The organism is Veillonella infantium (assembly GCF_002959895.1).
GTDB classification, from domain to species: domain Bacteria; phylum Bacillota; class Negativicutes; order Veillonellales; family Veillonellaceae; genus Veillonella; species Veillonella infantium.
This window is the reverse complement of the sequence record NZ_PPDD01000007.1, coordinates 1-57,671: the sequence shown is the minus strand read 5'-3', so window position 1 is coordinate 57,671 and position 57,671 is coordinate 1. Positions and strand designations below refer to the sequence as shown.

Sequence of the window (57,671 nt, the reverse complement as noted above, 5' to 3'; positions counted from 1 at the left end):
AGCTAATGGTGCAGGCTTTATCGTATGCCGTACAGGTGATGTAATGGTTATGCCTGGCCTTCCTAAACGTCCTGCTGCACTTAATATGGATATTGAAGCAGACGGCACGATTAAAGGCTTATTCTAATATAAATTCTTTGTAGTAGACATTTTCTTAACTGCCTATTGGTAGTGTCTGCTTTCACTAGTTTATATAGTGTGTTACCTGTATATTTTTATAGAAATGACAAAGCGATAACAAGGATAGCTTGTTATCGCTTTTACATGAGGTCTTGTTATGAATTTAGTAGAACAACGTGTTGTAGATTTTGTAGCAGCTACTGCATCTAAAGAACCAACTCCAGGTGGTGGAGCCATTGCGGCCTTAACGGCTGCAACGGGGGCAGCATTAGCTGAAATGGTGGCGAATTTAACCTTTGGTAAAAAGGGATATGAAGATGTTCAATCTGACATGAAAGATCTTCAAGCTAAAGCGGAATCTATTCGTAATCGCATGCTCGAATTATCTCAAGCTGATGCAGATGTATTTAATATCTTTATGAATGCCTTAGGTTTGCCAAAGAATACAGATGAAGAAAAGTCTAAACGTACTGCCGCTATTCAACAAGCTTATAAAGATGCTGCAATGGTTCCCTTTGAAATCGGCGAGTTAGCCTATCAAATCTTTGATTTAGCAGAGCTAGCATCTAAAAAAGGTAATCAAAATCTTATTACTGATGGTATTATTGCTGCAATCAATGCACGTGCTGCAGTAAAGGCAGCATTCCTAAACGTACGTATTAATTTATCAGGTATTAAAGACGAAGCATTTGTAGTTGATATAACCGCAAAAATGAATGCTATTGAAACAGGTTTAGATGATAAAGAAGCGGCAATTATAGCGTTATATGTATAGCCAGCTCAAAATAGCAGTTTAAAACAGCAGATTAAAATAACAAGATATACGACTGTATATACTAATCAATAATACCCTGAACAATTTCGAACGATTAAGATTTTTAAAAATCTAATGTTCGGAAAAATATCGAAAGAGAACTTATTATTTCTTTTAAAAATAATGAGTTCTCTTTTTTCTATTGTTAAAATCCGAACGATAGTGTAAAATAAATGGGTGTTATTTCGAGGTTTGATGTAGGAGACATTATGACAGATCAAAAACAAATGAATACGGTCGATAGTATGTTGCCAATACCACAGCTCTTTGCCTTTGGTTTACAACACGTACTGGCCATGTATGCAGGTGCCGTTGCTGTACCTATTATTGTGGCACAGGCCATGAACTTACCTATGGAAGATTTGATTCGATTAATTACAGCGGACTTATTTACCTGCGGTATTGCCACATTAATCCAAACATTAGGCTTTGGTAAAATTGGTGGACGTATTCCGATGATCCAAGGTGTTACCTTTGCTTCTGTTGGCCCTATGGCCATGATTGGTGCTCAGCATGGTATGACTGCTATTTATGGTGCTATTATCGTAGCCGGTTTATTTACCTTCTTGATAGCCCCATTCTTTAGTCGTCTTATTCGCTTATTCCCACCGGTAGTTACAGGTACAATTATTACCATTATCGGTATTAACTTGATGCCAGTTGCTATTAATTGGATGGGCGGTGGTGTAGGTAATCCTCAATTTGGTAGTTTTACCAATATTGGACTAGGGTTCCTTACCTTCTTAATCGTCGTATTTGTTTATAAATTTGCCAAAGGATTCTTTAGTAATCTTTCTGTACTAATTGGTTTGATTGCAGGTACAGCGATTGCGTTTGCCATGGGGGTTACAAACTTTGATGAAGTAGGTCGTTCCCACTGGATTGCGTTTATTGAGCCTTTCTATTTCGGGTTACCAACCTTTGATTGGGCGTCTGTACTTTCCATGATTATCGTAATGCTCGTAGTTATGGTAGAAACAACTGGTGATAGTATCGCTATTGGTGAAATCGTAGATAAGCCAATTGGTCGTAAAGAACTTGCTTCTATTATTCGTGCTGATGGGGTATCTACAGTTATCGGTGGTATTCTTAATAGCTTCCCTTATACAGCATTCGCTCAAAACGTTGGTCTTATTGCCGTAACAGGTGTTAAGAGCCGCTTTGTTGTAGCTGCATCGGGTGTAATCTTAATTTTATTGGGATTATTCCCTAAATTAGCGGCTATCGTAGCTAGCATTCCCAATGCCGTGTTGGGCGGTGCTGGTATTGCCATGTTCGGCATGATCGTTGCTAGTGGTATTCGTTCCTTAGGCAAGGTTAGCTTTGAAGGCAACCATAATTTAATGCTTGTAGCTATCAGTGTTGGTGTAGCTATGATTCCAATTGCAGCGCCAAACTTTTATGCTAATTTCCCTGCGTGGGCACAAATTATTTTAAAATCTGGCATCACTTTCGGTAGTATTATGGCAATTTTGCTTAATTTACTACTTAATGGTGTTAATCGTGGTGACGAAATTAAAGAAATGGGTCGCAGATAAAAATTACTAAAAAAGAACTCTGTTCCTTAGGGCAGAGTTCTTTTTTTCGTGATTAAATTCACAGGGAAATTGTAAGAATACTATGTTATAATATATAGATAATTGTGAAAGTATTTTGTGATGCTTTTACCAAAATGAGAATCACAAGTATATTTTGCAATTAAATGTTTATATAAGTTATGTATATATGGTATGTTCCCATAAGAAGGGAAAGGTTACATGGCAGAAGGAAAAATTATTGCTATCTCCATTAGTGAGAAAAAAGGGCAGAAGAAACATAATATTGAGTCCGCTAATCTTATCGTAGATCATGGTATGGAAGGTGATGCTCACGCAGGCAATTGGCACCGCCAAATCAGTTTGCTTGGCATTGCAAGCATTGATCATATGCGTGCCCAAGGAGCGGATGTAAAACCTGGTGATTTTGCAGAAAATATCACCGTTGAAGGTATGGTGCTTTACGAATTGGCTGTAGGCACACAATTACAAATTGGTAACGATGTAATTCTTGAAATTACTCAAATTGGTAAGGAATGTCATCATGGCTGTGAAATCATGAAACAAGTAGGATCTTGTATCATGCCTACACAAGGCATTTTCGGTAAGGTTCTTAAAAATGGTACAATTCACGTAGGTGATGACGTATCTATTATTAAATAATTCTGTATTGGTAAACGAGGTGTGTTATGAAAGACGCATGGGGCCGTACAATTGAATATGTACGTCTGTCGCTGACAGATGCGTGTAATTTTTGTTGTCCCTATTGTCGACCTGCTGAAATTACACCTCAAAGTCAAACACAATTATTATCAGTTGATGAATGGATGACTATTTTAGATGCTTTCCATCGTATCGGAGTGAAAGCGGTACGTTTAACTGGTGGCGAGCCATTGCTATATCCTCATATTGAAGAGCTGTTAGAACGTATCAAAGCAACGGGTTGGTTTGAAGATATTTCCATGACTACTAATGGTAGTCTATTATCATCTCGTGCTCAACGGTTGAAAAAACTAGGCTTAAATCGTGTGAATATTAGCTTGGATTCCCTTGAAAGTGAAGCCTTTGCTACTTGTGTAGGTAAAGAGGGGCAACTTGAGTCCGTTCTTGAGGGGATTCGCAGTGCTATTAATGCTAACTTTAAGTCTGTAAAAATCAATACGGTTTTGTCTCGACATTGGTCTGATGATGAAGTTAAATCTTTATTACAATATGTAGAAAAGTGGCCTGTTGTATGGCGCTTTATTGAATACATGCCATTCCAAGGCGATGCATTCCATGGTCCAACCTTTGATGAATGGAAGGCTCAATTAGAACGTGTTAGTGGAGGTCCGCTTACAGAAGTACATTCCGTTTATGGCTTTGGCCCTGCTACGTACTTAGCGTTACCAAGTGGAAAGGCTATAGGCTTTATCTTTTCTATGTCTCATAGCTACTGCGATACATGTAATCGCGTTCGTCTTACATCAGATGGGCAAATGCGTTTATGCTTGTTGCGTGATGACGAGGCTGATCTAGTGTCGCTTGTCCGTAATGGTGTGACAGAAGAGGGTTTAGCTATGCATATTGAACGTGCGTTGCAACGTAAACAAGAACGTCATGATGGAATAGGGATGGAACAACCTGAACGTCCAATGTGGCGCATTGGAGGATAGTATGGGGTTTTTGGATTTTCTAAAACCAAGATCAAAGGAACATATTGAAGAATGCTGGCCTGGTGGCAAGATGCTTCAAGTCCATATCGAATATGATACTAAATCCTCTGTAATTACCTACAAGGGCCGTTATGGATTGCAATTTAATGTGCCAAAGGCTGATGTGACAAACATTATTATTAAAGAGGTAAGTCGTACGCATAGTGTTCTTCAACTATATAGTGGTGTTGACTGCGTAGGGACTAGTGATATTCTCCCTACGGAGGCTTGTAATACGATGAAGGATTGGCTAGGACAATATTGATGCATATGTTTTATAGGAATGTAATAAATATTCTTTACATTCCTATAAAATAGGCATATAATTAGTCGTGTCATGGACCACTAGCTCAGCTGGCAGAGCACCTGACTCTTAATCAGGGTGTCCAGGGTTCGAACCCCTGGTGGTCCACCAAAATAAACCCGCACAGTAGTGCGGGTTTTTCTTATTATTGCCTTTATATTATCTGTATATAATCTATTAGTAATATTAGGAGTACTGAAATGAAATTAGATGATGTAATGACTACACAAGAGGCTGGCGAAAGATGGAATGTACCAGCTGATTCTATTAAGCAATGCTGCTTAAAGAGATATGCAAATAAACAATTTACCGATGATGAAGCTAGAAAATCGGGCAAGAATTGGCTTGTAACTCGTCAAGGTATGGAACGGTTATATGGTGAAGAAAAGGATTGTTCTATCTAATGTATATATTATATATGACATCATTTTGACATCATTTTATTAAAAAATATGTAGAAATATAGGTAAATAATAAGCCTATAGAACAAATACCAAAAGAATATATGACCAATTGATATTTTAAGCTTTTAGTTTTCTCCTTTTCTGAAAGGTTTGTAATAGCTGAGATGAGTTTATTGGATATGGAATGTTTTATATCTTATAGACAATACGTGTTTAATAGCTTATGATTGCTATATAATAATTTTTCTCATTAGGAGGTAACGAATGGCAGTAGATGTTTCTAGAACACAAGATGTGTATAAAGATGCTGGACAAAGTGTAAACTTTACAACATTATTATTAAATCGTAAAGATCGTGATGCAGAGCTAGAAGTGATTCAAGATATGGCGGACCGCATTCAAGCCATTAAACGTTCTGTTAGCATTCGTGCAAATGGTGAAGGTTTGGGCATTGCTTTTGGTTTCAGCCGTAAAGCATGGGATTATTTATTCCCTAATGCACCTGTACCAAAAGAGTTAGAAGACTTCCAAGGTATTAAAGGTGATAAACAAGACGTACCAGCTGTAGCAGCTGATTTATTCTTACATGTACGTTCCAATGATGAGTCCGTAACATATACTGTAGTGGATCAAATTATGGAGTTCTTACGTCCTATTACATCTGTAGTAGATGAAACTCATGGCTTCCATTATGAACAAGGTCGCGCCATCATTGATTTCGTAGATGGTACTGAAAACCCTGTTGGTCAAGAAGCTGTAGAGTGGGGCGTTATTGGTGATGAAGATCCTGAATTCACTAATGGTTCTTATGCATTTGCTCAAAAATATGAACACGATCTTGATGCGTGGCGTGCTCTTCCTACAGAAATGCAAGAAAAGTTCATTGGCCGTCGTAAATTCAGCGATATTGAGTTAGAAGATGATGAAAAAGATCCAGCAGCTCATAATGTAGTGGCTCAAGATAATCGCGATGATAAAGAACATAAAATCGTGCGTATGAATGTACCGTTTGCTCAACCTGGCCAAGGTGTACGCGGTACATACTTTATCGGTTATGCTCGATACTGGGATGTAACTAAAACAATGCTTACTAATATGTTTACGCAAAACGATAAATTGCTTGATTATTCCAAACCTATTACAGGTATGCTCTTCTTCATTCCATCCCTTGATACATTGGATGCTATTGCAGAAGGCGAATTATAATCCGCATAGCTAGTTTATGCATGATTTATATGGTTTGTGATGCTCAGTTTTGTTAGCAGCATATAATTTGAGTGAAAATACCATATAAATTCTATAGAAGCGCTCCTTTTAGGGGCGCTTTTATGCTATAATAAATCTATTAAACTCGTAAAATCCATTGTAGTTATGAATGAGGTATTCCATGAATTATACTAGCACCCGCGGTACCGTTGCGGTAAATGAAACATATGCATTGTTGCACGGATTAGCAGAGGATGGTGGTCTATATGTACCATCTCTATTCCCTACAAACTGCTTAACTTACAATGATGTGAAAGATAAAAACTATCAAGAGGTAGCAGCTGTTGTATTAGCTAAGTTGTTCCCATGCTTCTCCGAAGCTCACTTAAATGAAATGATCAACTTTGCATACTCTGATGCTAATTTCAGTACTCGTGATATTGCACCATTGCATTCCTTATTAGAAAAGGTTTCTGTATTGGAATTATTTCACGGCCGTACACAAGCTTTCAAAGATATGGCATTGTCCTTATTCCCATATCTATTGGTGGCGGCAAAAGAAGCAGAAGGTGAGAAAAAAGAGGTTCTTATCTTAACGGCTACATCTGGTGATACTGGTAAAGCAGCTCTTGAAGGCTTTAAAGATGTGCCTGGTACACATATCCAAGTATTCTACCCAACAGATGGCGTAAGCCCTATGCAAGCAGAACAAATGCAAAAACAAGAAGGGGAGAACGTTAACGTAACGGCTATTCATGGTAACTTTGACGATGCTCAACAATTCTTGAAACGCTTATTCGTTGATAAGGCTACAGCAGAAGAGGTTGCTGAAAAAGGTGTAATGTTCTCTAGTGCGAACTCCATTAATATCGGTCGCTTAGCACCTCAAGTGGTGTACTATGTAAATGCCTATGCTGAGCTCGTAGCACAAGGTGCTATTCATGAAGACGAAGCTTTCAACGTAGTAGTACCAACAGGTAACTTTGGTAATATCTTGGCTGCTTACTATGCTAAAAAAATGGGTATTCCTATTGGTAAATTGATTTGTGCATCCAACCAAAACAATGTGCTCACTGAGTTCTTTGAAACTGGCACATACGATATGAATCGTCCATTCTATACAACGATTTCTCCATCTATGGATATTCTTGAATCCTCCAACTTTGAACGTTTCTTGTACTATATCTCTGGTGAGGATAGTGAACGTACAGCTGGTTGGATGAAAGATCTTAAAGCAACAGGTAAATTGACTGTAAATGAAGAAGAGTTCAGTCGCGTTAAAGCTAATTTCGCAGGTGCTTACGTTGATGATGAAGAAACAAAAGCCATCATTGAACAAGTATACAATTCCTATGGTTATGTAATGGACCCTCATACGGCGGTAGCTATGGGTGCATACATGAAGGAATTAGAAAAACATCCTGAAGATGGTGCACGCCATACAATTATTGCATCTACTGCACATCCATTTAAATTCCCTACAGCCATTTGTGAGGCTTTAGATATCAAAGTGGGTGACACACCGTATGAAAGCTTAGATAATATTTCTGCTGTAACGGGTGTTGCATTCCCTAAACAATTGGAAGCTTTGAAATCTAAACCATTGCGTTTCACAAAAGCAATCGATAAAGAGAATATGAAACAAGAAATTCTTGATTTTGTAAATACGTTCTCTAAATAATACGATGCCGCCTTTCGTTAGAAGGGCGGCATATATTTTATTTTGGTTTTGTGAACTCTGTATCTCCTGTATATCGGATTGCTCATATAGATACTACAGGACAGTAACTATGTAGTTACATTATGGTAGAAGTGTATAGGGAGGTAGTATGGCTAAAAAAGGCCTTATGTACGCATTGTTATCGGCTCTTTTGTTGAGTACGATGAATTTATTTGTAAAGATGCTAGGCTCTAATATTCCTTCTGGGGAAATTGCCTTTTTCCGTGGCTTATTTGGTACTGTAGCGGTTCTTATCGTTATGTATACCCAAGGTATCCGATTCTCTAAAGAGGATAGAGGACATCTCCTAATGCGCGGTTTATACGGCGGCTTTGGCATGGTTTGTAACTTTATTGCATTGGTGCATTTAAAGTTATCTGATGCAACGATTTTATTTCAAACATCAGGTATATTTGTATTGATATTTAGCGCCTTATTTCTTAAGGAACGGGTACCTAAAGGGGCTGGGAAGTGGCTTCTTTTGATCTTCGTAGCTGTAATGGTTATGGTAAATCCATTTAGCTTTACCGGCTTCACTTGGTTTGCCTTAGTAGCTATTTTAGGGGCTGCTTTATCTGCGGCTGCGTATACAACGATTCGCCTTATATCTAAGCGAGGTAAGCATAGCAATTTCGAAATTATGGCGTATTTTATGATTACAGGTATGATTGCAGGGCTTGTTACAACTGATAAACTCGTTATGCCTCAAGGCACAGATTGGCTTATCATCTTGGCGATTGGTGGTATTAGTGTGGTGGCTCAGTTCTTCTTGACTGGTGCCTTTGTTACCACAAATGCTGTAGTGGCACAATTCTTACAATATGTTGGTGTATTCATCAATTCCTTCTACGGCTTCTTGTTCTTTGGTGAAAGCTTATCTGTTGAAACTATAGGCGCTGGTGTAGCGATGTTCCTATCTTCTGTTATGTTGGCGCGCCTTAAAGAACAAAGTGGACCATTACAAGAAGGAAAGGTTATAGAGGATAAAATTAAATAATTGTCGAATCGTAGGTCGCCGTATTATTCAATTCTTAGAACCGGATATGATACGGCCCGAATTTATTGCTGTTGTAGAACGGGTTAAAGCGTTTTCCTTAGGTGTAAACATATAATAGTATATATAGGACTATAAATTATTTTTTCTAATTAATAGAGTTTAACCGATGTAGGATTAGACTCTATTTTTTACGTATTCTAAGTAGGATTTCGAAGAACTATATAATGATATGGTGCGAAAAGTACGCATGAATACTAATTTATTACAATTTTAGATAGATCTATGAAAAACTATATTAAATAAATTCGAAAAACTACATCGAAAAATATTGACATCTCTTCATCTTTCCTTTATGATTAGTACAGTTATTAACGCATTCTCAATTAAGTGTATCTAGGAGTAGTGAGAAATGAAACAATTTTTGAACGATTTTAAAGCTTTTGCATTCAAAGGTAACATGATGGACCTAGCTATTGGTATGATTATTGGGGCTGCTTTCACAGCGTTGGTTAACTCCGTTGTAAGCAACTTGTTCATGCCTATTATCAGCTTGTTCACAGGCGGTATTGATTTCAGTAACTTGTACTTGCCATTAAATGCTGCATCTAAAGATGCATTCATGGCTGGTGCTGATATTAATACAGCTCGTGCAGTTGGTTCTGTATTGCCATACGGTACATTCATTACTGATTTGATTCAATTCTTAATCTTGGCGTTCGTTGTGTTCTTGATGGTTCGCGCATTAGCTAAAATGATGAAAAACGCGAAAGAAGAAGAAGCTGCTGAAGCACCTACAACTAAAGAATGTCCATTCTGTAAAACAGAAATTCACATTGATGCAGTTAAATGTCCTAACTGTACAGCAGATTTGAAATAATTCAAATTTAAAGCTACATAAAAGGAGTAAGGCTTAGGCCTTACTCCTTTTTGTTGTATTACGCCAGCTTTCTAGTATAAAATATAAGTATATAATAGAATATATAATATTAACTTTAACGCGAAATTCTTGTGCGTGTATTATAAGACGTTTTTGGAGGACTTATACAATGGAAAAAAAACCTCTAGTTGTTGTAAACGGTTTAGTCCGTAAAGATGCAATTGCTTATTTAAAAGAGCACGTAGATGTGCGCCAATGGACTGAAAAGACTGTAATGCCTCGTGAGACATTAAAGGAATGGCTCGTTGATGCGGATGGTTTGTGGTGTGTTCGCCCTTTAGATGTAGATGGTGATCTTGTAAAAAATGCACCTAATTTAAAGGTTATTGCTCAGGCCGCTGTTGGTTATGATAATGTAAAAATTGATGAATTAACGGCAGCAGGCATTCCTTATGGCAATACGCCAGGTGTTCTTAATGAAACCGTAGCAGAGCTTGCTTTTACATTGATTGCCACTGCTAGTCGTCGTATTCTGGAAAATGCTAATTTCGTAAAAGAAGGACGTTGGGCTCAAAGACCATCTAATATTAAAGGCTTTGATTTGAGTCGCCGTACCCTTGGTATTATTGGGATGGGGGCTATTGGTGTATCTATTTCTCGTCGTGCTCGTGCATTCGGTATGACTGTGGTATACCATAATCGTAATCAGCGTATTGATGACAAGATTCATAAAACTACGTATATGGAATTAGATGACTTATTAGCTACTAGTGATGTAGTTTGTGTGATGGCTCCACTAACAGATGAAACATATCACATGTGTGATGAAGCATTCTTCAAAAAAATGAAGAATACTGCTTTGTTTGTTAATGTTGGCCGTGGTCCTATCGTTGATACAGATGCTCTGATTAATGCCTTAAAAACAGGTGAAATCGATTACGCAGCACTTGACGTAACTGATCCAGAGCCATTGCCAGCAGATCATCCATTATTGGATGTTGAGAACTGTCTTATCGTACCACATATTGGTTCTTATACTGATCGTACGCGTTATGATATGTCTATTTTGACAGCTGACAATATTATTGCTGGCGTTCATAAGAAACCATTAAAGACCTGTGTTAATGAAGAAGTTAACTATAAGAAACCAGAAATGGATGTAGAGTCTGCCTTAGAAGAGCTTAAAAAAGCTGGTATAGACTTAGCTGATTTCGACTAATATCACAAGACCTCAAAAGATATGCGGTATTATGCAAAATATGGTAAAATAAAAGAATATTTATCCTATGGAGGTTAGAACGTTGGAACATAAAGATATTGAAAAAACTGTAGCTCCTGAAGAAGTTGTATCTGTTAACTTTATCGAAGCTATCATCAACAAAGATAACGAAACTGGCAAATACGGTGGTCGTGTGTTAACTCGCTTCCCACCAGAACCAAATGGTTACTTACATATTGGTCATGCTAAATCTATTTGTCTTAACTTTGGTATTGGCAAACAGTACAATGGCTTAACAAATCTTCGTTTTGATGATACGAATCCTGCAAAAGAAGATGTTGAATACGTAAACTCCATCATGGAAGATGTAAAATGGCTCGGCTTTGATTGGGCTGATGAACCACGTTATGCATCTGACTATTTTGGTCAAATGTACGAATATGCTAAGAAATTAATCACTCTTGGCAAAGCGTATGTAGATGATCAAACGGCTGATGAAATTAAACAAACTCGTGGCGATTTCTCTACACCTGGTGTTAATAGCCCATACCGCGATCGTAGCGTAGAAGAAAACTTGAAACTCTTCGAAGAAATGAAAGATGGTAAATACGCTGATGGTGAAAAGGTATTGCGTGCAAAAATCGACATGGCCCATCCTAATATCGTTATGCGTGACCCTGTTATTTATCGTATTGTAAATGCAGAACATCATAATACAGGCAATGAGTGGAAGATTTACCCTATGTATGACTTTGCTCATCCTATTGAAGATGCTATCGAACGTGTTACACACTCTATCTGTACTTTAGAGTTTGAAGTTCATCGTCCATTGTATGATTGGGTACTTGAGGATTGGGATGATACTGAAATTCCGCAACAAATTGAGTTTGCTCGTTTAAATGTAACTAAAATGGTTATGTCCAAACGTAAATTGCGTGCACTTGTGGAAGCTGGTCTCGTAGCTGGCTGGGATGATCCTCGTATGCCTACTATTTCTGGTTTACGTCGTCGTGGTTACACGCCAGAAGCAATTCGTGATTTCTGTGATCGCATTGGCGTCGCTAAAGCTGATAGCGTTGTTGATATTGCTTTGCTTGAGTTCTGTATCCGTGAAGATTTAAAACTCAAAGCTACACGTCCTATGGTAGTTATTGATCCTGTGAAAGTTGTTATTACGAACTATCCAGAAGGTCAAACTGAACTTTGCACAGTTGAAAATAATCCAGAAAATGAAGAGTTGGGTAACCGTGAAGTTGTATTCGGTCGTGAAATCTACATTGAACGCAATGACTTTATGGAAGAGCCAGTTAAGAAATTCTTCCGCTTGGCACCAGGTAAAGAAGTACGCTTAAAAGGTGCATACTTCATTACATGTACTGATGTTATTAAAGATGAAAATGGCAATATTACAGAAATACACTGTACATATGATCCAGAAACTAAGAGCGGTAGCGGTTGCACTCGTAAGGTAAAAGGGACATTGCACTGGGTTGAAGCATCTACTGCAGTAGATATTGAATCTCGCTTATATGATTATTTACTTAAAGAAGATTCCGATGGTAAAGACTTCTTGGGCGATTTCAACCATGACTCCTTACAAGTATTCCATAGTAAAGGGGAAGCATGTCTTGCTAATACCGTGCCAGGAGACCATTTCCAATTCTTGCGCCAAGGTTACTTTGTAACTGATAAAGATAGCACACCAAATCATATCGTAATGAACCGTATTGTTGGTTTACGCGATAGCTGGGCTAAGGCACAAAAGAAATAATTTAGTCAGTCATATACGTTGCTAAGATAATGATAAAGAACCGCTCCACTAAGGGCGGTTCTTTACTACTGTGTTGTTACTATAAATGTTGAGTGTTTGTGACATTAACATTTCACTAGAGGAGACATATGAAAAAATTAGTATTACTTGCTACTGCAGCTGCTGTATTAGTATCTGTTCCAGCAATAGGTTCTGCAGCAAACATTAAGTCCGTTTTGAATAAAAGTCAAACTGTAACATATCAAGGTGTTAAATTATCTGAAGGTGTTACAATGTATCAAAATAATCCTAAAGCACTTTTTGCAGGCGATGCAAAAAAAGATATTAAATCTGTGCTTATAGAAGCGGGTGCTACCTCTACTAATGTATATACATTGAATATTAAAAACGAAAATGAAATGAACTATGCTGTATATGGTGATGTAGTATTAGGAAAGCAATTATCTGGTCGCATGAGTGAAACTAAGCATGTCAATGCAGATCCATCTTCACTAGGTGCACTTGCCTCTGCTATTAATAAGGGGGATAGTCCAATCCTTGGTACTTTCACAGTTGTAACGCCATTAGCTAAACAAGGTAATGTATACGAAGGAATATTAAAATATAAAAGTGTAGCTAATAATAATTCTTATAATGAAGTTTTGCATATTAGCCTTTTTGATGATAAATATACTGGTCCGAATGCACGTTTTATAGCTATAAATGAAGCTAATGATGCTGCGATATTCCCTAAAGTTAAGACTTTGCTAACGGTTAAAAAATAAATAATTATTGAAAATATATATCAATTATTCTTGACAATTTTTCTCATCAAGAGTACTATTGGCATATAGGAATTATTCTCATTAGAGAAAGTTCTAACGATGTGCAACAGGCAGGTACTATTATGATGAATTCAATTGACCATATCATTGGATATCATTGTGCACCGGCAATTCGAGGTATTAAGCTTTCGAACTTGGTTTCTATTCCACGGGACATGAATGAACAAATCCAATTTGTATTGACAGAATATAATAAAGAGTTCAATGAAAAAGGATTGTTCTTCTTTGAATTATGTCGCTGTAAAGCGCGTAGACTATTATTGGTATTCCGTGAGAAACAATTACGAGACTATGTGCGGCAACCTGCAGTTATGACATTTTTGAAAGCCTACGGTTATCATGATCGCATGAGCATTATGGAGATGCTTGAGCACCTAAGATATCGTATGGAAGCAAGTATTGATTTTCCACATGAAATCGGCGTATTTCTAGGTTATCCGTTAAATGATGTGAAATATTTTATTTCTCGTCGTGGTAGTGGATATCGTATGTGTGGAGAGTGGAAAGTATACCATGATGTGGTAGATGCAAAGCGCTCTTTCTTATGTTACAAAGCATGTCGTGAATTTTGTCAAACTCAATTGATGTTGGGAAAAACATTTAGTTCATTGGTCGCAAGAACGGCCTAGGAGGTACAAGATGATTGGTGTAATTTATTGGTCCGGTACAGGCAATACAGAACAAATGGCTCAAGCAGTAGCTGAAGGTATCAAAGTTGCAGGTCAAGAAGTTGAAGTAAAATCTGTTTCTGAAGTATCCGTAGATGACGCAGCAGCTTACGAAAAATTAGCTCTTGGCTGTGCTGACATGGGTGCAGAACAATTAGAAGAAGGCGAATTTGAACCATTCTACACAGAATTAGAAGCTAAATTGGGTGGCAAAAAAGTAGCAATCTTTGGCTCCTATGGTTGGGGTGGTACTTGGTTGGAAGACTGGGGCACTCGCATTAAAGACGCTGGTGGCGAATTAGTAGCTGATGGCGTGGCAATCTTGGGTGAACCTGATGATGATGGTAAAGCACAATGTGAAGAATTGGGTAAAACATTAGCAAACGCATAATTTACTCTTAGCCATTAACATAAATCCTAACAGATAACAGTATATAAAGGCTGTAATAACGATATGTCGTTATTACAGCCTTTTTTGTATGCAATAAGGAGATTATTTACACTTACTATGTATATAGACGTAACTCTTTGATAGTTATAAATAGTAGGAATATTTATAAAATATATATATGCATAATGACATAGCAGATAGAATTAATACATATAAAAATATAGATATACATTGATTTTTATAGAATTTGAATAGATTTAATTATATAGATGTGATAGTACAAAGGTCATTAAAAATTTTTATAACAGCCGGTTTGTGTGATGGAAATAACAGGGAGTGTATATGTTTGTAACAATGGATGTATGTATCTGTATGTTTATAAATAACTTTAATGCATAATAGCGTTGCATTTTTGTATACATAGACCTATAATTTAAGTAAGGAACCTAACAAAAAATTAGGTTGATACAAAAATAGTTAGAATTATTCTCATAATGCTAACTATGTAAGCGGACTGAAGTTATTTAGACCATAAAGTTAACCGATACCGATGAGAGGGAGGTTATCTCAATGAGTACATTGGAACGGCTAAAAGTAATAGCCCATGGATTGGCCATACAATTCGGACCATCTTGTGAAGTACTAATACATGACTTACAAGGAGATCTCGATACATCACTTGTATATATAGAAAATGGTACGATAACAAATCGTCATGTTGGTGATGGTCCATCACATGTGGTTTTAGATGTACTCAACTATGATGATGGTAGTGAAGGTAGATTTGGGTATCTAACAAAAACTAAGGATGGACGAATATTAAAATCTTCTACAATGTATATCCGTGATGATAATGGCAATATTGATTACCTATTAGGAATTAATCAGGATATCACAGAGTTTGTTATGATGCATCGATCACTTGAAAGTCTTATAGGGATAGGCCAAGCAGAGAATGGCACTGTTGAAAAAATTACTACAAGTGTATCGGAACTATTAGATGATTTACTACTAGAAGCAGAACGATTAGTTGGCAAACCTGGACCACTCATGAATAAAGTAGAGCGACTAAAAGCTATTAGCTACTTAAATGAAAAAGGGGCTTTTCTTATCTCTAAATCTTCAGAAAAGATTGCGGAGTATTTCAATATTTCTAAGTTTACTCTTTATAGTGATTTAAATACTGTAAAGGAAGAATCCTAGGAGGCAAATATGGACCGAATTCAGTGGAAACGTAATACGATGGCACCATCTAGTGACAAGTTTTTGTCCGTTATGGATGTTAGAGAAATTAAGAAAGCAAAAGCGTTTCATGAAAGTTTTCCACAGTATAGTGTAACTCCACTAGTATCGCTAGAAAAATTAGCAGATTATATCGGTGTTAATTCTCTCTTTGTAAAAGATGAATCTTACCGCTTTGGCTTAAATGCGTTTAAGGTATTAGGCGGCTCTTATGCAATGGCAAAATATGTAGCTCAACAAACTGGTAAAAATGTTGAAGATGTACCATATGATGTATTAACTTCTCCACAATTAAAAGAAGAATTCGGACAAGCTACATTCTTTACAGCTACTGATGGTAACCACGGACGTGGCGTAGCCTGGGCTGCTAATAAATTAGGTCAAAAAGCAGTAGTGTTCATGCCTAAAGGCTCTACAGAATATCGTAGAAAACAAATTGAAAATGAAGGTGCTACCGTAACAATCGAAGAATTCAACTACGATGAATGTGTACGGTTAGCAACTAAAAAATCTAAAGAAGTTCCAAATGGTGTTGTAGTTCAAGATACAGCATGGGAAGGTTATGAAGAAATTCCAAACTGGATCATGCAAGGCTATGGCACAATGGCTATGGAAACGGCAAATCAGTTAGAATCTGAAAACTGTAAGGTACCAACTCATGTATTTGTACAAGCTGGTGTAGGTTCCCTAGCAGGTGCTGTAGTAGGTTATTTCACTAATTTATACAGCAATGCAGCTAAGAAACCTAAATTAGTGGTTGTAGAAGCTGAAGCAGCAGCTTGCTTATATAAAGGGGCTGTAGCTGATGATGGTAATCCTCGTATCGTTGAGGGTGATTTAGAAACAATCATGGCTGGACTTGCATGTGGTGAACCAAATACAGTTTCATGGGATATTTTGAGAAACCATGCGGATGTATTCGTATCTGCTCCTGATTGGGTAGCAAGACTTGGGATGCGCGTTGGTGGTGCACCGATTAAAGGTGATACACCAATCACTACAGGTGAATCTGGTGCAGTTCCACTAGGTCTTGTAACGGCAATTATGACAATGCCAGAATATGAAGACTTACGCAAGGAATTAGAATTAGATGCGTCTTCAAAGGTGCTCTGCTTCTCCACTGAAGGTGATACAGACCCTGAAAGATATAAAAACATTATGTGGTATGGTGAAGATCGTTAGGAGGCATTAATTATGGATTTACAAGCAATTAAACAAGCAGCAGCAACTTATGGACCAGCGATGACCAAGTTCTTACGTGAAATCGTAGCATTCCCTGGTGAAAGTGCAGAAGAAAAAGAGCACGTTCAACGCATTGAAAAAGAAATGAAAGATCTTGGCTTCGACGAAGTTGAAGTAGACCCAATGGGTAACATTCTTGGTTACATGGGTACTGGTAAAACACTTATTGCCTTCGACGCTCATATCGATACAGTAGGTATTGGTAATCGCGATAACTGGAATTTCGATCCTTATGAAGGTTTCGAAGATGAAACTAAAATCGGTGGTCGTGGTGTATCCGACCAATTAGGTGGTATCGTATCCGCTGTATACGGCGCTAAAATCATGAAAGACTTAGGTCTTTTAAGTGATAAATATCGCGTACTTGTTGTAGGTACAGTTCAAGAAGAAGACTGCGATGGTCTTTGCTGGGAATACATGATTAAAGAACGCAATATTCGTCCTGAATTCGTAGTATCCACTGAACCAACTGACGGCGGTATCTACCGTGGCCAACGTGGTCGTATGGAAATCCGCGTTGACGTACAAGGCGTATCTTGCCATGGCTCCGCTCCTGAACGCGGTGACAACGCAATTTACAAAATGGCAGATATTCTTCAAGATATTCGTGACTTGAATGCTAACTCTGCTGATGAAAGCACAGCAATTAAAGGCCTTGTAAAAATGCTTGATCCTAAATTCAACCCAGACCACTACGAAGAAGCTCGCTTCTTAGGTCGCGGTACAGTAACTACTTCCCAAATCTTCTACACTTCTCCAAGCCGTTGTGCAGTAGCTGACTCTTGCGCCGTTTCTTTGGACCGTCGTATGACAGCTGGCGAAACATGGCAATCCTGCTTGGCAGAAATTGAAGCTTTACCACATGTTAAAGAATATGGTGCAAAAGTATCCATGTACGAATATGCTCGTCCATCCTGGACTGGTTTGACATATCCAATCGAATGTTACTTCCCAACTTGGGTAATTCCTAAAGATCACAAAGTAACAGAAGCTTTGGAAGAAGCATACACTAGCTTATATGGTAACGAACGTATCGGCGCCGAAGATACAGTTGAAATGCGTAAAGCTCGCCCATTGACTGATAAATGGACATTCTCCACAAATGGTGTTTCCATCATGGGTCGTAACGGCATCCCTTGCATCGGCTTCGGTCCTGGCGCAGAAGCACAAGCACATGCTCCTAACGAAATTACATGGAAACAAGATCTTGTAACATGTGCGGCTGTATATGCATTATTGCCATCCGTATACTGTAAAGACTAATATCATATACATTGAATTAGATCTCTTTAAAACGGAAATCACTAGAACATAGTTCATAACTACAAATTTAATATGGTACCTCACCATTGGGTGAGGTACCGTATAAAGTTAGATCCTAAGTAGCCCTTTAGGGAATTGAAAGAGAGGACTTACAGATGACAGACTTCAATAAAAGTATTGAAACTTTAAAAGACTTAGACGTTAGCAAAATGTACGGCGAAGATTTCTTCCTTACATGGGAAAAATCTGAAGATGAATTAAAAGGTGTTTGGGCAGTAGCAGATGCATTACGAGCTCTTAGAGAACGCAATATTTCCACTAAAGTATTTGACAGTGGCCTTGGTATTTCTTTATTCCGCGATAATTCTACAAGAACTCGTTTCTCCTTCGCCTCCGCTTGTAACTTGTTAGGTCTTGAAGTTCAAGATTTGGATGAAGGTAAATCCCAAATTGCTCACGGTGAAACAGTTCGTGAAACAGCGAATATGATCTCCTTCATGGCTGACGTTATCGGTATCCGTGATGATATGTACATCGGTAAAGGTAATGCTTACATGCATCAAGTATCTGATGCAGTTAAAGAAGGTCATGAAGATGGCGTATTAGAACAACGTCCTACACTTGTAAACTTACAATGTGATATCGACCATCCAACACAAATCATGGCTGATGCGGCTCATATCATCAAAGAATTCGGTGGTGTAGAAAATCTTAAAGGCAAAAAACTTGCTATGACTTGGGCTTACTCTCCATCTTATGGTAAACCTTTATCCGTACCTCAAGGTGCTATTGGTTTATTCACTCGTTTAGGTATGGAAGTTGTATTAGCACATCCTGAAGGCTATGAAGTAATGCCAGAAGTTGAAGAAATCGCTAAGAAACAAGCTGAAGAAAGCGGCGGTTCCTTCCGTAGAACTAACGACATGAAGGATGCTTTCAAAGATGCAGATATCGTATATCCTAAGAGCTGGGCTCCATTTGGTGCGATGGAAAAACGTACGAAATTGTATGGCGAAAACGACCATGAAGGCATTAAAGCATTAGAAAAAGTTCTTCTTGAAGAAAATGGTAAACATAAAGATTGGGCATGTACTGAAGAGATGATGAGTCTCACTAAAGACGGTAAAGCTCTTTACTTACATTGCTTACCAGCAGATATTACAGGTGTAAGTTGTGAAGAAGGCGAAGTAGACGCAACAGTATTCGATCGCTATCGCGTACCTCTTTATAAAGAAGCAAGCTACAAACCATATGTTATTGCAGCTATGATCTTCTTAAGCAAATTTAAGAATCCTGTAGAAACCTTAAAAGAATTAGAACGGAAGGGAACTGATCGAGTTCAACCGTAAAGTAAACTTTAGGGGCCATCCGTGTTGATGGCCCCTTTTTATTCTTAATAGTTTGTTATGAGGCATAACATGAAAAAAAGAGTTGTAGTAGCGTTGGGTGGGAATGCATTAGGTAATTCCCTTCCGGAACAAAAAATTGCAGTAAAAAGTACAGCTAAAACGATTATTGATTTAGTAGAAGCTGATTGTGATGTGGTAGTAACTCATGGCAATGGTCCTCAAATTGGTATGATCAACAATGCGATGGCTGCATTGACACGTGAAGTAGAAGGCCAACCAAATACACCATTGTCCGTATGTGTGGCTATGAGCCAAGCATATATCGGGTATGACTTACAAAATGCCCTTCACGAAGAGTTGTTAAATCGTGGTATTGAACATTTGCCAACCATGACAATGGTTACGCAAGTATTAGTTGACCAAAATGACCCTGGATTCCAAAATCCAACAAAACCAATCGGTCACTTTATGACTAAAGAAGAAGCTGAATACGCAGAAAAAAATTACGATTACGTTGTAAAAGAAGATTCTGGTCGCGGATATCGCCGTGTAGTAGCATCTCCAGCACCTCAGGAAATTATCGAAATTGAAGCGATTAAAGGCTTGGTAGGGAAACAATTAATCGTTGCTTGTGGTGGTGGCGGTATCCCTGTAACTAGAGAGGGCAATGAACTTCATGGTGCAGCAGCCGTTATCGATAAAGACTGGACAAGTAGTTTATTGGCCCAAGAAATTGATGCAGATGTTCTCGTTATCTTAACAGCTGTTGAAAAAGTAGCCATTAATTTTGGTAAAGAAAATGAAAAATGGCTAGATGAAATAACCGTGGCAGATGCGAAAAAATATGCAGCAGCAGGCGAATTTGCAGAAGGCTCTATGAAACCTAAGGTAGAAGCAGCTATTGCTTTTGCAGAATCTAAAAAAGGCCGTGTTTCCATTATTACATTATTAGAAAAATCTAAGGATGGTATAGCAGGAAAAACAGGTACGCGTATCGTATTATAATAATATATGGATTTATAAGTATGCATCCAACGTTTCGTTGGGGAGGTGCCCTATGATTATATTAGGAAAAGGTACTGTAATTACTCGCGATACTGATAGACCTATCATTTATGATGGTGCTGTTGTTATTGACGGAACTCAGATTATAGATATTGGTACATATGATGAATTATGCAAACAATATAAAGATGCAGAAATTATTGATGCTCATGGCGGTTTGATTATGCCAGGCTTTATAAATGCACATCATCATATTTACTCTGCTCTTGCACGCGGCTTATCCTTGCCTGGTCCAGCACCAACTAACTTTGGTGAAATTTTAGAAGGACTCTGGTTCTATTTAGATAATAAATTGACAGCTCCAGATGTGAAAGCTAGTGCATTACTTACATATTTAGGCTGTATTGAAAATGGTGTAACTACTATTTTTGACCACCATGCAAGTTATGGTGAAACTGCTAATAGTTTATCTGTAATTGCTGATGTAGCTAAACAGTTCGGTGTTCGTTCTTGTTTATGCTATGAAGTCTCTGATCGTAACGGTGTTGACCAAATGAAAGCTGCTGTTGCAGAAAATGTGCGTTTTGGTAAAGAAGCGAAAAAAGATCCATCTAGACTCGCTGCTATGATGGGCTTACATGCATCCTTCACGTTAAGTTCTGAAACATTAGATTATGTGAAAGCACAAAATGAAGACAAGTTAGGTTATCACGTTCATGTTGCTGAAGGCCCTGAAGATGTGGCAGATAGTAAAGAAAAATATGGCATGACACCGGTGAGACGACTTGTAGAGGCAGGAATTTTAGGTCCTAAGAGTATTGCAGGTCACTGCGTACATGTAACTGATCAAGATGTGGAATTATTGAAAGAATCTCAAGCTAAGGTTGTACATAATCCAGAAAGTAACATGGGTAATGCAGTAGGCACAACAGATATCTTAAAACTATTAGGTGCAGGTATCACAGTTGGTCTTGGTACAGATGGTTATACAAATGACATGCTCGAATCTTACAAAGTGGCAAATTGCCTTGTAAAACATGAGCAACATAAACCATATGTAGGTTGGGGCGAAGTTCCTCATATGCTATTCGAAAACAACCGTAAAATGGCGAATGAATTCTTCGATACTACAGTTGGCATCCTTAAAAAAGGTGCCGCAGCTGACGTAATCGTTCTTGATTACGCAGCACCAACGCCACTTGATGAAAATAACATCAATGGTCACTTATTATTCGGTGCTAATGGTATGTATGTGGTAACAACTATTAGTGATGGTGTACCACGTATGATCGATCGTAAGTTACAAGGCATCGACAAAGCTGAAGTAATGAATGAAGTTTTAGCAACATCTAAAGGTTTATGGAAACGACTAAACCCATAACACAAGCGCTTTAAAGGAGTGTGACATTATGAGTGACATTATGTATCCGGTAAGTTTCGGAAATTTGATGAACCACATTATGACTGAGTACAAGATGTACAATCGTATTTACAATGTAAATAAAATTCATCGTACGAATCATGATCAACGCTTATCTATTTTTGGTAAATCCATTGAAAACCCTGTAGGTCCTGCAGCTGGCCCTAATACACAGTTGGCACAAAATATTGTGGCTTCTTATGTAGCTGGTGCTCGTTGCATCGAATTGAAAACTGTACAAATTATGTACGGTGAAGAATTAGGTATTCCTAGACCTTGTATCTACTCTGTAGACGAAACATACAACGTAGAGTGGTCTTCTGAATATAGCTGTGATGAAGCTGCTGATGAATACATCAAAGCATGGTTTGCATTGAAATTGATCTCTAAAGAATTAGGCTTAGGCGATCCAGATGGTTTCTTGTTTATCATGAGTGTTGGTTACAATTTAGCTGGTATTAAGAGCCCAATGGTTGATAAATTCATCAACACAATGCGTAGCGCATCTCAATCTCCTATGTGGGATGAATGCAAACAATGGTGTCTTGACCATGTAGATGAGTTTGAACATATCGATGCTGATTATATCAACTCTATTAGCGATGAACTTTGCCAAGCAATCACATTGTCCACAATGCACGGTTGCCCGGCTGAAGAAATCGAATCCATTTGTTCTTACCTAATCAGTGAAAAAGGTCTTCATCTATACTTGAAATGCAACCCTACATTATTAGGTCCAAAACGTATTCGAGAGTTATTAGATAATGCTGGTTTTGAATATATTGACTTTGAAGATCATCAATTCGAAGTTGATCTTCAATTCGATAAAGCTGTTCCAATGTTAGAACGTCTTATCGCTCTTGGTGAAAAACACAACAAGATCTTTGGCGTTAAATTGACAAATACATTCCCTGTACAAATTCATAACAATGAATTGCCAGGTGAGCAAATGTATATGTCTGGTAAATCCTTGTTACCTATAACAATTGGCGTAGCTGAACTTTTAAGTGCTCAATTCGGCGAACGTTTACCAATGTCTTACAGTGGTGGTGCTGTAAAACAAAACATCAAAGCTATCTTTGATTGTGGTATCTGGCCTGTAACAGTATGTACAATTCTTCTCCAAGGCGAAGGTTACAATACTTTCAAAGGCTTAGCAGATGAAGTTGAATCTACCGATTACAACGCTGCTTTGAAAGTGCATAAAGATCTAATCGCTAAACTTGCTAAAGATATTAGTGAAAATAAAATCTTCAAGAAGAGCGATGCAATGAAGAAAAAACGTGAAGCAATGCCATCCTTCCCTGGTACACGTAGCTCTGACTACCACTGTCGCGTAGTGTGTGGTGCTTGCGTTCGCGTATGTCCTAACAGATGTAATGAAGTCGTTACTGTAAATGATGCTAAATTGATCGTCCATGTAGATCAAAGCTGTAATGAGTGTGGTAACTGTGCATGTCATTGCGTAGAACCTTGTCAACCATACAAGGATCGCATTACATTCTTCCACAATGCTGAAGCTTTAGCAGATAGTACAAATGATGGTTTCTACATCACAGGCACTAGCTGTGGTTACCGCTTCAAAGGTGAAGAAGCCGTATGTGACATTGATGCATTACCTGAAGAATTGAAAGGAGTTGTACATGCCTTCTGTAAAGAGCATGTGTACTATGTATCATGATTATCATACAACAAGGGGACTTGGTTTTAACTGATCGAATCCTTACCGGAGATTTATTAATTGATGGCGACAAAATTGTCGCCATCGATGAACACGTTCCTGTTCCAGAAGGAGCTAAAGTAATTGATGCAAAAGATTGCTATGTGTTCCCTGGATTCATAGATCCACACACACACTTTCAGATGACAAATGCCTTAGCGTCTACTGCGGATGATTTTGATAGTGGCACAAAGGCTGCTATCCTTGGCGGGACTACTTCAATTATCAATTTTGCTTCTCCTGAGGAAGGCTCCCTTTGTAAAGGCTTAGAGGTTCATAAGGAGCGTGCCGCAGGGCATTGCTCCTGTGACTATAAATTCCATATGGAACTTGTAGAAATGAATGAAAATGTAGCTCGTGAGATACCGAAGGTCGTAGAGGCTGGTGTATCATCTTTTAAAGTGTATTTAGCGTATGGCTTCCGTTTAACAGATCGAGAAATTTATGATGCTATAGAGGCAATCAAACCTACAGGAGCTCTCGTTGGAGCACACTGTGAAAATGGTGATCTTATTGATGCGCTCGTAGCTGATAAACGTAAACGTGGTGAACTAGATGTAAGCAATCATCCACTCACAAGACCTGCCATGATTGAATCGGAAGCGATTAAGCGCTTTAGTACAATCGGTGCTGCATTAGACTATCCTGTACATATTGTTCATATAAGTTCTAAAGAGGGCCTAGAAGAGGTTGTTCGGGAACGAAACTTAGGGCATAAAGTGACTTGTGAAACATGTCCACAATATTTAGTACTCGATGAATCACGATATAACTTACCTGATTTTGAAGGTGTTAAATATGTGATGAGCCCACCTCTGAGAACAATTCAGGATCAAATGGAATTAAAGGATGCCTTAGTAAACGGTATATTCCAAACGATTGGGTCTGATCATTGTAGCTTTACTTTTGATGATCAAAAACTAAAAAGTCGATATGATTTTACTCGTATACCTGGTGGTATTCCAGGTGCTGAGGAACGAGGAATCGTAGCTTATGATGTATTGGTAAATCAATGCAATATGAGCGCTGTAGATTTTATGAAATTAGTTAGTGAAAATCCTGCAAAGCTTTACGGTATGTATCCTAAGAAGGGCACGTTAGCCGTTGGTAGCGATGGGGATATTACAATTGTTGATAAGCGCATTGAGCATGTGCTTTCGAAAGAATCCGCCCATACAAAGGCAGACTATATACCTTATGAGGGCATATCTGTAACAGGTAAAGTTCGAGATGTAATCCTTAGAGGTCACCATGTGGTACAAGATGGATCCTTAACAGAATCATATCTTGGTGAATGTATTCCTTAATGAAAGGAGGGCTATATATGTACCGCTTTCAAGTGAATGGCACCCAACATGAGGTTCAAGAGGATCAACGTTTAATTGATTTCTTGAGAGCTGATTTGAAATTGACGGGCACTAAAGAAGGCTGTAGTGCTGGTGCTTGTGGTACGTGTACAGTAATTATAGACGGAAAAAAAGCAAAGGCTTGTGTAACTAAATTATCCCAATTAGATGGTAAATCGGTTGTAACAATTGAGGGACTGTCTGAACGGGAAAAAGCGGTATACACCTATGCTTTTGGTGAATGCGGAGCGGTGCAGTGTGGTTTCTGTATCCCAGGTATGATTATTAGTGCAAAAGTTTTGATTGATGAAAATAATGACCCTACACCTGATGATGTAAAAAAAGCTATTTTAGGCAACATTTGTCGTTGTACAGGCTATGTAAAAATTGAAGAAGGCATTATGCTGGCAGCAAAAATGTTCCGTGAGAACTTACCAGTTCCTGAAAAGGATACAACTGGTAATGTAGGTGCTCGTTTACACCGTGTAGATGCAGAGGAAAAAGCACTAGGTACTGGACAATACGCTGATGATATACATATGGATGGCATGATTTATGCTAAAGCATTGCGCTCTAAATATCCTCGCGCTAGAGTTGATCGCGTTGATGTTTCTAAAGCACTTGCACATCCTAAATGTGTAACGGCTTTAACTGCTAAAGATGTTCCATTCAATAAGACTGGTCACTTGGTACCAGACTGGGATGTGCTCATTGCAGAAGGCGATATCACTCGTTATGTCGGTGATGCTATTGCACTAGTAGCGACAACTGAGAAAAAATACTTAGATGAAGTTCTTGCTCTCGTTGAAGTTGATTATACTGAGTTAGAGCCTGTAGTAGACCCATTAGAAGCATTGAAACCAGATGCACCTCAGCTACATCCAAACGGAAATGTATTGTCTCGTCAAACATTATCTCGCGGCGATGTAGATAAGGCTATTGCAGAGGCTGCATTTGTAGTAACAAATCACTATTCCACACCTCAAACAGACCATGCGTTCATGGAGCCTGAATGTGCTGTGGCATATCGTGAAGGCGATGTAATTCATTTACATTCCGGTAGCCAAAATGTTTATGATGATCGCCATGAAGTATCTCGTATGCTTGGCATTCCTGAGGAATCTGTAAAAGTTCATAGTATGCTCGTAGGTGGCGGCTTTGGTGGTAAAGAGGACATGAGTGTACAACATCATGCATCTCTTGTAGCTTGGCTTACAGGTAAACCAACTAAGGTTCTCTTCTCCCGTCAAGAAAGCCTTAATATTCACCCTAAGCGCCATGCGATGGAAATGGATATTACTACTGCTTGTGATGCAGAAGGCAACTTGGTGGCAAGTAAGGTAAACATCGTATCTAACTGTGGTGCCTATGCATCCTTAGGTGGTCCAGTACTTCAACGTGCTGGTACACACTCTTGTGGTCCTTACAAATTTGATAACTTTGCCTTTGATGGCGTTTGTGTTTACACAAATACTGTTCCTGGTGGTGCATTCCGTGGGTTCGGTGTAACACAAACTATCTTTGGTCAAGAACAAAATATTGATGAATTAGCTGCATTGGTAGGTATGGATCCATGGGAATTCCGTTATAAAAACGTTGTTCGTCCTGGTGATTCTTTACCAAATGGTCAAATTTGCTCTGAAGAAACTGCATTAGCAGAATGTTTAGAAGCCGTAAAAGATGCATACTATGCATCTGACCGCACAGGCCTTGCAGTATGTTTGAAAAACAGTGGTATCGGTGTAGGCTTACCTGATACTGGTCGCGTTATCTTAGAAGTACGGGATGGTAAAGTTCGTATCCGTACTGGCGCAGCTTGTATCGGTCAAGGTATGGCTACTATGGCTACTCAAGTACTATGTGAAACAACTGGTTTAACAGCTGATAAAGTATTTGTAGAGCGCCCTGATACAGTACGCACTCCAGACTCTGGTACAACTACTGCATCTCGTCAAACAGTGTTCACTGGTGAAGCAACGCGTAAAGCAAGTCTTCGCTTGAAAGAAATGTTAGAAACTAAGACCTTAGAAGAATTGAATGGTGTAGAGATTTATGAAGAATTCCTTGGTGAAACAGATCCATTCAACGCTGATAAACCACATCCAAAAAATCATGTTGCTTATGGTTATGGTGCATGTGTAGCTAGAATTGGGGAAGATAATAAAATTGCTGAACTACATGTAGCATACGATGTAGGTCGTGTAGTTAATCCTCAATCTTGCTCTGGTCAAGCTGAAGGTGGTGCCATCATGGGTATGGGCTATGCGGTTACAGAAGACTTCCCTTATAAAGATGGTTATGTAACAGCTAAATATGGTACTCTAGGTCTTCTTAGAGCTACACAATGTCCACCAATTCAAGTAAGTCTTATTGAAAAAGGGACACCTGAACAATATGCATACGGCGCTAAAGGTATTGGTGAAATCTCCAGTATCCCAATTGCACCAGCCATTGCAAATGCGTATCGTCGTATCGACGGAGAACCACGTAGGTCCTTGCCGATTCAACATACAGGTTATAAAAAATAGAATATTTGCTTAGTGGTTAGGGGCATTAGCCCCTGGCCATCAAGGTTCCCACGTGAAGTCTATGAGATTTTTAAACTCTATCAAGTACGATAGTATGACTATATTATTTACTAGTAACTAAAACGTAAGATATGAGGTGATTCTTATGAGTAAAGGTGTATCTGGTGTCAACCATGTAGATGGTATGCTGCCAATCCCGCAATTATTTGCTTATGGTTTACAGCACGTGTTGGCCATGTATGCTGGTGCCGTAGCGGTACCAATCATTATTGCGCAAGCCATGCATTTGCCAATTGAGGATTTAATTCGTTTGATCACAGCCGATTTGTTCACATGTGGTGTAGCCACATTGATACAAACATTAGGTTTTGGTCCTGTTGGTGGTCGTATTCCTCTTATTCAAGGTGTAACATTTGCTTCTGTAGGGCCGATGATTCTGATTGGCCAACAGCATGATATTAATACGATTTATGGTGCTATTATCGTGGCTGGTATATTTACATTCTTGGTAGCACCATTCTTTAGTCGCTTAATCCGTTTATTCCCACCTGTAGTAACAGGTACCATCATTACTATTATCGGTATCAACTTGATGCCAGTAGCAGTTAACTGGATGGGTGGGGGCGTAGGTAACAAAAACTTCGGCGATCCACTATACATAGCTCTTGGTGTAGCTACATTTATTCTCGTTATTTTAACATATCGATTTGGTAAAGGGTTCCTAGGTAATCTGGCTATCTTGGTAGGTCTTATCCTCGGTACTGCTCTTGCTATGATTTGTGGTATTACAGACTTCTCTGAAGTAGGTCGTTCTCAATGGGTTTCCGTTGTAACACCGTTCTACTTTGGCCTTCCAACCTTTGATTTTGCTTCTATCATCTCTATGATCATTGTAATGCTTGTAGTTATGGTAGAAACAACTGGTGATAGTATTGCTGTTGGTGAAATCGTAGATAAACCTATCGGTCAAAAAGAGTTAGCTGCAGTGCTTCGTGCCGATGGCTTATCCACTCTTATCGGTGGTGTGCTTAATAGTTTCCCTTACACAGCATTCGCTCAAAACGTAGGCCTTATCGCTGTAACACGCGTAAAAAGCCGCTTCGTTGTAGCAGCATCCGGTGTAATTTTGATTTTATTAGGTCTTTTCCCTAAATTAGCAGCTGTTGTAGCTAGTATCCCTAATGCAGTATTAGGTGGTGCAGGGATTGCTATGTTTGGTATGATTATTGCCAGTGGTATTCGTTCCCTTGGTAAAGTTAGCTTCGATGGCAACTATAACTTAATGCTTGTAGCAATTAGTATTGGGGTATCCATGATTCCGTTGGCAGCACCTCAAATCTATGCACACTTCCCAGCTTGGGCACAAATTCTTTTGAAATCTGGTATCACAGCTGGTAGTATTGTAGCCGTTTTATTGAATGTAGTATTCAATGGCTTTGGTTACAAAACTGTTAACGAACCTAACCGTGCAGCACGTAAGTATCGTCACTTCACACGATTCAAAGGTTATCCTAAACATTTCTATCAATAAGATATAGTTAAGTCAATTAATTCTCATATGATTACATGTATTGTCTCTCACGGTAGAAACCTTGTTCGTATAGGTAAAAAATCTATATACATGTTATCACTCTTTCAAAAAGGCCTCGCTCTAGTTTTAGAGTGAGGCCTTTTTTGTATGGAATGAAGCACTACTTTGGTATATAATTAAATAATATTATTGCAAAGGAGACGCATTATGAAAGACGAGCGATTTATAGTTACGTATCGAATAGAAGCAAGTTCATATGAAGAGGCAAAAGCTATTGCGTGGGCTGTTCAAGTAGAACAAACCATAGAGTTTCCTTATGAGTTTGTTACAGATCCATATATTAAAGGAACTATTACTGGTCGATTAGAATCTCTTGAACCGATGGAACAAGATTCTGCATATGTTAATGTTGGTGTCATGCCAAATGCTGTAATTGATATATCTCGCTATTATGTGGCTCGTATTTCATATCTTGTAGATACTACTGCCTTAGAAGCAACGCAATTTTTAAATGTTGTCTTTGGAAACTCGTCCTTACAACCTCATATTTGGGTGGTGGATGTTGAATTATGCCCAACTCTTTACGATGTGTTTAAAGGACCACGTTTTGGTTTGCATGGGATTCGCCAACTAGTGGAAACACCAACGCGTCCTATGATTCAAGCCGTTGTAAAACCTATGGGGACACCTAATGAAGAGCTAGCTCGTATGTGTGGTGCTTATACACGTGGTGGGGCAGATGTCATTAAGGATGACCATGGTATTTCTAATCAGTCATTCTCTCAATTTAAAGATCGGGTAAAGCGATGTGCTGCTATAGTGCGCGAAATGAATGATAAACACGGCACACATACCTTATATGCAGCTAATGTGTCTGGCGATGGTACAGACGTAATAGAACGTGCTTATTTTGCTAAGGAAGCTGGCGCAACGGCCCTTATGGTGGCCTCAGGACTAGTTGGGTTTGGTTGGCTACATAAACTGGCTAGTGATGAAAAATTAGGATTGCCCATTATTCATCATCCCGCTTATTCAGGTGGATTTGTAAGTCCTGGCACATCTGGTATAGCTGATTATCTACAATTAGGCTTGTTGCCTCGTATCTTTGGTGCAGATATGCCGATTTTTGTATCCTATGGCGGTCGTTTTACTTTCACTGAGGAACAGTGTAAGCGGATATCCAACTATATTAAACAACCGATGGCCTTGATGAAGGCTGCGTGTCCAGCACCAGGTGGTGGTGTAACAGATGCTCGTCTTAATGAACTAGTTAAGTTATACGGTAATGATACAATGTTCCTCGTTGGGGGCGATATGTTCCGTAGAGGTCCGGACATAGAGTCAAATATGGCTTACTTTGTAGAGCGTTTGGCTGACTTATCTGAAAGTAAGTCATGATAGTTTAGGGTTATATAACTTAATACGATAGTTATATCGAATAACTAAGTCACTGACTTTCACAAAAATATGTAAAGAATTATGATTAAGTATATGGAGTGTTTTGATGAGTGAATCCTCACCGTTGGAGGTCCATGTCCTTGCTAGTGGTAGCAAGGGCAATTGTACAGTAATAAAAAAAGGGAACTCCGTCATATTGCACGATGTAGGCATTAGCTGTCGGCGCATCGTAAATGGATTAAAAGAATTGCATATCGATATGGCACAGGTAGAGGGCATATTTATCAGTCATGAGCATAGTGATCATATTGCAGGACTGCAACAACTGTTGAAACGATTTGATATTCCTGTGTACACGAAACAGGGGACGTGGCGTGAAATACAAGACAAGCTCGTCGTACCAAAGAATCAATTAATTGAACTGACCAAAGGGAGTTTGACCTTGGGGAATCTCATTGTAGAACCTTTTGCAGTGAGTCATGATGCAGCAGATCCAATCGGAATAAATGTATTTTCTGGAAAAGACAAGGCTACAGTCGTGACCGATACGGGTATCATTTCTGATGATATATTACATAGAATCGATGATAGTACGTTGTTAGTGCTAGAGGCTAATTACGATCCTCATATGTTGCGTTTTGGACCGTATCAACCATTTTTAAAACAACGGGTGGCCAGTGATGAAGGCCATTTAAGTAATGAAATGGCCGCTCAAACCTTGCTTATGATGAAGCGGCCTGACTTTATGCAAGTTATTTTAGCTCATCGCTCTGAAAATAATAATAATGCCGTCCTTGTTACTCAAACAATTGGGAAAATGCTCGTAGATGGTGGCGTACGTATTGGGCCGGAAATGAAATTACAACATGGTCAGCCTAATGAAATTGTGTCTATGCAATCAATAAAGAGGTAGAGTATGAGATTTTATGTAATTTGTATTGGCAAACTAAAGGATGCTTATTTACGTGATGGGGTAGCAGAATTTGTAAAGCGTATGCGACCATATGGCGGCATTACCATTACTGAACTAAATGAAAGTAAAATTGGAGATAAGCCGAGTGATGCAGATCGAAAACAAGTCGTTATAGAAGAGGGGGAACGATTATTAAAAAATGTTCCTAAGAATGCTTATACAGTGTTACTCGATGTGTACGGTAAAACGATGTCCTCGGAAGACTTGGCAAAGACCGTAGCAAAATTAGAGGTGGATGGCATTAGTGATATGGCGTTTATCGTTGGCGGTGCTTTTGGCGTAAGTGATGAACTACGTAGGTCAGTGAATTATAAATTATCCTTTAGTCCAATGACCTTTACCCATCAAATGGTACGCTTATTACTAGTAGAACAAATTTATAGAGCCTCTAAGATTAATCGTAACGAACCATATCATTGGTAATAGACTTATAAATTATTTATATAATATTCTTATAAAAAAGGAGTTTTATTATGCTATGTCGAATAGTATAATAAAGCAAGATGTATTTGTAAGGAGGAATTCACTATGAAAATTCAAGAAGTAATGAATAAATACCCTGTTACTGTTGGCAAGGATGCGCCGATTTCTGATGTGGCTGACTTATTGGTAAAATATAATTTAACAGCTGTTTCCGTAGTGGATGACAACAATAAATTATTAGGTATTATTTCTGAAGGTGATTTGCTTTATAAAAAAGTTCGCCCTCATGTACCTCACTATGTAAATGTGTTGGGCGCTAGTATTTATTACAATGGCATTGGCGAATATAATGCGCAATTCAAAAAATTGTTAGCATCTCACGTTCATGAGTTGATGACTGACGAAGTCATTACAACTACACCGGATAAAGATGTAGAGGAAATTGTATCTGTTATGCTTGATCAACATTTGAAAAATGTTCCTGTTGTAGATAAGGACTACCATTTGATTGGTATCTTGTCTCGTCGTGACATTATCAAATTGATTGCTAAAGATAACTAATTCGCATAATTATGTAGAACATAGAAAGACCACCCATTTCGGGGTGGTCTTTTAGTGTAAATTGAGAAGAATTGCATTGACTTTGCATTTATGTTATTATTAGGAGTGCATAATATACTACAGAAATTTGGGCGTATTGCCCTTTGAGGAGGACATATTTTAAATGAAAGCAACTGTAAATCCTGTTGATCAACACGTAGTAACGTTAACTATTGAAGTACCTGCAGCAGAAGTAGATAAAGGCATTAAGCAAGCTGTAAAACGCATTGCAAGTCAAGTAAACATTCCTGGCTTCCGTAAAGGTCATGCGCCTCGCCGTATTTTGGAAATGAACTTCGGCAAAGACGCTATCATGGAAGAAGCATTCGAAGTATTGGCTAGCCAAAACTACAGTGCTGCACTTCGTGAAAACGATATCGTTCCTGTATCTGAACCAGAAATCGAACGCGAACAATTCGAAGAAGGTAAAGACTTGATTTTCAAAGCTACTGTAACTAAACGCCCTGAAGTTAAACTTGGCGACTACAAAGGCTTAGAAGCTGAAAAACAAGATGCTACAGTAACTGATGAACAAATCGAAGAACAATTGAACAACATCCGTGAACAACAAGCAAAAATGGTTGTTGCTGAAGAAGGCGCTACAATTCAAAAAGACGACTTCGCAGTAATCGACTTCGCTGGTTCCGTTGATGGCAAACCATTCGATGGTGGTGAAGGTAAATCCTACCCATTGCAAATCGGTTCTGGTAGCTTCATTCCTGGCTTCGAAGATCAATTGATCGGCGCTAAAGCTGGCGATGATGTAACTGTAAAAGTAACATTCCCTGAAGACTACTTCGTAGCAGAACTTGCTGGTAAAGAAGCAGAATTCAAAACTCATATTCATGATATCAAACGTAAAGAGTTGCCTGAATTGAACGACGAGTTCGCAAAAGAAGCAAGCTCTTACGAAACTATTGAAGAATTGAAAAAAGATCTTCGCGCTAAAATGGAAGAAGAAGCTTCCCGTCGCGCAATCGATACTTACAATGCTGACTTGATTCAAACAGCTGTTAAAAATGCAACTGTAGACATCCCAGAAGTAATGATTGAAGATCGTGTAGAACAAATGATTCAAGAATTGGCTATGAACATGGAAGGCCGTGGCTTGAAACTTGATGACTACTTGAAATTCTCCAACAAAACTATCGAAGATTTACGTTCTGAATACAAAGATTCCGCAGCTGAAAACGTACGCGCTGATTTAGTATTAGACGCTATCGCAACTGCTGAAGGTATCGAAGTAACTCCAGATGATATGAACCGTGAAATCTTCATTATGGCTCAAAACTTTGGGGCAGATCCTAAAGAAGTTTGGGATATTATTGCAAAAGAAGGTCGTGTAGCTATGTTGGCAGGCTCTGTAGCTCGCAAAAAAGCAGCTCGATTCATTATTGATAATGCAAAAGGCGCTGAAGCGGCTAAATAATAGTTTGCTCAACTAGGTACATGAAAAGGTGAATATATGTATGTACCAATCGTAGTTGAACAAAGTGAACGCGGTGAGCGTTCCTATGATATTTACTCTCGCTTGTTAAAGGACCGCATTATCTTCCTAGGTGGACCTATTGATGATAATGTAGCAAATGCGGTTATTGCGCAAATGTTATTCCTAGAAGCAGAGGATCCTGATAAGGATATCCATTTGTACATTAATAGCCCCGGTGGTGTTGTAACTGCCGGCATGGCTATTTATGATACTATGCAATATATTAAACCAGATGTGTCTACCATTTGTGTAGGCTCTGCAGCAAGCATGGGGGCAGTGCTTTTAACAGCAGGTGCCAAGGGCAAACGTTATGCGTTGCCTCATGCACGCGTTATGATTCACCAACCATTAGGTGGTGTTCAAGGGCAAGCATCTGAAATTGAAATCCATGCCCGTGAGATTCTTCGTATGCGTGAAGAATTAAATGGTATCTTAGCTTCTCGCAGTGGACAAGATATTGAAGTAGTAGCTCGCGATACAGATCGCGATAACTTCATGAGTGCTCAGGATGCCGTTGAATACGGCTTAATTGATGAGGTGCTCACAAGAGAACCTGTAGAAAGCAAGTAATGGAGGCGCCCATTGGCAAAAGATAAAGACACTATGCGCTGCAGTTTTTGTGGACGCACAAGCGAAGAAGTCCGCAAATTAGTAGCGGGTCCTAACGTATATATTTGTGATGAATGCGTTGAAGTATGTGAACGTATTATTGCTGATGAGTTAGGTGACGTAGAGACGGACGACTTCAACTTAAAAGAATTGCCAACGCCGAGAGAAATTAAAGCTCATCTTGACGAATATGTTATTGGTCAAGATGATGCTAAAATCTCTTTAGCTGTGGCTGTATATAATCACTACAAACGTTTACAAACAGATAATGTAGTTGATGATGTAGAATTACAAAAGGCTAATGTTTTATTCATTGGTCCTACTGGTAGTGGTAAAACACTATTGGCTCAAACCTTAGCGAAAATGCTAGAAGTACCATTTGCTATTGCAGATGCTACAAGCTTAACTGAAGCTGGTTATGTAGGGGAAGATGTGGAAAATATCTTGCTCAAAATTATCCAAGCTGCAGATTATGATATAGCTCGGGCTGAACGTGGCATTATTTATATCGATGAAATTGATAAGATTGCACGTAAGTCTGAGAACCCTTCCATTACACGTGATGTGTCTGGTGAAGGCGTACAACAAGCATTACTTAAAATCTTAGAAGGTACCGTAGCTTCTGTTCCGCCTCAAGGTGGTAGAAAGCATCCAAATCAAGAAATGCTTCAAATTGACACTACAAATATTCTCTTTATTTGTGGTGGTGCATTTGATGGTATGGACAAGGTTATTACTAAGCGTACCGCTAAGAAAACCCTTGGTTTTGGTGCAGATGTACAACGTAAAGAAGAACGTAATATATCGGCTATCTTGAAGGATGTTGTACCTGAAGATTTATTGAAGTTTGGCTTAATCCCTGAGTTCATTGGTCGTTTGCCAGTAATGGTAACATTAGATCAATTGGATAGAGATGCATTGATCCAAATTTTGACAAAGCCTAAAAATGCATTAACAAAACAATATGAAAAAATTCTATCCCTTGATGGTGTAGAATTAACTTTCACTGAAGATGCATTAGAAGAAATCGCTGATGAAGCATTACAGCGAAAAACAGGTGCTCGTGGTTTGCGTGCTATCATTGAAAAGGTGATGAAACGCGTTATGTTTGAAGTTCCTTCCATGCCGGAAGTAACTAAGTGCATAGTTAATCGTGAATCCGTGTTGAGCACAGGTGAACCTATACTCAAAAATGAGGCAGACCAAGACATCCAGTTGAAATCGTAATTCGAAGAAACTCATTTCTGTGTAGGAATGAGTTTCTTTTCATAATATAAATACCTGGAGGAAGTATGAATTTACTCGAAATTGGGATTCCAACCGTACCCCTTAGAGGCATGGTTGTATACCCGAATATCGTGATTCACCTCGATATCGGTCGAGACAAATCCATTAAAGCGGTAGAAGCCGCAATGAACGAGGATCGCATTTTAGCAGTTGTCAGCCAAAAGGATGATGCTGTTGATTCGCCAACTGTTCATGACTTAGCCCAAATGGGTACATTAGTAAAAATTAAGCAAATGTTACGCTTGCCAGGTGGTATTGTACGTGTTCTTGTAGAGGGCATTACACGTATTCGCGTAATGAATATAACAAGTATGGATCCGTACTATGTAGGGGACTACGAGCGTGTAGCCTCCGAATTTGAAGACGATGTTGAGTTAGAAGCCTATCGTCGTTTAGTGCAATCTAAGTTTGGCGAATGGGCTGAAGAGGCCAAATCTGTTACCGATGAAGGCGTAACACGGGTTATGGAATTACGTGACCCTTGTGAATTAGCTGACCAAGTTGCGTTCTTGTTGCCTATTAATAATACTAAACGCCAAGAGTTACTTGAAGAGTTATCCGTAGCTCGTCGTTTAAATATGATCGTAGGCATCTTGAATATGGAATTACAAATTTCTGATTTGGAAAATTCTATTAATAATCAAGTTCGTCAATCTATGGAAAAAGCGCAAAAAGAATATTTCTTGCGTGAAAAAATCCGAGTTATCCACGATGAGTTGGGTGACAAAGGAGATCCAGAGGAAGAAGCAGAAGAGTTACGTGTTAAATTGAAAGCACTCAACCTTAGCGAAGATGTACATGAACGTATCGATAAAGAAATCTCTCGTTATAGTCGCATGCCTCAATTGATGCCAGAAGCAACTATTTTGCGCAATTACCTAGATTGGGTGTTAGCGTTACCTTGGAACGAATTGACTGAGGATCGCTTAGATATTAAAGAGGCTCATGATATGCTTGAGGCTGATCATTATGGCCTTGAAAAGGTTAAGAAACGCATCCTTGAATTCTTAGCTGTTCGTAAGTTAACTGGTAAGAATAGTGGCTCCATTCTTTGCTTAGTTGGACCACCAGGTGTTGGTAAAACATCCTTGGCTACGTCTATAGCTAAAGCAATGAACCGTAAGTTCATCCGTGCATCTTTAGGTGGTGTACGTGATGAAGCTGAAATTCGTGGCCATCGCCGTACGTATATTGGTGCATTGCCTGGTCGTATGATTCAAGGCCTCAAGAATGTAGGCACTAAGAACCCTGTATTCTTATTGGATGAAATTGATAAACTTGCATCTGATTATAAAGGCGATCCATCCTCTGCATTGTTAGAGGTATTGGACCCTGAACAAAATAGCACATTTAGTGATCACTTCATTGAAGTACCATTTGATTTCTCCGAAGTATTCTGGATTACAACGGCTAATGTTGCATCCAATATTCCAGGTCCATTGTTAGATCGTATGGAAATTATCGAATTATCTAGCTATATGGAACAAGAAAAATTAGAAATTGCTAAGCGCTATTTAGTACCTAAACAAATCAAGAAAAATGGCCTTGAAGATTACAAGGTTAAATTATCTGATGCAGTGTTGAAAAAGGTAGTTTCCGAATATACTCGTGAAGCGGGTGTTCGTACCTTAGAAAAAACGATTGCTAAGATTTGTCGTAAGATTGCTTATAAAGTCGTTGAAGAAGGTGGGGATGCACCGAAAGTAACGACAAAAAATCTTCCCGAATTCTTGGGTGCACCAATTTTTGTTGACCAAGAGCGCGAAAAGAAACCGCAAATTGGCTATGTAAATGGTCTAGCTTGGACTTCTGTAGGTGGCGTTGTATTGCCATGCGAAGCAACAACTATGAACGGTACAGGTAAACTTGCATTAACGGGTAGCTTAGGTAAGGTTATGCAAGAGTCTGGTCAAGCTGCAATGAGCTATATTCGCCACAATGCAAAAGCCTTAAAAATTGAAGATGATTTCTATAAGAAACTCGATATACACGTTCACTTGCCAGAAGGTGCAACACCTAAGGATGGCCCTTCCGCAGGTATTACGATGACATTGGCTATGGTATCTATTTTAACAAATCGCAAGGTTCGTTCTGATATTGCCATGACTGGTGAAATTACATTGCGTGGCCGTGTACTACCAATCGGCGGTTTAAAAGAAAAGTTATTAGCAGCCTTGTCTAATGGTATTAAAGAAGTATTGATTCCTAAAGGTAATGAAAAGGATATTGCAGAATTACCTGATATTGTAAAAGACGGTCTCATTATTACGCCAGTTAAGACAATGGATGAAGTATTAGCAAAGGCACTTGTGTAATGCAAAAAAAGAAAAAATCCACTAAACAAATGGGCCCAAAACCACAATATACACGAAAAGAACCGAAGGGGCCTCGTATTATAGCAGCAAAATATAATACTTCCTGTGTTAAGGCTGATCAATATCCTGAAGGGGATACTGTGGAAATAGCCTTCATCGGGCGCTCTAATGTGGGCAAATCTTCGTTGATTAACTCGTTGTGTAATTATCGTGGGTTGGCTCTCGTTAGTGGCCAACCAGGTAAGACTAAGACAATTAACTACTTTGATATTGAATCAAAAGAGGATATTTCTGAAACAGAGGAACGCAGATATAACTGGTTTCTCGTAGACCTTCCTGGTTATGGTTTTGCAAAGACAAATAAGGGAAACCGCAACTTGTGGTCTTCCTTTATTGCCGATTATATTTTACATTCTGAACGATTGATGTTGTTGTGCTTACTTATCGATGGCCGTCATCCAGAGATGCCTATCGATAAGGTGGCCTATGATTGGCTCGTTGAAGCTGGTGTACCATTACAAATTGTAGTTACTAAAGCTGACAAACTAACGGCTAAAGAGAAGTCTGCGAACTTGGCTAAAATTAAGGAAATGTATCCAACGAATACACCGCCTATTTTATATAGCTCCTTAAAACACACGGGACGTGAACTTTTACAACAACGCATCAATAAAGTTCTAGTAGGAGATGAAGCATGAGTCAAACCAATGAATTAGAGATTATGGAACGCATTGCTCTAGATTTAGAGGGTGTGGAAGAGTCTCTTGCATCATCTTTTAATACAGGTGCAGAAGACTTTAATGCACTGATTCGACCATTATCTGCTGCAGGTGGCAAGCGCTTGCGCGCGCAATTATGTTTATTGATTGCTAATGCAGGTACATCTGTAGAACGTCAGCGTATTAGAATTGCTGAAGCCGTAGAGATGCTTCATTTAGCGACTTTGATTCACGATGATGTGTTAGATCAAGCAGAGATTCGTCGAGGCGAAGAAACGATACATATGCATAAAGGAAATAAGGTAGCTATTCTTAGTGGTGATTACTTGTTTGCTAAAGCATTCCAAATTGTATCTGAAATGCCTAATATGAAATATTTGCAGATTTTTTCTCATATCATTACTTGCCTTGTGGAAGGCGAGTTTATGCAGATGGAAGATGTGTATCGCATCGATCAAGGGATTGAGCGCTATATGACTAAGACCCAAAAGAAAACAGCTGACTTTATGGAAGGCTGTATGGAACTTGGTGGCCTATTAGGGGGCTGGAGCGAATCTGAAATCGTTGAGTTGAAAAAATATGGTCATGCTCTGGGCATGGCATTCCAAATTACTGATGATATTATGGATTATCGTGAAACAACAGCGACGACTGGTAAACCCGTGGGGAATGATCTTCGCGAAGGTTTATTGACATATCCGTTGTTAAGTATCGTTAATGATGATAATAAAGATAAATTGCTTGAGGATATTAAAGCCTTGAATAATGGCGGCGATGAGCAGGCTATTATCGACTATGTTATCGCTCAAGGCGGTATTGATAATACATTAGCTGTAGCTGATCAATATTGCAAGGATGCTTTGGCAGCGCTCGATGCTGTACGTGATTTCCCAGGCAAGGAATTCCTTGTGATGGCAGTAGAAAATTTAGCTGATAGAAAGGTATAATATGGAACCATTCGAACCAAAACCGGACTTCGAATATCCCATACAAAAACCTTCTTTTGATAGTGTAGTTCGTCAAAAACGTCGCGAAGCAGAGTTAAAGGCTGAGCAAGAACGGTATAAGGTGGCAAATCAACGCGTTCCTGAGGAACCGGAAGAAGAACCGATTTATACTGAAATGGAACAGAAAATGATGGACGAAGCTAGGGAACTATCCCTTGTGGGACATCTATCTGAATTGCGAAAGCGTCTAATTATAATGGCTGTTGCAGTTGTTATAGGAACTTGTATTTCTTATTATTATGTAGACTTTTTATTGGAAATACTCCTAAAACCAGCTGGTAAGCTCTATTATATGAAACCAACTGAAGCCTTCTTTACATATATGAAGGTGTCTATTGTAGGTGGTCTTATTATAGGGGCGCCTATTATATTGCATCAGATTTGGCTATTTGTTAAGCCCGCCCTTACGGTGCGAGAAAAGCAGCTATCTAACTGGATTTTACCAGTTGCAATAGGTCTATTTGGCATAGGTATTGTATTTTCTTATTTCCTTGTACTACCGGCAGCCGTTAAGTTTTTTATGGGCTTTGCTACAGACGAATTACAACCGTTATTTTCCATTGGTCAGTACATGGACTTTGTATTGTCCTTTGTTCTACCCTTTGGATTTATCTTTGAGTTGCCGTTGATTTTAATCATCTTGGGATATTTCAACTTAATTACATCACGTTTTTTAAAAACGAAACGTAAGATATTTATTCTTATATCCTTTATCATAGGTGCTGTCATTTCACCAACACCGGATATGTTCTCTCAAACGATGATTGCATTGCCTATGATATTGCTATATGAAACGAGCCTATTTGTATTGGCTAAGATTATGAAGCGCTAAGGAGTTTATTTAGGAGGAACGATGAAAACCTACGAAAATTTAACCACTTATAACCCCGGTGAAATAGAAGGGAAATGGTATTCATATTGGGAAAACCAAGGATACTTTCACGAAGAAGTAGACACTAATAAAGAACCATTTAGTATCGTGTTGCCGCCTCCTAATGTAACTGGTATGTTGCACATGGGCCATGCTTTAGATAATACATTGCAAGATATCCTTATTCGTTTCAAACGCATGCAAGGCTACAATGTATTGTGGATGCCAGGTACTGACCATGCTGGTATTGCTACACAAATTAAAGTAGAAGAAATGCTCGCTAAAGAAGAAGGCAAATCTCGCTATGATTTAGGTCGTGAGAAATTCGTAGAACGCGTATGGGAATGGAAAAAAGAATACGGCGATACTATTGTAAAACAAATTCGTAGCTTAGGCGCATCTTGTGACTGGTCTCGCGAACGCTTTACATTAGATGAAGGGTACTATCATGCAGTGCGTGAAGTGTTCGTAAAGCTTTATGAAAAAGGCTTAATCTATCGCGGTGAACGCATCATCAACTGGTGCCCTCGTTGTGCTACTGCTTTATCTGATGTTGAAGTTGAACATGAAGACGAACATGGCCACTTATGGCATATTAAATATCCTGTAAAAGGTGAGGATAATCGTTTCGTAGTTGTTGCTACCACACGTCCAGAAACAATGTTCGGTGACGTAGCAGTAGCAGTAAATCCTGATGATGATCGTTATAAAGACCTCATCGGCAAAACATTAATTTTACCATTTGTTAATCGCGAAATTCCTGTAATTGCCGATGATTATGTAGATGCTAGCTTCGGTACAGGCTGTGTAAAAATTACGCCTGCTCATGACCCTAATGACTTTGAAATGGGCCAACGTCATAATTTGGAATCCATCGTTGTTATGAACAATGATGCCACAATGAATGAAGGTGCTGGCAAGTTCAATGGCATGACTCGTGAAGAAGCTCGTAAACAAGTTGTAGCTGAACTCAAAGAACTAGGCTTACTTGAAAAAATCGATGATCATGACCATGCAGTAGGTCATTGTTCTCGTTGTAACACAATTATTGAGCCAATGGTATCTAAACAATGGTTCGTAGATATGAAACCATTAGCAGAGCCAGCTCTTAAGGTTGTTAAAGATCACGAAGTAGAGTTTGTTCCTGAACGTTTTACAAAAACTTATGTAAACTGGCTTGAAAACATCCGCGACTGGACTATTTCCCGTCAATTGTGGTGGGGCCATCGTATTCCTGCATGGTACTGCGATGAATGCGGCGAAACAATCGTTAGTCGTGACGATATTACGGAATGTCCTCATTGCCACGGTCATGTTACACAAGATCCAGACGTTCTTGATACATGGTTCAGTTCTGGCTTGTGGCCATTTGCTACAATGGGGTGGCCTGAGCAAACTCCTGAGCTTAAACAATGGTATCCAACAAGTGTTCTTGTAACTGGCTACGATATCATCTTCTTCTGGGTTGCTCGTATGATCTTTATGGCTCTTGAGTTCGAACATGAAATTCCATTTAAACATGTATTTATTCATGGTCTTGTTCGTGATAGCCAAGGTCGTAAAATGAGTAAATCCTTGGGCAATGGTATTAATCCTCTTGAAGTTATCGACCAATATGGTGCCGATGCATTGCGCTTTACTCTTGTTACTGGTAACACACCAGGTAATGATATGCGCTTCTATATGGAACGTGTTGAGGCTAATCGTAACTTTGCCAATAAGATTTGGAATGCATCCAAATTTGTATTGATGAATCTTACAAATTATGATGAAAGCTTCGTTCCAACTGCAGATGATTTGACATTAGCAGACCAATGGATTGTTCAAAAATATAACGAAACAGTACAAAGTGTAACGTCTAATCTCGATAAATTCGAGTTGGGTGAAGCTGCAAGTTCTGTATATGATTTCATTTGGAACACATACTGTGACTGGTATATTGAGTTAGCTAAACCTCGTTTATACAACGATGGTAATGAACGTGATCGTCGTACAGTTCAATATTTACTTGTAACAATCTTGCGTCACATGCTTGAATTGTTACATCCATTTATGCCGTTCGTAACAGAACATATTTGGCAACATTTACCTCATGAAGGGGATAGCATCGTTGTTGCAAAATGGCCTGAAGCATTAAAGTTTGATAATCTTGAAAGTGCAGCTCGTCAAATGGAAGTTATGATGGATGCCATCAAAGGTATTCGTAACATGCGTGCTGAAATGAATGTGCCTTTAGGTAAAAAAGCTGAGGTTATCGTAGCACCAACAGATGAAGCATTAGCTCAAACTGTAGCAGATCATAGCGATTACTTCGTTACATTAGCTTGGGCTGAGAAGGTAACAATTCTTGGTGCCGATGATCCAAAACCAGAAAATGCGACTGTAACAGTTGTAAATGGTATGGAAGTATATCTCTTACTTAAAGACTTGATCGACGGTGAAAAAGAAAGAGAGCGTATTGCAAAGGAAAAAATCCAAATGGAAAAAGAAATTTCCCGTTTGGAAGGCAAATTGTCTAACCAAGGCTTCCTCGCAAAAGCTCCAGAAGCTGTAGTAGCAAAAGAAAAAGAAAAGTTAGAAGAATATAAACAAAAACAACAAGCGTTATTGGAACGTGAAGCGTTCCTTGAAACCTTATAATAGGAGGTTTATATGACATATCAAGAGGCCTTAGCCTATTTAGAACAGGCATCTTCATTCGGTATTAAGCCTGGCCTTGAACGAATTACAGCGCTTATGGAAGCCCTTGGGAATCCACAAGAAGACTATAAGATTGTTCATGTTACAGGCACGAATGGTAAGGGCTCGGTTACCTCATATATTTCCTACGCACTGTTTACAAGTGGACTACGGGTGGGGCGATTTACATCGCCTCACCTTCAATCCTATACGGAGCGAATTCAAATCAATGATGGAAATATAACAGAGGAAGCCTTCGGTAATCTAATTAGTCGTGTAAAAGTGGCAGTTGATACTATCATTACTAACGGCATAGAAGCGCCAACGCAATTTGAAATTTTGACGGCTGCTGCCTTTTTGTTCTTCAAAGAACAAGATGTGGACTATGCGGTGGTGGAAGTTGGTTTAGGTGGATTACTAGATTCTACTAATATCGTGACACCAAAGGTATCGGTTATTACCAATGTAACAATAGACCATCAAGCGTATTGTGGTGATACTGTTGAGGAAATTGCGCGTCATAAGGCAGGGATTATTAAATCTAAAGTTCCTGTTGTAACGGCTGCACAGGATGCACCGCTTCGTATTATTGAAGAGGTAGCTAAAGAGAAGCATGCTAAAGTATATGCTTTCAATAAAGACTTTGGTATAGATAGCCGTAGTGCTGTAACTGGTGGCCAAATGATTACGGTTAGTACTAATGATGCCGCTCCTGCAATGTTGTTTACGACAATGGCAGGCATTCACCAATCTGTCAATCTTGCGTGTGCATTAATGGCTGTACGGTTACTGATGAAAGAAGATACTAACATCAGTGAAGAAACGATGCGTGAAGGATTTGCTCGCACTACGTGGGCAGGTCGATTTGAAGTTAAACGAGACTTGGATCGCACCTTTATCTTTGATGGTGCTCATAATGCGGCAGGTGCTGAATCTTTCAGTATGACCTATGCTGAATTATTTAAGGACACTCCAAAAACGATTGTGATGGCAATTCTTAAAGATAAAAATCAAGATGCTATTATCCGCGAAGTTGTTAAGGCAGGCGATACGGTTCTAGTTGTACCAGCTCCAACAGATAGAACTGAAGTGCCAGAGGTTTTGGTTGAGAAAATACGTCACATCGTTCCAAAAGCTATAGCACAAACAGCTGATTCTATTGAAGAGGCGTTAGCCTTAGCCTACAAACATACAAAGTCTAGTGATATTATCGCCGTTTGTGGTTCCTTATATATTTTAGGAGATGCTCGTCAGTGGTTTTACCATGAGATGAGTCATTAAGGTGAGCCTATGGAACTCTCACTTATTCCTAATCAGAAGAGAATTACGTTCTATATTGAACGATTAATTTATGGTGTTGTAGTTGCTATGCCATTACAACCTATGGTGGGGGATGTACTTCTGTGGCTAGCGATAGGGCTTGCTTTATATGATTTGATATCTAGTAAGTCATTGAGCTTACCAACGGGTTATTTATCCTGGTCCGTTATGATCTTTGTGGTATGGACAGGAATATCTTCACTGGTGTCAGAGAATTGGGATTGGTCTATCCAAAGTTGGTTTTATCAAATCGTGGCTAGCGGTGGAATGTATTATCTCGTTCGCACATACATTCAAACCCCTAAGCAGTGGAATTATTTTCTTCGTGCCTTGCTAGGTACTGCAGTTCTAGTGTGTATCATAGGTGCTTATCAATATGTATTTGTTCCTAATATCCATATAAAAGAGTGGGTAGATGCAGCACAGTTCCCAAAATTGATGCGACGCATGTCTTCCACCTTACAAAATCCTAATTTGTTGGGAGCCTATCTATTGATGGTGCTCAGCGTATGTATCAGCTATATCTTGGTATATATGAAAGAAAATCGTACCCGCGAAGTCGTTACGATGCTCGTTATAGGTATTATATTATTCTTAACGATGCTACTAACCTATTCTAGGGGAATTTGGATTAGCTTTGGAGCGATGATTTTGTATTGGGCAATCTTTGTGGAACGAAGATTATTCTTATCTTTATTAGCAGTGCCAATAATTTTATATTTTTATGATGGTGAAATAGCTTCAAGGTTGTGGTCTATATTCCAAGGCCATGATACATCAGCTGATCTTCGATGGGCTTTATGGGATAGTACCATGTATATCGTACGTGAAAATCCTATCTTTGGTATTGGGTGGAATACATTTTACTTAGTATATCCAGATTATAACTATTATATTCAAGGACCTCACGTCTTGATGTATCATGCCCATAATTTGTATCTCAATATATTAGCTGAATCAGGCATCCCAGGATTGATATCATTCCTAGCAGTTATTATTGGTCATGTTATTACATCTATAAGACTTGAAGGGGATATATTCCGCCAAGCTGCACAAGTTGGTGTAGGTGCGTTAGCTATAGGTGTTTTATTTAGTGGCTTATCCGATTTTGAGCTATATAGTCATCAAGTAACCATCGTATTTTGGCAATTGTTTGGTTGGGTAGGGGCCTTTGTAAAAGTTCAACTGTCTGCTGATAAATCTGCATAATTGTCATATCTTGTATAATTAGCATGTTTTATGGTAGATATATAATTTCATAATATGGTATAATTAATACATACCTTGGGTAGGTACGTATTAAGTAGTATAACCGGTTTTCTAATGTTAGACATAATTGAACATTATCGTTGGCATTTGAAAGCCGGTTTTTTGTATATCATTGTATCTTTATAGGGAGGTGTATGGTCTAGTTCTTGTATATGAGATGTTGTTTTATATTGAAAAGGGTCTATATATTGTATAGAGAGAGTTCGATTTAATTGAAAAACATCAATATATGCCATAAATCGATAATTCCTGTGAGTTATAGCGATGTGAATAAAACTTATGTGAATATATGAAAATCTATGCATTTTAATCATAATGCACCCATAAAGTGTGATGAAAAATACATTTTAGTCATATAAGTTGACAATACGTTGGATGTGGACTACGATGAAGTCGGTTTAAGGAACGACCAAGAGATCAAACTGTCGTTTATACAATGTTACTCTTAAAGGAGATGGTAATGGTGATAGACATCAAAGACCGCGTTAAATGTGCGGCCCTCCAAGGTAAAATTGTCACTGCTTATGATGCAGCTCTTTTGATTAACCCTAACGATAAAGTTGGTATTTCCGGCTTTACTCCATCTGGTTATGCAAAAGCAGTGCCATTGGCATTGGCAGAAAGAATGGAAAAAGAACCATTCAAAATTGATTTGTGGACAGGTGCTTCCGTAGGTGATGAAGCTGATGGCGCGTTAACTCGTGCTAACGGTATCAATCGTCGTTTCCCATATCAAACAAATGGGGATACACGTAAAGCCTTAAATAGCGGTGCTGTTAAATACATTGATATGCATTTAAGCACAATGGCACAAAATGTTCGCTATGGCTTCTTTGGCGATTTAGACGTAGCTATCGTAGAAGTTTGTCAAATCAACGAAGATGGCTCTTTAGTACCTACAACATCTGTTGGTAACTCTCCAACATTTGTTAGTCAAGCTAAAAAGGTTATCGTAGAAGTAAACGTATCCCAACCACTTTCCTTGGTAGGTATGCATGATATCTATGAACCACTCGATCCACCACATCGTAAACCAATTCCATTGGAAACACCTGGTGATCGTATTGGTACTGAAGCAATTCCTTGTGACCCAAGTAAAATTGTTGCAGTAGTACCTTGTGATGTTCCTGATACAACAAGACCTTTGGCACCTATCGATGATGATGCAAAAGCAATGAGTCAACACCTTATCAAATTCTTCGAACAAGAAATTGCAGAAGGTCGTTTACCTAAAAACTTGCTTCCATTACAATCTGGTGTAGGTTCCGTAGCAAATGCGGTAATCAGTGGTCTTGCTAAAGGCCCATTCACAGATTTGTCCATCTATACAGAAGTAATCCAAGATGGTATGTTCGACTTGATCGATGCTGGTAAAGTAACTGTATGTTCCGGTACTGCATTAAGTCCTTCTCCAGATGGGTTGAAACGTTTCTATGCGAATATTGATGAATATCGTAAAAAAATCATTCTTCGCCCACAAGAAATTTCCAACAACCCTGGTATTGCTCGCCGTATTGGTGTCATTGCCATGAATACCGCTATCGAATTTGATATTTTTGGCAATGTAAACTCTACTCATATTATGGGTAGCAAAATGATGAATGGTGTTGGTGGTTCTGGTGACTTTGCACGTAGTGCTTATCTCACTATTTTCTGCACTAACTCCGTTGCTAAAAATGGCGACATCAGTTCTATCGTTCCATATGTATCTCATGTGGATCACCCAGAACATGACACTATGATTTTCTGTACAGAACAAGGTGTTGCTGACTGCCGTGGTTTGAGCCCAGTGGAAAGAGCTCGTTTGATCATTGAAAAATGTGCTCACCCAGACTACAAACCTATGTTAACTGAATACCTAGAAAAAGCATTAGCTGCAACAAAGAATGCCCATACACCTATGTTGCTTGATGAAGCTCTTTCTTGGCATAAACGCTTCACAGAAACTGGAAGCATGAAAAAATAACCTGTTTTTTTAGGAGGATGATGAAAACATGGCTTACGAAAACTTAAAAGCCCAAATTGCTGAGTACAACAAACTTTGTGACGAAAAAAGTGCAAAAACTCCAGAACGTCAAAATTTAAAATACAACCGTGTATATACACCAGTTGATATCGAAGGTTTTGACTATGAACGTGATTTGGGTATGCCTGGCGAATTCCCTTATACTCGTGGCGTACAACCTACTATGTACCGTGGTCGTTTCTGGACAATGCGTATGTATGCAGGCTTCGCTACAGCAGAAGAATCTAACAAACGTTACCGCTACCTAATCGAGTCTGGTGCAACTGGTCTTTCCTGTGCATTCGACTTACCTACACAAATTGGTTATGACTCCGACGATGCAGTTGCAGAAGGCGAAGTTGGTAAAGTAGGTGTAGCGATTGACTCCTTGGCAGATATGGAAATCTTGTTCGACGGCATCGATCTTGGTAAAGTATCCACATCCATGACAATCAACGCTCCAGCATCCGTTTTGTTGGCAATGTACATCGCAGTAGCTGAAAAACAAGGCGTACCTTCCACAGAATTGAAAGGTACAATTCAAAATGATATTTTGAAAGAATACGCAGCTCGTGGTACTTACATTTTCCCACCAAAACCATCCATGCGTTTGATCACTAATATCTTCGAATATTGTTCTCAAAACGTTCCAAAATGGAACACAATTTCCATCTCCGGTTACCACATCCGTGAAGCAGGTTCCACAGCAGCTCAAGAAATCGCATTCACAATTGCTGATGGTATCGCATACGTAGAAGCAGCTTTGAAAGCTGGTCTTGATGTTGATACATTCGCTGGTCGTCTTTCCTTCTTCTGGAATGCTCATAACAACGTACTTGAAGAAGTTGCTAAATTCCGTGCATCCCGCCGTTTATGGGCAACAATCATGAAAGAACGTTTTGGTGCTAAAAAACCAAAATCCATGATGCTTCGTGTACATACTCAAACAGCTGGTTCCATGTTGACTGCACAACAAGTTGATAACAACATCGTTCGTGTTGCTCTTCAAACTGCAGCTGCTGTAATGGGCGGTACTCAATCCTTACATACAAACTCCCGTGACGAAGCGTTGGCTCTTCCTACAGAAGCATCTGTACAAGTAGCTCTTCGTACACAACAAATCGTGGCTTACGAATCTGGTTTGGCTGACGTAGTTGACCCATTGGGCGGTTCCTACTATGTAGAAGCTATGACTAACGCTATCTATGACGAAGCTATGGCATACATCAAGAAAATTGATGAAATGGGCGGCGCTGTAGTAGCAATCGAAAAAGGCTACATCCAAAAAGAAATTCAAGAATCCGCTTACAAATGGCAAATGGAAGTTGAATCTGGCTTGCGCACAATCGTTGGCGTAAACAAATTCCAAGTTGAAGAAGAAGCTCCAAAAGACTTACTTCGCGTAGATGCTTCCGTTGGTGTTAACCAATCCAAGAAAACTCAAGCAGTTCGCGCTAACCGCGATCAAGCAGCAGTTGATAAAGCATTAGCAGCTCTTAAAGCTGGTGCAGCTGATGAAAACGTTAACTTGATGCCATTAATTCTTGATGCAGTTAAAACATATGCTACTTTGGGTGAAATTTGTAATGTATTGCGCGAAGTATTCGGTGAATACGAAGCTCATTCCACATTATAATATCGGCTAATTTCGGAGGTAATTAATCATGGCAGAAAAACGTATTAGAGTAATCGTAGCAAAACCAGGTCTTGATGGTCATGACCGTGGTGCAAAAGTAGTAGCACGCGCACTTCGCGATGCTGGTTTCGAAGTAATCTACACTGGTCTTCGTCAAACTCCAGAACAAATCGTAGAAGCAGCTCTTTCTGAAGACGTTAATGTAGTTGCATTATCCCTTCTTTCCGGTGCTCATAACACATTGTTCCCTAAAATTGTTGAACTTTTGAAAGAAAAAGGCATGGGCGATGTACTTGTAATCGGTGGTGGCGTTATTCCTGACGCTGATATCCCTGGCTTGAAAGCAGCTGGCGTAGCAGCAGTATTCACACCTGGTACACCAACTGGCGATATCGTTAAATTCATCAACGAAAACGTTAAATAATTAATTGGGCAAGAGAGGGGTTCAACTGAATAGTTGTCTCCCCTCTATTCCCATATTTTAAGATAGGTGGTGAGGCGAGTGGATTTAGTTAAAGAACTTTTTGAAGGTTCCCGACTAGCCTTAGCACGGTCCATAACAGCTGTAGAAAACGAGTATGAAAATGCCATTGATATTATGAAGGCTATTTACCCTAAAACAGGGAATGCACGTATTCTCGGTATTACTGGGGCCCCTGGTGCTGGTAAAAGTACTTTGACTGATAAAGTTGTTAAACATTATCTAGATCAAGGTAAAAAAATCGGCATCGTTGCCATCGACCCAACAAGCCCATTCTCTGGTGGTGCTATCTTGGGGGACCGTATTCGAATGAATGATTTGACATTAAATGAAAATGTATTTATTCGAAGCATGGGCACGCGTGGTAGTCTTGGTGGTTTATCTAAAAAGACTGCAGACGTTGTAAAACTCATGGATGCCTTTGGCATGGATTTAGTAATCATTGAAACAGTAGGTGTAGGTCAATCCGAAGTAGATATCGTTAAAAATGCAGATACTACACTGGTTGTACTTGTTCCTGGTCTCGGTGATGATATCCAAGCTATCAAAGCAGGTATTCTTGAAATTGGCGATGTATTTGCTATCAATAAAGCTGACCGAGATGGTTGTGATCGTTTGAATGTAGAAATTGAAATGATGCTTGACCTAGACTCTCGTGAAGTAAAATGGCGCCCACCAATTAAGCGCACAATTGCTAGCAAGGACCAAGGCGTAGATGAACTCATCGACGCTTTAGATGAACATTTTGAGTATCTTGAAGATTCTGGTGAATTGGAATCTCGTCGGGCAGAACGTACTCGTGATGAAATCATCGCAATGATTAATGAACAAATTGGTCGTTATGTAGCTGATAAAATTGTTACAAGCGACGAATTTAATAGCCAAGTGGCAGCTGTTAACGAACGCGAAAGCGATCCATACACAGTTGTTAACGGCGTAATGACAAGCGTGCTAAAGTAGACGGCGACTACATAGCATTAGAGATTTAGCCTTGAAAAGGAGATAATCGAAATGGCTTTTAAAGTATTACAAGTGGATCACATCGGTATTGGTGTTAATGATTTAGCAGCAACTAAAGAATTCTATAAAAATGCATTGGGTATTCAACATCTTCCAGAAGATGAAGTGGTTGAAGAACAAAAAGTAAAAGTATCCTTCTTCCCATGTGGCGATGCTGAACTTGAATTCTTAGAAACTACAACTCCAGATGGCCCTATCGGTAAATTCATCGAAAAAAATGGCGGTCGTGATGGTATCCAACACGTTGCATTGCGCGTTGATAATATTGAAAATGCTATTGCTGATTTGATGGCTAAAGGCGTTCGTATGATTGACGAAAAACCTCGTTACGGTGCAGGCGGTTCCTCTATTGCTTTCTTACATCCAAAAGCAACAGGTGGCGTATTGCTTGAATTATGTCAACGTATGAAATAATACAGTATCCAATTCACATCATTATGTATGAGTAATAGATATACATATTCATATAATCACTAGTTATATATTAAATATGTATGCATGCTTGAACTTTAATTATTTATGAAATAAAATGATACTGTAACAAGTTTTATTTGGAGGTGCTATAATGGCAACAGTGCAAGAAAAAATCGAGTTATTGCACGAAAAACTAGCTAAAGTTAAAGCTGGTGGCGGTGAAAAACGCGTTGAGAAACAACATGCTCAAGGCAAAATGACTGCTCGTGAACGTTTGGCTAAATTATTCGATGATAACTCTTTCGTTGAACTTGATCAATTTGTTAAACATCGTTGTGTTAACTTCGGTCAAGAAAAGAAAGAATTACCAGGCGAAGGTGTAGTAACTGGTTATGGTACTATTGACGGTCGTTTAGTATATGCATTTGCACAAGACTTCACTGTAGAAGGTGGTTCTCTTGGTGAAATGCATGCTGCTAAAATTGTTAAAGTACAACGTTTAGCAATGAAAATGGGTGCTCCTATCGTTGGTATCAATGATTCCGGCGGTGCTCGTATTCAAGAAGCAGTAGATGCGCTTGCTGGTTACGGTAAAATTTTCTTTGAAAATACAAATGCATCTGGCGTTATTCCACAAATTTCCGTAATCATGGGCCCATGTGCAGGTGGTGCTGTATATTCTCCAGCATTAACTGACTTCATCTACATGGTTAAAAACACATCTCAAATGTTCATCACTGGTCCTGCAGTTATCAAATCTGTAACTGGTGAAGAAGTAACAGCTGAAGACCTTGGTGGCGCAATGGCTCACAACTCTGTGTCTGGTGTTGCTCACTTTGCAGCTGAAGATGAAGATGATTGCATCGCTCAAATTCGCTACTTATTAGGCTTCTTGCCATCCAATAATATGGAAGATGCTCCATTAGTAGATACTGGCGATGATCCAACTCGCGAAGACGAAGGCTTGAACAGCTTGTTGCCTGATAACAGTAACATGCCATACGACATGAAAGATGTTATCGCAGCTACTGTAGATAATGGTGAATACTATGAAGTACAACCATTCTATGCTACAAATATTATTACTTGTTTCGCACGTTTTGACGGTCAATCCGTTGGTATCATTGCTAACCAACCAAAAGTAATGGCTGGTTGCTTGGACATCAATGCATCCGACAAATCTTCCCGTTTCATCCGTTTCTGTGATGCTTTCAATATTCCAATCGTTAACTTTGTTGACGTTCCTGGTTTCTTGCCTGGCACAAATCAAGAATGGGGCGGTATCATTCGTCATGGTGCTAAAATGTTGTATGCTTACTCTGAAGCTACAGTACCAAAAATTACTGTTATCACTCGTAAAGCATACGGCGGTTCTTACCTCGCTATGTGTTCCCAAGATTTGGGCGCTGACCAAGTATACGCTTGGCCTACATCCGAAATCGCTGTAATGGGTCCTGCTGGTGCAGCTAACATTATCTTCAAGAAAGACGAAGATAAAGATGCTAAAACAGCTAAATACGTAGAAGAGTTCGCAACTCCATACAAAGCTGCAGAACGTGGCTTCGTAGACGTTGTAATCGAACCAAAACAAACTCGTCCAGCAGTTATCAACGCTTTGGCAATGCTTGCAAGCAAACGCGAAAACCGTGCTCCAAAGAAACATGGTAATATTCCATTATAATTCGTTTCGATAACAAGAACATCGAATTTGGGAGATACCTTTCTTTACTAATTTTTTAGAAAGGGGAATGATTATGGAAGGACAAGCAGTTACTACCAATCCTTGGTTAATCATGGCCATTAATATGACAGTTGTATTTGTTGTGTTGATTCTTTTAGGTGTTTTAATGACAATTGTTCATTTGATTGACCCTACTAAGAAGAAAAAAGAAGTACCAGCAAGTGCACCTGTTGCGGCTCCAGCAGCTACTCCAGTGGCTGCACCAAGTGCATCTGCTCAAAATGAGGATGAAGTAGTAGCAGCTATCGTAGGTGCCATTGTGGCGATGGGGTATTCATCTGAACAAATTGCATCTATTCGACCTACAGCAACCAGCGCTAAATGGCGCTTGGAAGGTCGTTTAAGCGGTAGAGGTTAATAAAATTTTAGGAGGCATTTGTAATGAGCAATGCTACAACAACTAACGGTAAAGCTCCATCTCAAGATGTAGTAGCAGTAATCGTTGGTGCATTAGCGGCAATGGGTTATTCCGCTGATCAAATCGCGCATATCCGTCCAATCGTAAGCTATAATTGGAAAATGGAAGGCCGTTTGCGTGGTAATCGATAAGATTATAGGCTAATTTGATAATTCAATAGATTATCTAATTTATATGTGTAAAAGAAATTTATAAGTATTGTGTAGACATACACATTTTGGAGGAATTTAAAATGAAAAAATTCAACGTTACAGTAAATGGCACAGCATATGATGTAGAAGTTAATGAAGTAAAAGCAGCAGCTCCTGCAGCGGCTCCTAAAGCAGCTCCAGCAGCAGCTCCTAAAGCAGCTCCTGCACCAGCTCCAGCTCCAGCTGCAGCAGCAGCACCAGTTCCAGCAGGTGCTGAAACTGTAAAAGCTCCAATGCCTGGTAAAATCTTATCTGTAGCAGTATCCGCTGGTCAAGCAGTTAAAAAAGGCGAAACTTTGTTGATTCTTGAAGCTATGAAAATGCAAAACGAAATCGCAGCTCCTCATGATGCTGTAGTTGCAGAAGTTCGCGTAGCTGCTAACCAAACTGTATCCACTGGCGATGACATGGTTGTTCTTGGTTAATACCAAGTTGTGTATGACGCGGCTAGTCCGCGTCGTATAACAATTTTATATTTGTGAAAGGGGAACGCATATGGAGGCTTTTGCTGTTGCGATTCAATCCGTTATAACTGATAGCGGGTTCCTCGCATTTACAACAGGCAATGCTATTATGATTCTTGTAGGTTTGATCCTATTGTACTTGGCATTTGCTAAAGAGTTTGAACCATTATTGTTGGGTCCGATTGCGTTTGGTTGTGTACTTGCTAATATTCCTCGTAATGGCTTCGAAGAAGGCGTTATGGCTCTTATTAGTGCAGGTATCTCTCAAGAAATCTTCCCACCTTTAATTTTCCTTGGTGTAGGTGCAATGACTGACTTTGGTCCACTCATTGCTAATCCTAAAACATTGCTTTTAGGTGCTGCTGCTCAAATCGGCGTATTCGTTGCTTTAGGTGGCGCAATGATGCTTGGCTTTACAGCTCAAGAAGCAGCTGCTATCGGTATCATCGGTGGTGCTGACGGTCCTACATCCATTTACTTAGCTACTAAGCTAGCTCCTCATTTATTAGGTGCTATCGCGGTTGCCGCATATTCCTATATGTCCTTGGTACCATTGATTCAACCACCTGTAATGAAATTATTCACTACGCAAAAAGAACGCGAAATTGTTATGGAACAATTGCGTGAAGTTACACGTTTTGAAAAAATCGTATTCCCAATTATTTCTACGATCTTCATTTCCTTATTGCTTCCTTCCATTACATCCCTTTTAGGTATGTTGATGTTAGGTAACTTGTTCCGTGAATCTGGCGTAACTGATCGTTTGTCCGATACATCTCAAAATGCGTTGATCAATACTGTTACTATCTTCTTAGCAACTGGTACTGGTTTAACAATGAGTGCGGAACACTTCTTAAGCGTGCAAACACTCCTTATCATTTGCTTAGGTTTGGTTGCATTCATCGGTGGTACTGCTGGTGGCGTATTATTCGGTAAATTGATGAGCTTAGTAGATGGTGGTAAAACAAATCCACTTATTGGTTCTGCTGGTGTATCCGCGGTTCCAATGGCGGCTCGCGTATCTCAAGTTGTAGGTGCGAAAGCTAACCCAGCTAACTTCTTGCTCATGCATGCTATGGGTCCAAACGTAGCTGGCGTTATCGGTACAGCAGTAGCAGCAGGTACAATGCTTGCTATGTTGTCTAACCATTAGTAATTTAATAATTATTCACCAAGGTGTGCCTAATTAGGTACACCTATTGGTGAATATAAAAACCCTTTAAATCTATGTATTCATGCATAAATAGGGTATATTTGCAATAAATGCTTTTCAGATCGGTCATTAGGTGATACAAGAATTCACACAATAACCTTCTAGTGCTTTAAATTTAGTAGAGGTGGTCACTTGTTATCTGTAGAATTAAAAATACTGATTTGTTTTATCTGGGCATTTATTGTATTTTTTATTACGGCACTGATTATCGGTGTTGAAGGCAAAGCTAAATGGTTTCAACGCAGAACTAAATATACTTGGTTTAATCGCCGAGGATTTTTAGGTGAAACCTTATTCTTTGGGTATCCTAAAACAAGAGAGGGATATGGGATCACTTTTTTGATGGCTTCCGCCATTGGTATCGTAGGTTATATTTTATACCTCTTATAACAATATCAGTGCATTTCTCTGAAGGGAGATGATGATGTATGGGTACTGCAGAACAAACCTTAATCGTCCTCGCAGTCATGGCTGTTTTATTTGTTACGGAAATTATTCCTCTAGCTATTACTTCTTTAGGCGGCGCTATTACACTTGGCCTTATGGGTATTATTACTCCTAAGGTTGTATTCTCTGGTTTATCTGATAGTACAGTTGTGTTGTTCGCTGGTATGTTCGTTGTTGGTGCTGCATTGTTCTACACTGGTTTAGCTCAAAAAATTGGGGAAACAGTAGTATCTCATGCAGGTACTAGCGAAAATGGTTTAATGTTTGCCATCATGGTTGTTACTGCAACTATGTCTGCATTCTTGTCCAACACTGGTACAACAGCTGCATTACTTCCAGTAGTTGTAGGTATCTGTGCTGTTGCGAAGATTCCTGCTTCTCGTCAATTGATGCCTTTAGCATTTGCTGCAGGTATTGGTGGTATCATTACAATGGTTGGTACACCTCCAAATATTATCGTAAGTGGTACATTAACTAAATTTGGTGAACAACCATTTGGTTTCTTCGAATTTGCTTGGATTGGTATTCCTTTGACTGTTGCTACTATCGCATTCATGATGCTTATTGGTAAACATTTACTACCTAAACATGAAATTCAAGATGCTGGCGACGTTGAACAAGAAGTAGCTGCTGAAGATATTTCTAACGATCCTAAGAAACAATTATACTCTGGTCTTATTCTTTTAGGCGTAATCATTGCTATGATTTTAGGTGACTTCCTAAAAGGTTATGGTATCAACTTACCATTGAGCATGGTTGCAGTTATTGGCGCAATGCTTTGCGTATTAACTGGTTGCTTGAACGAAAAACAAGCTTACACATCTATTGACTGGGTAACAATCTTCTTATTCGCTGGTATGATGCCAGTAGCAACTGCACTTGATCAATCTGGTGCAGGCAAAATGATTGCTAATGCAGTAATCGGTGTTATGGGTTCTGACCCTAGCCCTTACTTTGCAACAGCAGTATTATTCGCATTGTCTTGTGTTATGACTCAATTTATGTCTAACACAGCATCTTGCGCATTATTGGCTCCTATCGGTATCTCCATTGCTCAAGGTATGGGCGCTGACCCTCATGCTGTATTGATGGCTATCGGCGTTGCTGCATCTTGTGCATTCGGTACACCTGTAGGTACACCTCCAAATACATTAGTACTTGGCCCTGGTCAATACAAATTTACAGACTATGTAAAAGCCGGCGTTCCATTGATTTTAGTTTGCTTCGTAGTAAGCTTAATTATCATTCCAATGGTATGGCCATTCTTCCCTGGTAAATAATAGGGGATAGGTTACTCTACTATAAAGCACATACGAGGTCGAATCGTAAGATTCGGCCTCGTTTTTTATGATTTTAGCCTATATGATTTTAATATAGATTACATATAAGTGTAATCAAAAGCAATATGAATTAAACTAATTTGCATGATTAATTTTATGCAATTGACTATATCAAAAAAATATGATATAGTATATGTCTCTTATACACATCT

At 39.1% G+C, this 57,671-nt stretch carries 52 protein-coding genes and 1 tRNA gene (1 of these 53 running past the window's edge); all 53 read left to right on the top strand.

Going from position 1 to position 57,671, the window contains the following annotated elements; translation table 11 throughout:
- Positions 1-127, top strand: the final stretch of a protein-coding gene (locus tag VCHSUH03_RS03760; RefSeq protein WP_105085992.1) for a formate--tetrahydrofolate ligase. Its footprint begins 1,544 nt before the window's first position; only the last 127 of its 1,671 coding nucleotides appear in the window; the start codon falls outside the window, past its left edge; its stop codon occupies positions 125-127.
- Positions 128-277: 150 nt separating this feature from the next.
- Positions 278-895: a cyclodeaminase/cyclohydrolase family protein gene (locus tag VCHSUH03_RS03755; RefSeq protein WP_105085991.1), complete on the top strand. Its 618-nt coding sequence runs from the start codon at positions 278-280 to the stop codon at positions 893-895.
- A 248-nt stretch (positions 896-1,143) separates the two neighbouring features.
- On the top strand, positions 1,144-2,472 hold the full coding sequence (locus VCHSUH03_RS03750; protein WP_105094109.1) for a nucleobase:cation symporter-2 family protein: 1,329 nt from the start codon (positions 1,144-1,146) through the stop codon (positions 2,470-2,472).
- Between the two features lie 219 nt (positions 2,473-2,691).
- The gene (locus VCHSUH03_RS03745) at positions 2,692-3,132 is read left to right on the top strand and encodes an MOSC domain-containing protein (protein ID WP_105094108.1); all 441 of its coding nucleotides are present in this window, start codon (positions 2,692-2,694) and stop codon (positions 3,130-3,132) included.
- 26 nt (positions 3,133-3,158) lie between these two features.
- Positions 3,159-4,124, top strand: coding sequence for a GTP 3',8-cyclase MoaA (moaA, locus tag VCHSUH03_RS03740; protein ID WP_105094107.1), 966 nt, complete (start codon positions 3,159-3,161; stop codon positions 4,122-4,124).
- A 1-nt stretch (position 4,125) separates the two neighbouring features.
- Positions 4,126-4,428, top strand: a complete 303-nt coding sequence (locus tag VCHSUH03_RS03735; RefSeq protein ID WP_105094106.1) for a hypothetical protein — start codon at positions 4,126-4,128, stop codon at positions 4,426-4,428.
- A 74-nt stretch (positions 4,429-4,502) separates the two neighbouring features.
- Positions 4,503-4,578 (top strand) — tRNA-Lys (locus VCHSUH03_RS03730).
- Between the two features lie 89 nt (positions 4,579-4,667).
- Positions 4,668-4,871, top strand: coding sequence for a helix-turn-helix domain-containing protein (locus VCHSUH03_RS03725; RefSeq protein WP_105094105.1), 204 nt, complete (start codon positions 4,668-4,670; stop codon positions 4,869-4,871).
- Positions 4,872-5,135: 264 nt separating this feature from the next.
- Positions 5,136-6,077, top strand: a complete 942-nt coding sequence (locus VCHSUH03_RS03720; RefSeq protein ID WP_105094104.1) for a Dyp-type peroxidase — start codon at positions 5,136-5,138, stop codon at positions 6,075-6,077.
- Between the two features lie 181 nt (positions 6,078-6,258).
- Entirely contained in the window at positions 6,259-7,758 is a 1,500-nt protein-coding gene (gene thrC / locus VCHSUH03_RS03715) for a threonine synthase (protein WP_105094103.1), read from the top strand.
- A gap of 148 nt (positions 7,759-7,906) precedes the next feature.
- A complete protein-coding gene (locus VCHSUH03_RS03710; protein ID WP_105094102.1) occupies positions 7,907-8,794 on the top strand; it encodes a DMT family transporter in 888 nt (295 codons plus the stop codon).
- A 409-nt stretch (positions 8,795-9,203) separates the two neighbouring features.
- On the top strand, positions 9,204-9,671 hold the full coding sequence (gene mscL / locus VCHSUH03_RS03705; protein ID WP_105094101.1) for a large conductance mechanosensitive channel protein MscL: 468 nt from the start codon (positions 9,204-9,206) through the stop codon (positions 9,669-9,671).
- A 169-nt stretch (positions 9,672-9,840) separates the two neighbouring features.
- Entirely contained in the window at positions 9,841-10,890 is a 1,050-nt protein-coding gene (locus tag VCHSUH03_RS03700) for a 2-hydroxyacid dehydrogenase (protein WP_105089462.1), read from the top strand.
- A gap of 82 nt (positions 10,891-10,972) precedes the next feature.
- Positions 10,973-12,661, top strand: a complete 1,689-nt coding sequence (locus VCHSUH03_RS03695) for a glutamine--tRNA ligase/YqeY domain fusion protein (protein WP_105094100.1) — start codon at positions 10,973-10,975, stop codon at positions 12,659-12,661.
- A gap of 128 nt (positions 12,662-12,789) precedes the next feature.
- Entirely contained in the window at positions 12,790-13,425 is a 636-nt protein-coding gene (locus VCHSUH03_RS03690) for a hypothetical protein (RefSeq protein WP_105094099.1), read from the top strand.
- 101 nt (positions 13,426-13,526) lie between these two features.
- Positions 13,527-14,114: a DUF3793 family protein gene (locus VCHSUH03_RS03685; RefSeq protein WP_105094098.1), complete on the top strand. Its 588-nt coding sequence runs from the start codon at positions 13,527-13,529 to the stop codon at positions 14,112-14,114.
- 10 nt (positions 14,115-14,124) lie between these two features.
- Complete coding sequence (locus tag VCHSUH03_RS03680; RefSeq protein ID WP_105094097.1) at positions 14,125-14,544, top strand: flavodoxin; 420 nt, start codon at positions 14,125-14,127, stop codon at positions 14,542-14,544.
- A 570-nt stretch (positions 14,545-15,114) separates the two neighbouring features.
- Positions 15,115-15,747: a helix-turn-helix transcriptional regulator gene (locus tag VCHSUH03_RS03675; protein WP_105085934.1), complete on the top strand. Its 633-nt coding sequence runs from the start codon at positions 15,115-15,117 to the stop codon at positions 15,745-15,747.
- Positions 15,748-15,756: 9 nt separating this feature from the next.
- Complete coding sequence (dpaL, locus tag VCHSUH03_RS03670; protein ID WP_105094096.1) at positions 15,757-16,968, top strand: diaminopropionate ammonia-lyase; 1,212 nt, start codon at positions 15,757-15,759, stop codon at positions 16,966-16,968.
- Between the two features lie 12 nt (positions 16,969-16,980).
- Positions 16,981-18,291: a YgeY family selenium metabolism-linked hydrolase gene (locus VCHSUH03_RS03665; protein WP_060924011.1), complete on the top strand. Its 1,311-nt coding sequence runs from the start codon at positions 16,981-16,983 to the stop codon at positions 18,289-18,291.
- 155 nt (positions 18,292-18,446) lie between these two features.
- Complete coding sequence (gene ygeW / locus VCHSUH03_RS03660; protein WP_105089457.1) at positions 18,447-19,640, top strand: knotted carbamoyltransferase YgeW; 1,194 nt, start codon at positions 18,447-18,449, stop codon at positions 19,638-19,640.
- Between the two features lie 69 nt (positions 19,641-19,709).
- The gene (gene arcC, locus VCHSUH03_RS03655) at positions 19,710-20,645 is read left to right on the top strand and encodes a carbamate kinase (RefSeq protein WP_105085932.1); all 936 of its coding nucleotides are present in this window, start codon (positions 19,710-19,712) and stop codon (positions 20,643-20,645) included.
- 52 nt (positions 20,646-20,697) lie between these two features.
- On the top strand, positions 20,698-22,026 hold the full coding sequence (gene ssnA, locus VCHSUH03_RS03650) for a putative aminohydrolase SsnA (RefSeq protein WP_105094095.1): 1,329 nt from the start codon (positions 20,698-20,700) through the stop codon (positions 22,024-22,026).
- A 28-nt stretch (positions 22,027-22,054) separates the two neighbouring features.
- A complete protein-coding gene (locus VCHSUH03_RS03645; protein WP_105094094.1) occupies positions 22,055-23,746 on the top strand; it encodes a selenate reductase in 1,692 nt (563 codons plus the stop codon).
- Complete coding sequence (gene hydA / locus VCHSUH03_RS03640) at positions 23,743-25,092, top strand: dihydropyrimidinase (RefSeq protein WP_105094093.1); 1,350 nt, start codon at positions 23,743-23,745, stop codon at positions 25,090-25,092. Before VCHSUH03_RS03645 ends, hydA begins: the two co-directional genes overlap by 4 nt.
- A 17-nt stretch (positions 25,093-25,109) precedes the next feature.
- Positions 25,110-27,659 carry a selenium-dependent xanthine dehydrogenase gene (gene xdh, locus VCHSUH03_RS03635; RefSeq protein ID WP_105094092.1) on the top strand — a complete coding sequence of 850 codons (2,550 nt, stop codon included), beginning with the start codon at positions 25,110-25,112 and terminating at the stop codon, positions 27,657-27,659.
- 145 nt (positions 27,660-27,804) lie between these two features.
- Positions 27,805-29,190, top strand: a complete 1,386-nt coding sequence (locus VCHSUH03_RS03630) for a nucleobase:cation symporter-2 family protein (RefSeq protein WP_105094091.1) — start codon at positions 27,805-27,807, stop codon at positions 29,188-29,190.
- A gap of 207 nt (positions 29,191-29,397) precedes the next feature.
- Entirely contained in the window at positions 29,398-30,588 is a 1,191-nt protein-coding gene (locus tag VCHSUH03_RS03625; protein WP_105094090.1) for a RuBisCO large subunit C-terminal-like domain-containing protein, read from the top strand.
- A 106-nt stretch (positions 30,589-30,694) separates the two neighbouring features.
- Positions 30,695-31,501, top strand: a complete 807-nt coding sequence (locus VCHSUH03_RS03620) for an MBL fold metallo-hydrolase (protein WP_105094089.1) — start codon at positions 30,695-30,697, stop codon at positions 31,499-31,501.
- A 3-nt stretch (positions 31,502-31,504) separates the two neighbouring features.
- Complete coding sequence (gene rlmH, locus VCHSUH03_RS03615; protein WP_105094088.1) at positions 31,505-31,984, top strand: 23S rRNA (pseudouridine(1915)-N(3))-methyltransferase RlmH; 480 nt, start codon at positions 31,505-31,507, stop codon at positions 31,982-31,984.
- Between the two features lie 105 nt (positions 31,985-32,089).
- Entirely contained in the window at positions 32,090-32,545 is a 456-nt protein-coding gene (locus VCHSUH03_RS03610; protein ID WP_024065467.1) for a CBS domain-containing protein, read from the top strand.
- Positions 32,546-32,708: 163 nt separating this feature from the next.
- Complete coding sequence (gene tig, locus VCHSUH03_RS03605) at positions 32,709-34,013, top strand: trigger factor (protein ID WP_105094087.1); 1,305 nt, start codon at positions 32,709-32,711, stop codon at positions 34,011-34,013.
- 36 nt (positions 34,014-34,049) lie between these two features.
- Entirely contained in the window at positions 34,050-34,643 is a 594-nt protein-coding gene (gene clpP, locus VCHSUH03_RS03600) for an ATP-dependent Clp endopeptidase proteolytic subunit ClpP (protein ID WP_005385987.1), read from the top strand.
- A 12-nt stretch (positions 34,644-34,655) separates the two neighbouring features.
- Complete coding sequence (gene clpX, locus VCHSUH03_RS03595; protein WP_105085922.1) at positions 34,656-35,909, top strand: ATP-dependent protease ATP-binding subunit ClpX; 1,254 nt, start codon at positions 34,656-34,658, stop codon at positions 35,907-35,909.
- A 65-nt stretch (positions 35,910-35,974) separates the two neighbouring features.
- Positions 35,975-38,284: an endopeptidase La gene (lon, locus tag VCHSUH03_RS03590; RefSeq protein ID WP_105085921.1), complete on the top strand. Its 2,310-nt coding sequence runs from the start codon at positions 35,975-35,977 to the stop codon at positions 38,282-38,284.
- The gene (gene yihA / locus VCHSUH03_RS03585; RefSeq protein WP_105085920.1) at positions 38,284-38,982 is read left to right on the top strand and encodes a ribosome biogenesis GTP-binding protein YihA/YsxC; all 699 of its coding nucleotides are present in this window, start codon (positions 38,284-38,286) and stop codon (positions 38,980-38,982) included. The genes lon and yihA overlap by 1 nt, the downstream gene beginning before the upstream one ends.
- Entirely contained in the window at positions 38,979-39,950 is a 972-nt protein-coding gene (locus VCHSUH03_RS03580; RefSeq protein WP_105094086.1) for a polyprenyl synthetase family protein, read from the top strand. The genes yihA and VCHSUH03_RS03580 overlap by 4 nt, the downstream gene beginning before the upstream one ends.
- A gap of 1 nt (position 39,951) precedes the next feature.
- Entirely contained in the window at positions 39,952-40,842 is an 891-nt protein-coding gene (gene tatC, locus VCHSUH03_RS03575; protein ID WP_105094085.1) for a twin-arginine translocase subunit TatC, read from the top strand.
- 21 nt (positions 40,843-40,863) lie between these two features.
- Complete coding sequence (locus tag VCHSUH03_RS03570) at positions 40,864-43,521, top strand: valine--tRNA ligase (RefSeq protein WP_105094084.1); 2,658 nt, start codon at positions 40,864-40,866, stop codon at positions 43,519-43,521.
- Positions 43,522-43,533: 12 nt separating this feature from the next.
- Positions 43,534-44,841: a bifunctional folylpolyglutamate synthase/dihydrofolate synthase gene (locus VCHSUH03_RS03565; RefSeq protein WP_105094083.1), complete on the top strand. Its 1,308-nt coding sequence runs from the start codon at positions 43,534-43,536 to the stop codon at positions 44,839-44,841.
- Positions 44,842-44,850: 9 nt separating this feature from the next.
- Positions 44,851-46,089, top strand: a complete 1,239-nt coding sequence (locus tag VCHSUH03_RS03560; RefSeq protein ID WP_105094082.1) for an O-antigen ligase family protein — start codon at positions 44,851-44,853, stop codon at positions 46,087-46,089.
- 520 nt (positions 46,090-46,609) lie between these two features.
- On the top strand, positions 46,610-48,115 hold the full coding sequence (locus VCHSUH03_RS03555; protein WP_039969068.1) for an acetyl-CoA hydrolase/transferase family protein: 1,506 nt from the start codon (positions 46,610-46,612) through the stop codon (positions 48,113-48,115).
- A gap of 28 nt (positions 48,116-48,143) precedes the next feature.
- Positions 48,144-49,790 (top strand): acyl-CoA mutase large subunit family protein, encoded by a 1,647-nt coding sequence (locus VCHSUH03_RS03550; protein WP_005386006.1) that lies wholly within the window; start codon positions 48,144-48,146, stop codon positions 49,788-49,790.
- A 28-nt stretch (positions 49,791-49,818) separates the two neighbouring features.
- A complete protein-coding gene (locus VCHSUH03_RS03545) occupies positions 49,819-50,214 on the top strand; it encodes a cobalamin B12-binding domain-containing protein (RefSeq protein WP_105094081.1) in 396 nt (131 codons plus the stop codon).
- 78 nt (positions 50,215-50,292) lie between these two features.
- Positions 50,293-51,231: a methylmalonyl Co-A mutase-associated GTPase MeaB gene (gene meaB / locus VCHSUH03_RS03540; protein WP_060923998.1), complete on the top strand. Its 939-nt coding sequence runs from the start codon at positions 50,293-50,295 to the stop codon at positions 51,229-51,231.
- 51 nt (positions 51,232-51,282) lie between these two features.
- Complete coding sequence (mce, locus tag VCHSUH03_RS03535) at positions 51,283-51,705, top strand: methylmalonyl-CoA epimerase (protein ID WP_060923997.1); 423 nt, start codon at positions 51,283-51,285, stop codon at positions 51,703-51,705.
- A gap of 151 nt (positions 51,706-51,856) precedes the next feature.
- Entirely contained in the window at positions 51,857-53,386 is a 1,530-nt protein-coding gene (gene mmdA, locus VCHSUH03_RS03530) for a methylmalonyl-CoA decarboxylase subunit alpha (protein ID WP_105085914.1), read from the top strand.
- A gap of 73 nt (positions 53,387-53,459) precedes the next feature.
- Positions 53,460-53,804: a methylmalonyl-CoA decarboxylase subunit delta gene (gene mmdD / locus VCHSUH03_RS03525; protein WP_105085913.1), complete on the top strand. Its 345-nt coding sequence runs from the start codon at positions 53,460-53,462 to the stop codon at positions 53,802-53,804.
- Positions 53,805-53,827: 23 nt separating this feature from the next.
- Positions 53,828-53,995 carry a methylmalonyl-CoA decarboxylase subunit epsilon gene (mmdE, locus tag VCHSUH03_RS09515; protein WP_004696483.1) on the top strand — a complete coding sequence of 56 codons (168 nt, stop codon included), beginning with the start codon at positions 53,828-53,830 and terminating at the stop codon, positions 53,993-53,995.
- Between the two features lie 101 nt (positions 53,996-54,096).
- Positions 54,097-54,480 carry a methylmalonyl-CoA decarboxylase subunit gamma gene (gene mmdC / locus VCHSUH03_RS03520; RefSeq protein ID WP_005377346.1) on the top strand — a complete coding sequence of 128 codons (384 nt, stop codon included), beginning with the start codon at positions 54,097-54,099 and terminating at the stop codon, positions 54,478-54,480.
- Between the two features lie 70 nt (positions 54,481-54,550).
- Positions 54,551-55,672: a methylmalonyl-CoA decarboxylase subunit beta gene (gene mmdB / locus VCHSUH03_RS03515; RefSeq protein WP_105094080.1), complete on the top strand. Its 1,122-nt coding sequence runs from the start codon at positions 54,551-54,553 to the stop codon at positions 55,670-55,672.
- Positions 55,673-55,864: 192 nt separating this feature from the next.
- Entirely contained in the window at positions 55,865-56,122 is a 258-nt protein-coding gene (locus tag VCHSUH03_RS03510; RefSeq protein WP_005377387.1) for a hypothetical protein, read from the top strand.
- Positions 56,123-56,160: 38 nt separating this feature from the next.
- Positions 56,161-57,459, top strand: a complete 1,299-nt coding sequence (locus tag VCHSUH03_RS03505; RefSeq protein WP_105094079.1) for an SLC13 family permease — start codon at positions 56,161-56,163, stop codon at positions 57,457-57,459.
- Positions 57,460-57,671 lie beyond the last annotated feature (212 nt).

Excerpts from the sequence above, each read along its gene's own strand:
- VCHSUH03_RS03755 (WP_105085991.1), top strand. The coding sequence starts at position 278 with ATGAATTTAGTAGAACAACGTGTTGTAGATTTTGTAGCAGCTACTGCA.
- VCHSUH03_RS03750 (WP_105094109.1), top strand. The coding sequence starts at position 1,144 with ATGACAGATCAAAAACAAATGAATACGGTCGATAGTATGTTGCCAATA.
- VCHSUH03_RS03745 (WP_105094108.1), top strand. The coding sequence starts at position 2,692 with ATGGCAGAAGGAAAAATTATTGCTATCTCCATTAGTGAGAAAAAAGGG.
- moaA (WP_105094107.1), top strand. The coding sequence starts at position 3,159 with ATGAAAGACGCATGGGGCCGTACAATTGAATATGTACGTCTGTCGCTG.
- VCHSUH03_RS03735 (WP_105094106.1), top strand. The coding sequence starts at position 4,126 with ATGGGGTTTTTGGATTTTCTAAAACCAAGATCAAAGGAACATATTGAA.
- VCHSUH03_RS03725 (WP_105094105.1), top strand. The coding sequence starts at position 4,668 with ATGAAATTAGATGATGTAATGACTACACAAGAGGCTGGCGAAAGATGG.
- VCHSUH03_RS03720 (WP_105094104.1), top strand. The coding sequence starts at position 5,136 with ATGGCAGTAGATGTTTCTAGAACACAAGATGTGTATAAAGATGCTGGA.
- thrC (WP_105094103.1), top strand. The coding sequence starts at position 6,259 with ATGAATTATACTAGCACCCGCGGTACCGTTGCGGTAAATGAAACATAT.
- VCHSUH03_RS03710 (WP_105094102.1), top strand. The coding sequence starts at position 7,907 with ATGGCTAAAAAAGGCCTTATGTACGCATTGTTATCGGCTCTTTTGTTG.
- mscL (WP_105094101.1), top strand. The coding sequence starts at position 9,204 with ATGAAACAATTTTTGAACGATTTTAAAGCTTTTGCATTCAAAGGTAAC.
- VCHSUH03_RS03700 (WP_105089462.1), top strand. The coding sequence starts at position 9,841 with ATGGAAAAAAAACCTCTAGTTGTTGTAAACGGTTTAGTCCGTAAAGAT.
- VCHSUH03_RS03690 (WP_105094099.1), top strand. The coding sequence starts at position 12,790 with ATGAAAAAATTAGTATTACTTGCTACTGCAGCTGCTGTATTAGTATCT.
- VCHSUH03_RS03680 (WP_105094097.1), top strand. The coding sequence starts at position 14,125 with ATGATTGGTGTAATTTATTGGTCCGGTACAGGCAATACAGAACAAATG.
- VCHSUH03_RS03675 (WP_105085934.1), top strand. The coding sequence starts at position 15,115 with ATGAGTACATTGGAACGGCTAAAAGTAATAGCCCATGGATTGGCCATA.
- dpaL (WP_105094096.1), top strand. The coding sequence starts at position 15,757 with ATGGACCGAATTCAGTGGAAACGTAATACGATGGCACCATCTAGTGAC.
- VCHSUH03_RS03665 (WP_060924011.1), top strand. The coding sequence starts at position 16,981 with ATGGATTTACAAGCAATTAAACAAGCAGCAGCAACTTATGGACCAGCG.
- ygeW (WP_105089457.1), top strand. The coding sequence starts at position 18,447 with ATGACAGACTTCAATAAAAGTATTGAAACTTTAAAAGACTTAGACGTT.
- arcC (WP_105085932.1), top strand. The coding sequence starts at position 19,710 with ATGAAAAAAAGAGTTGTAGTAGCGTTGGGTGGGAATGCATTAGGTAAT.
- ssnA (WP_105094095.1), top strand. The coding sequence starts at position 20,698 with ATGATTATATTAGGAAAAGGTACTGTAATTACTCGCGATACTGATAGA.
- VCHSUH03_RS03645 (WP_105094094.1), top strand. The coding sequence starts at position 22,055 with ATGAGTGACATTATGTATCCGGTAAGTTTCGGAAATTTGATGAACCAC.
- hydA (WP_105094093.1), top strand. The coding sequence starts at position 23,743 with ATGATTATCATACAACAAGGGGACTTGGTTTTAACTGATCGAATCCTT.
- xdh (WP_105094092.1), top strand. The coding sequence starts at position 25,110 with ATGTACCGCTTTCAAGTGAATGGCACCCAACATGAGGTTCAAGAGGAT.
- VCHSUH03_RS03630 (WP_105094091.1), top strand. The coding sequence starts at position 27,805 with ATGAGTAAAGGTGTATCTGGTGTCAACCATGTAGATGGTATGCTGCCA.
- VCHSUH03_RS03625 (WP_105094090.1), top strand. The coding sequence starts at position 29,398 with ATGAAAGACGAGCGATTTATAGTTACGTATCGAATAGAAGCAAGTTCA.
- VCHSUH03_RS03620 (WP_105094089.1), top strand. The coding sequence starts at position 30,695 with ATGAGTGAATCCTCACCGTTGGAGGTCCATGTCCTTGCTAGTGGTAGC.
- rlmH (WP_105094088.1), top strand. The coding sequence starts at position 31,505 with ATGAGATTTTATGTAATTTGTATTGGCAAACTAAAGGATGCTTATTTA.
- VCHSUH03_RS03610 (WP_024065467.1), top strand. The coding sequence starts at position 32,090 with ATGAAAATTCAAGAAGTAATGAATAAATACCCTGTTACTGTTGGCAAG.
- tig (WP_105094087.1), top strand. The coding sequence starts at position 32,709 with ATGAAAGCAACTGTAAATCCTGTTGATCAACACGTAGTAACGTTAACT.
- clpP (WP_005385987.1), top strand. The coding sequence starts at position 34,050 with ATGTATGTACCAATCGTAGTTGAACAAAGTGAACGCGGTGAGCGTTCC.
- lon (WP_105085921.1), top strand. The coding sequence starts at position 35,975 with ATGAATTTACTCGAAATTGGGATTCCAACCGTACCCCTTAGAGGCATG.
- yihA (WP_105085920.1), top strand. The coding sequence starts at position 38,284 with ATGCAAAAAAAGAAAAAATCCACTAAACAAATGGGCCCAAAACCACAA.
- VCHSUH03_RS03580 (WP_105094086.1), top strand. The coding sequence starts at position 38,979 with ATGAGTCAAACCAATGAATTAGAGATTATGGAACGCATTGCTCTAGAT.
- tatC (WP_105094085.1), top strand. The coding sequence starts at position 39,952 with ATGGAACCATTCGAACCAAAACCGGACTTCGAATATCCCATACAAAAA.
- VCHSUH03_RS03570 (WP_105094084.1), top strand. The coding sequence starts at position 40,864 with ATGAAAACCTACGAAAATTTAACCACTTATAACCCCGGTGAAATAGAA.
- VCHSUH03_RS03565 (WP_105094083.1), top strand. The coding sequence starts at position 43,534 with ATGACATATCAAGAGGCCTTAGCCTATTTAGAACAGGCATCTTCATTC.
- VCHSUH03_RS03560 (WP_105094082.1), top strand. The coding sequence starts at position 44,851 with ATGGAACTCTCACTTATTCCTAATCAGAAGAGAATTACGTTCTATATT.
- VCHSUH03_RS03555 (WP_039969068.1), top strand. The coding sequence starts at position 46,610 with ATGGTGATAGACATCAAAGACCGCGTTAAATGTGCGGCCCTCCAAGGT.
- VCHSUH03_RS03550 (WP_005386006.1), top strand. The coding sequence starts at position 48,144 with ATGGCTTACGAAAACTTAAAAGCCCAAATTGCTGAGTACAACAAACTT.
- VCHSUH03_RS03545 (WP_105094081.1), top strand. The coding sequence starts at position 49,819 with ATGGCAGAAAAACGTATTAGAGTAATCGTAGCAAAACCAGGTCTTGAT.
- mce (WP_060923997.1), top strand. The coding sequence starts at position 51,283 with ATGGCTTTTAAAGTATTACAAGTGGATCACATCGGTATTGGTGTTAAT.
- mmdA (WP_105085914.1), top strand. The coding sequence starts at position 51,857 with ATGGCAACAGTGCAAGAAAAAATCGAGTTATTGCACGAAAAACTAGCT.
- mmdD (WP_105085913.1), top strand. The coding sequence starts at position 53,460 with ATGGAAGGACAAGCAGTTACTACCAATCCTTGGTTAATCATGGCCATT.
- mmdE (WP_004696483.1), top strand. The coding sequence starts at position 53,828 with ATGAGCAATGCTACAACAACTAACGGTAAAGCTCCATCTCAAGATGTA.
- mmdC (WP_005377346.1), top strand. The coding sequence starts at position 54,097 with ATGAAAAAATTCAACGTTACAGTAAATGGCACAGCATATGATGTAGAA.
- mmdB (WP_105094080.1), top strand. The coding sequence starts at position 54,551 with ATGGAGGCTTTTGCTGTTGCGATTCAATCCGTTATAACTGATAGCGGG.
- VCHSUH03_RS03505 (WP_105094079.1), top strand. The coding sequence starts at position 56,161 with ATGGGTACTGCAGAACAAACCTTAATCGTCCTCGCAGTCATGGCTGTT.